The organism is Borrelia persica No12, assembly GCF_000500045.1.
Classification (GTDB): domain Bacteria; phylum Spirochaetota; class Spirochaetia; order Borreliales; family Borreliaceae; genus Borrelia; species Borrelia persica.
Genome location: NZ_AYOT01000187.1, coordinates 57,672 through 115,342, shown reverse-complemented (window position 1 = coordinate 115,342; position 57,671 = coordinate 57,672). Strand labels below are relative to the sequence as shown.

Here is a 57,671-nt window from a genome sequence, read left to right as displayed (position 1 = left end):
ATTTGCCATCATCAATTTTCAGACAATCCTAAACAAATTAGCACAAAAAGCAAATACCAACATTACTTATAGACAAAAGGAATATGATATTAATACAGAATATAATATATTATTAGAAAATATCTTATCTGCAATTAAAAAATATGCTCACAATTACTTTGAAGTCGCATTAATACCCCTATCTCAAAAGCAAAATGATCTTCATTTCTTAAGTTTAAATAATCTGCAAGAACTTAAAGACAAATTTGATGAAATTCAAAAAATTAGAGATACGGGTAAAACATATGCAATGACAATTTATAATGATTTTCAAAATAATAAAGACAATATCAGAGATGGTGATGCCACTTACTTAAAAAACCATATAAACAAAATGCATTATGAATATAAACTCAAAGAATTGGCAAACAAAACTGAAGAGATAGCATACCAAATTAGTCAAATTTTGAAATTAAAACTAAATTAAAGTAAAATTATACAAAGAATAAAAAGACAACTTATAATGGTGTATAAATATAAAAAATAAAATAAATTTAATCTGCAAAAATAAATCACTAATTAAATTGATTGCAGCTATAAAAGTAAGGGGAATATTTTGAAAAAAATCTTGTTTATTAAGTCTATTAAAAGCTTATCACTATCTATTACAATGATTCTAATTGCCTGCAATGTAAATACTAAATCAAAAGATACAAAATTAGATAACAATACCCAAAGAGACTTATTTATAATAAAAAATATAACATCAGATACCCCAGCTATAAAAAGGATTTTAACAAAGCATATAAAAAAAATAACTCAAACTGCCCGCACCTTAATGGAACAACACACAAAAGATCTTACACAAAAATCTGAAAAACAACTTGGAATACAGTGTACAATTTTTGATGAAATTTATTACGACACAATAATAAACAACAAAGAAAAGAAATATACCGTAAACAAAAATAAAATCAAATTATCTTATGCATCTCTAAATTATAAAATAACAAGATTAAAATGGTTGGGTGAAATACTTCTCCAAATACAAAAGGACAATACAAAGCAAGGTAATGAACTTTATAATGCAATTATAGAAACAGGAAGAGAATATAATCAAAAGCCATTCGAAGAAATTATCCATCAAATACACAAAGAACAAAATAAAATTATTCTTTTAAAAAGTGAAAAACTAAAAGAAATTATAGAAAACTTAAACATAATTGAAAATTTAAGAATGATATGGATAAAATTTGTGGATATCATTATTGAAGATTATAGAATGAACACGGATATACAAAATAATAATATTAAATTGATAGAACACATAGCCACTAGATATCAAAAAATAAAAAGTAAAATCAATAGTATTAAAGACATAGCTCACAGAATAAAAAAAATTTTAAAGACAACAAAACACCATTACTATGTTAGAAAACAATCACCAATGAAAAATAAAATGTGAGATAATATTACAAAATCACTTACACCTACTAATTCCAATAACAACACTTAAGCAGACTTAAAATATACTCAAGCAAACATCATGCCCAAAATTTTCATCATTCATACTAAAGAAAATTCTTTAATACACTCTTTAACAAACTTGACATTTAGACCAAATAGTATATAATATTTTTATTATCTAATAATGATTATTATTTGATAATAAAAAAAGGAGAATATTTATGCAAAATAACATCTTAAAAAATATAATTACTATATCTGCTTTAACAGCATCCATGTTTATTGGTTGTGCACAAAACAATCTTCCAGAAGAGCAAGATACTACAAGACAGGGTAGCGATGCTGCAAAAATAGAAGCTATAGTAAAAGAACTACAAGCAAAATTTGCAACCGAAAACCAAAAAGCAAATGGTAAAGATGAGGGAAGTGATCAATATACCCTAAAAAACAATTTATTTGACAAAGTAGACGGTGCTAAAAACCAAAAATATAGCCATGCTGACAACATAGAGCAAAGAAAAAACATATATGGATCTATAGATTGGAATGTGGATACAATCAAAAAATTTGGTAAAATACTTGGTGACCTAGAAGGCTCAGCTCATAAAGCTAATTGGGCTAAAGATCTTTTAGGAGCAGGAGAAAAAATTCAAGATGAAGTTCAAAAGGCATTGAAGTTAATAGATGACAAAAAAGACAAACTCAATACCCTAAGCCTTGACAAATTAAAGACACTTCAAGGCCACGTTAACACACTTGAAAACGCAAAAAAAACTTGGATAACTTTTGTAAATACACTGGTTAACGATCATGAAAACGATAAAGATACAATCAAAAATAATACGCAAAATCTAGCAACATACCTACAACGAGAATACAAAAACCCTCTTCCAACACTTGGTCAAAACAGTGAACAAGCACGTCAAGCTATTGAAACAATAACAAATGCAATAAAATAAATATCTTTAAAATAAAGATTTTTAACATGAGCTTTAACAAGCAAAGAAGAGAAGATATTCTTCTCTTCTTTTTTTTACTTATTTATAAAAAAACCTACAATAAATTACACACAATAAATATAAAATCAAAATCAATATAAACATATACAATTATTCTTTTTATTTTCTAAAAAACATTTAAGCAAAGCTATCAAACATACTCAGTAAACATTTTAAGCCAAATTTTATCATTTATACAAAAAAAATTCTTTAATAAACTTGACATTTAAATCAAATAATGTAATAATACTACTTAATAATGATTCTTATTTAAGAATAAAAAAGGAGAACGTTTATGCAAAATAATATCTTTAAAAATATAATTACTATATCTGCTTTAACAGCATTTATGCTTATCGGTTGTGCACAAGAAAATCTTGATCCAAATGGCAAACCAACCAAACAAGGTGATCAACACGATGATCCAAACACCGCAAAAGCAATAACAAACCCATCTATTGTTGATAGTGGTTTGGCTGGTGCTGATGGTGCTGGTGGTGATGGTGCTGATCAAAATAAAGCAGCAATAGAAGCTATAATAAAAGAACTACAAGCAAAATTTACAACCGAAAACGACAAAGAAAAGGGTAAAAAAGAGGGAGACACTCAATATGGCATGAAAACCGGAGTATTTGATAAAATAGATGGTGCTGGAGGCAAAAAATATGACGATGCTCAAAATGAAGAGAAAAGAAAAAAATTCTATGGATCTCTAAATTGGAATGAAAACACAATTAAAGAATTTGGTAAAATACTTGCTAAAATAGAAAATAATGCAGCTAAGAAAGGCACTTGGATTAAAGATTTTGTAACCTTAGGAGAAAAGATCCAAGATGAAGTTCAAAAGGCATTGAAGTTCATAGATGACAAAAAAGAAAAACTCAATACCCTAAGCCTTGAACAATTAAAAGAACTTAAAGACAAAGTTAAAACAATTGAAGATACAAAAAAGACTTGGACAGATTTTGTAAAGACACTAGTTGCAGATCATACAAGCAAAAAAGATGGTATCGACAACGTTGAAACTTTAGTAGATAATTACCTAAAAACAAAATATACAGACGTTATACCAAAACTTAAACTTAATGAAACCATCGCAACAACAGGTCAAAAGATTAAAACAATAACAGATCAAGCAAAATAAATATTTTTAAATAAATATTTTCAACATAAGATTTAAAAATCAAAAAAGAGAAGAATATCTTCTCTTTTTTTTTATTTATAAAAAAACTTAAAATCAATTACACAAAAAATAATATCATTATATCATAATATTATTTTTGACATTAAAATAGTATATATTATAATATAATAATAAATATTAAAATTTAATATTATGATATAATAACAAGAGAGGAGAATATTTTATGAGAAAAAAAAGTCTAAACAATATTTTTAATTTAATTGCATTTTCAATAGCATTTACGCTAGTTGGATGCAAACCTAGTGATCTAGAGCAAACATTCAACTTTGGTAAAAAGGGAAAACAAGATACTGCAAACTCAAAACAACAAGGACTGCAAACAGATCAAAAAAAAGAACACGGCAATTTAATAGAACAACAACAAGAAGACGATGGAGAAAAAAGGAAACTTATAGAGTTTATCAAAACAAAAGTTAAAAATGAAATTGATTTGCTAAATCAATATGATACCAAAACCGAAGATTCTGAACAATATGGAATGAAATCGGGAGTATTTAAATTTATAATATACAGAGACGAAAAAAACCAAGAAATCAACATACAATCCCCGCAATATGCATACAAGAGAAAAAAACTTTATGCATCTTTAAAATGGCAAGAAGATAAAATTAGAAAATTGGGAACAATACTCAATAAAATAGAAAAAAACGAACAAGCTGGGACAACAAAACTAGCAAAAACAATACTAGAAACAGGAATAGAATTTATTCAAGGAAAATTTGAAGATCTGATAACCAATATTAATGATACAATTAACAATCTAGATAGTCTCAATCTAGAAGAACTACAACAAATTAAAGAAAGCCTCAATACAATTGATGATTTAAGAAAAAAATGGACAGACACTATTGACAAAATTATTTCTGAATATGATTCTAATACTAATAACATACAACAAAATGGAACAACACTAAAAGACCATGTAAATTCTCTATATAAAACAATATTCCAAGACGAACTTCGGAATATTAAAGACTCAGTACAAAATATTCAAACTATATTAAAATTAAACTTTATAAATAACTAAAACATCAGGGAGGAAATTACTTCCCTCCCTCTATTATTCACTAAAAAATATGATATTTTTTTATAAATTTTGCTTTTTTTATGCTTTTCTACTATACAAATAATAATTAATACTATATAATACATAGTACATTATAATACTTATTATATATTATAATAAATACTTAATGGTTTTAAAATTAGTGCGTCGTCCATTCAAAACAAACAATTCACTATCGGCTTAAAAAACTAAGCTGATAGGTGGCTTAACCTTTTTTTTATAACAATATACAAAAATATTAAGAATCAAACAATAAATTATACTTAAGTTCCCAAATCCCAACAAAAGCAATTGACCACAACTTCATATTCAGACCTCGCCTATCCCAGCTCTAACAATTTTTAATCTCCTCAATTAATCTTTCCTCATCAGCTACATGCTTTTGCAACTAACATTTATGTTATTTAAATATAGTTATAAAAGAAAATAAATATAAACCTAACCCAACTCTTCTCATATACTCTTCTTCTTTCACCATAAATACATCTGTTAATTTAGTTAATATATAATGCAAATCATTAAAATCATAATCTAATACAAAAAAACATATCAATATAGATATGACATAAACACTTTTTGGCCTAAAATAAAAATCAATATCCAAACTAAACTTACATAATAATAATAAAAAACATCAACAATAAAGAAAAAAATCATGCCAGCTTATATACCTCAAATATAAACTGGCTAATAATTTATACTGTAATTTTCAATATCAAGGTCTATATTGCACCATATACAGCTTACCTTATTTATGTTGGTGATAAAACATTAAACATCTCTATGAGAGTAGTAACAACATCACTACTGAAACGATGCAAATATGTAGGTACAAATATTGTCATATGGGGATTACCTTCAAGCTCTTCCTGTCCCTCCTTTTTAAAGAATCTTCCGATCCTAGTATTAATGTATGCCACCATATCCCTGAATATTTTCTTTAACTCAGATGAACACTTAATATAAGCATCCCTAATCTTTACAAATTCACCATATTTTGCTTTACATACATATAGCCTGTCAAATTCCACTACACGTCCAAGATCCTCAATAGTCTCTTTACTAAAGGCATAACGCAAAAAGTAACAAATACGCTCTCCATAAAATAACATATCTTTAACTATACCACGAGCAGTATGCCAAGCCATATATTTTAACTCATCACTAGCTTCTTTATTCATATTTGTTAATCTGTCTACCACATAATACAAATTATGCAAAGCATCTTTATCATAATCTAACATAAAATAAAATCGATCAAATTTACTATTAAGAGCAAAAACAGAAAGGTCCGATTCATGAGGAAGAGAAGAACCTAAATTATTAAATTTAGCTATTAAAGCATCATAAATCTCATGAACTTTCATTGTATTATCATCAAAAGAATTCTTCAAATCATCACGATTCCTATGTCTCTCATGACAAAAATCCAATAACTCATGTACCAATTTATAGTAAAAAACATCATACGTATCTCTTCCTGCTAAAGTTAAATTTTTTGCATTTTCTTCCAAAAGAGAATGCAAATCAGTATGTCCACTATATACATCATATTTCACAAAATCTGACTCTTTAAACCCAAATGGTGTCTTTAACCAATCAAATTTATCATCTCGTGCCTCATCTCCTGCTGGAATTGCAGAATCTTTTTGCCCTCTTCCCCCTGACCCTGGTTCTGTTGAACATCCAATAAATAAATTTAAAACACCTAAAACAAACAACAATTTAAACACTTGCATATTATTAAATAACCTCCTTTTTTAGATGACAAATATATAATGATGAATATAAGAATAAACATCTTATCACTGTTATACACTTATCACTTAAAATTTATATATTTATATATTTATATATTTATATTGGCAATAATTAATTATAAGTAATGAATTATATATTAACTAACCATTTATTACAAATAATAATATATTAATTGGATTAATATATCAATATCAAACAATCAAAAATACAAATAAATAAACCGTTTAATAAATTACCAATAATAAAAATTATAAGCTTATATTGTTACATTATCAAATCAATCGTCATAAACTCTAGTATGCCATACTCAAATTTATATCATTTACATTTATGAATGATCATTTTACATCCATAACTTAATTGCATTTATAAACATTTGCTCTTTCCTGATTAAATTTTTCAACATTGATAGTGCTTTAACTTTACTATCATAATAATATACTGGCTCACGCTTTGAAGCAATCAATAATATAAGTATTTCACGCAAATCCGAATCCAGAACTTCTAATTGCTTAACATAATTTTCCTTGAAGTCATTAAACTTAGTCAATTCACCTTTAGCAATATCAAGCTTAAGAAACTCACTTTCCTTACTAAATTTATTTATGGCTTCTGCACTAAAAGAACCATTTAATAATTTAGAAATAGTATCACCACCCTCTAACAACTTCACAATTAAATCCCGAATTACAGCAGTACTCTCATTAAGCACCAAATCTGCATCGGAAACATCACCGAATAAGTTAATTAGTATCCTATGAAAATTAGAAACAGGAACCTTATTATAACCCAATGCCAAATAGAGCAAATCCAATGAACTATCAATAATATCACGTTCTATACCATCAACATGAATATGCTTTACCATAACTCCAGAAGCCAAGTAAAGCTTATTTAACAAATTATTACCATAGTTAAAATATTTACTTCTACTGCCTAAAAATTCATAACGCTCTTCATCCAAATTTGAAACAAAATCTTTTATCATTCCTAACAATTTATTATGAATATGATTCGCAGTATCTATACGTACTATAACCAAACTTTTTGAATTTTTTTCCAAAAGAGAATGCAAATCAATATGTCCACTATATACCTCATATCTCACAAAATCTGATTCATCAAAATTAAATGATGTTGTTGGTAAATACGAATCATAACCCGATAAATCTGGAAACACATCCCCCAAGTAGCCTTCTGTTGAAGTTGCAGAATCTTTTTGCACTCTTCCCCCTGACCCTGGTTCTGTTGAGCACCCAATAAATAAATTTAAAACACCTAAAACAAACAACAATCTAAACACTTGCATATTATTAAATAACCTCCTTTTTTAGATAACAAATATACACAAATATACAATGATGAATTACAAACGCTGAATTACTATGATGAAAAAATAATGAAATGACTTACCTATATATGGTATATCGTTATTTAATTTTCTAAATATAATTATACCTATATGAGAAATATTAATATCGATATTTTATATTTATAACTAAATATAATAAAAAAATAACAAAAATAAAACAATAAAATTCAACTTATTTCAAGATATTTTTATAAAACTCATTAAGTATACATTTTACAAATTTTTAATAAACAAATTATAAATTAATCTATAACAGTCAAGCCACCACCTGACCCAGCTCTATCCTTTTGAGAGATATAGACCGGTATTTATCTTGTATATTCTAATTAAACTCAACAAAATATAATATATTATAACACTTAATACGCTATATTTATACCATATAAGACACAATACATATTGATAATTATTATTATATACAAATTACTGTTAAGCCATCACTTTAATCAATAATAAAACTGATTGACAAAACTTCAAAATCCTTTTCTTAGAATAAATTTAACTATCAATCAAGTTAAAACATATACCATTATTTAAAAAAAACAATATAAAACACTTATAATTTATAAATTTATTTATACATAAATTAATATTTCGATTTAAATAAATATCTAATACCGCAATTAACTCAATATAATTAAAATAAGTTTTAAAAATAGGCTAATAAAAAAAGCCAGCCTACGCCTTTAAATCAAGATTTAAAATACGCAAGCTGGATCAGGTGGTGGCTCAACCTGTGATATTTATTATACTTAAATAATATAAAATATGCAACTTGATCTCAAATAATATTCAATTAAAAATATAAAAATTAAACTCAAATAATTGTAAATTACAAGCCAATATACATTAATACACAACAACTCAATATTAATGTATACCAACCTTATTATATTGTATTCATTCAAGGAGTTTACATTTTTTTAAAATAAAATAATTTACTTTTAAATATTAAGTTTGTCTTGCAATCTCTTTAATGCATTATCATCCAATTTAAGCTTACTTATGTCTAAAGCAGCAGAAATTGCAACTATCTCTTCATAAGACAACCTACAACCTCTTAAGATATGATTTTTAAAACTTGCAGTAGCAATAGGAACAATTTCTGCAACAATATCAAGCAATACTTTGGCATATTTACGCATCTCCTTAGATGAACGCTCAGCAACCTCTCTTGAATTATTTAAAGCCAACCTTAATTTTATAAAGTGAAAGAGATTGTTCAAATCAATCTGCCAATACCATTCGGTATACAAACTTAAAGGCAAGACAATTCTAGAGACTTCCTTTGAAACATTACAACTTATCATATTTTGATATAACTTAAAAGAAGATCTCTGATTTTCTTTTAAATCATTTAAAATATCCTCAAAAGTACAAAAAGCTCTCCCATTGTCTTCAATATCTGCAATACCTTGCATATTCTCTTCTAAAGGCACATAAAACTCTTCTCTAATTGAGCTATAAGAACCTGAAACTTCATTAATTCTTGCCGTTCTATGTCTCATCCACTGTCTTGCAATAAATATTGGAGCTTTAACATAAAATGTAAAAACCACTTGTTCAAGTGGACTTGTATGTTCATTTCTTATCAAATAATCAATAAGCTCATTATCTTCTCTCTTAATACTCTCACCTCTATATGAAATTCTTGCAGCTTGAATTATTCTCTCATCACTACCCATAAAATCGACAAGCTTTACAAAACCTTTATCCAAAATCTTATGTTCTATGTTTAATAAATTTTCTTTTTCAATTTTAAAGTTCAAAATACAACTCCATAAATTTTAAGTATTTACCATCTAATCAACTAATTATCTATATTAATGTATTAACATACTTAAAGCCTACAAAATATTGTAGGCTTACTTTAAAATATAATCTAAAATTTAAATAATTAAACTGCCTTTAAGAATAAGATCAATACAAGAATCATATTATTAAATATTTTTCATTAAATTACTAACTTTATCTGCAATTTTACCACGCAAATCAGACAATGATGCACTAATCAAATCTTAATATCATTACAATTTTTACATTTTATGCACGACAAAGTAGCTCATTTATGAAAAGCATAACAATAAATTACTTAACTTTCTTTAATTCACTCACACTATTATCAATTTGAATCACTAAATTTTTAAGCTCATTATTAATCACACAAATTCGACCGGCATTACATTTATGCTGTTCAAAATCCAAAGTTAAGATGGTAATTGGTATCAATCTATTTGCAATATGCTCTAAAGAATCAATACCAAAATTTGCCGCTGAGTTTATTATATCTTTAAGCAATATTACAAGCTCTTCTTTATACTTAAGCATATCCTCCAATGCAAATCTAATACCATCAAGACCTTTTATATCATCACTATTCTTAATTTTCACCAAATTAGCATCATTTAAAATACGACCTCTTCTATCTACAACACTATAAATACTACCTGAAATATCCCACAATGCTACAAACAAATTTGAAGCAACTGACTGTATATTTTGATCGGGAGATTTCAATAAATTTGCTACGATCACCTTTAAATTATTTAAAGTCTTAATATCCCGATTTAAAATAGAATAAATTCCATATTTAACCTTCTCAGTAGTTGACTCCCATGGAAATATGCTATCAAACTGAGTCTCATCAAATCCTTGAGGTGTATAACCATAAGAATCCTTAAGATCAGTCAAACTTTTACGTAATGCAGAATAAGCCTCTAAAGCAGTAGAACTGCTTTTTTTATCAAGCTCGCTCAATACTTTTAAATCAACATATTGTGAAGAATCATCAGCATTAGATGAACCTCCCCTTCCCAATGGACACTTCACAATCAAAATACTAATCACCAAGACTATAATCAATATACAATATTTCAACTTCATTAACATTCCCCCTTTAAACTTTTGAATTACAATTAACACCATACACACTAAGCATAATTACATTATTTAATTTAATATATCTTTATACTTATAATAATATAATATCATTTTAATATAATATTAATAAAATATAAGTTTTATTTTAAAGTAAAAATTATAATGTTGATAGGTTTATATTCTACAGATTTAACACTAAACAATTATTAAAACAAGATTAAGCTTACAACATATGTTATAAGCTTATATTAATTAATAAACCAACTATTACTAATTACTGCATTTATGATTCAAATGCAATCTGATTAAAAAATATCAAATTACAACCATAAATATATCTCCCGTATCAATTGATCAACCTTATGAGCAAGTTTGACTCGCAATAAATTCAAGCCATTTTTAACCTCACAAATTTGAGTATTACATTGTTGATTAGAATTTAAAGGTATTAAATTAGTAACTGTCTGCACTCTTTGTAAAATATTATTTCTATCTCGTGATTTTGCCACATCATCAATCACATTTTGTACTAATATTGTCATCTCTTTCCATTTTGTACAAAACTCATCTAGACCAGCTTTAAGAGAATCAAAACCTGCGACATCTTTACTCATTGCAAGTTTAGTTAAATTAGAAGTACTAAAGACACCCCAATGTTCATTGATAACTCTACAAATAGTACTCTCTGCAATATCTTTTAATTTTGAAAATAAAACCCTAAATTCATCTCCAGATAAATACTCCTTCAATTCCCTATCTGGATGGCTAATAACTACTATTTTCTGCAAATTACGCAAAGTTTTAACATCTCCCTTTAAAATAGCATAAAATTTTTCTTTAAAGACTGGATCATATTCAAAATTAAATTCACTTTCAATGCCACTAAGCATATAATCATTAAATCCCTCAGGCCTATAATAATACAAAGCTTTAAGCTTACTTAAGCTTGCCTTAAATTCATCATAAGATTCCTCTTCTAGTGTCTTTGTTTTCTTTTTATCAGTCTCCACAATTACACTTTGCTGAGAAGCACCTGGTACATTCTCTTGAATGCCTGGCACATCTTCTCTTAAGTTAACTACATCATCTTGATTATTTTGTATATGATTATCCAATGCACCAACTACTAATGGACTTTTTGCTTTCTTTATTGGAATATCCGGTACAACTGATGAAATCGACCGTCTAGAGATATCTCTAGCTACATCTTTTGAATTTTTACCAGCATCACTAACTTTACCTTCATATTGCTTACAACACGATATCAACACACAAAGTGAAAATATCATAATATACATTCGCTGCATAAATCAATATCCTCCTTTTATATACTTAAACTATTATTTTCAATAAATTACAAAATATTTTTATATTTTTAACAAAATACATTCTACACCCATATCCCAAAATAACACACAAATATTAATTATCTTAATTAATATTTATTAATTAAGATAATTAACTTCTTGCTACTCCTACTAATTTTTTTCATATATCACCAAAACAAGCAATTACACAGTACTCAATATCTCTTTATTATTACATTGGATTTATTAGGCTAATCATATATAAAAATTTATCTCCACCCAAGTTAAAAAGACTTGCAATTAAACTCTAGATGGAGTATCTTTTGTATTTTCATTAAATAAATGATAATCATAACTATATTATGATAATGAATTGCCCTCCTCCAGCTTTAATTTATAAACTTTATCCTTAACTTGTTCTCTTAAATCTACAAGTTCATTTTTAAGTAAATGTATCTCATCATGTCTATAAGCATCAGAATTAGAAAATAAATTGGCAATCGGTGACAAGCATTCCGTAATTTGATCTTTTCCATCAAGCATTGAAGCTTTCAAAATCCTATCTTGAATAAGATTTGTCAACTCATTCCATTTTTCACATATGACATGCACATTATGTACAAGTTCACTAAGTCCCTCTATATCTTTACCGGACTTAAGTACAAACAAGTTTTCTTCACCCAAAACATCACCATTTGGATCTATAATTCTAAAAATAATAGACATTGAAAGATATTGCAAAGTATTAAGTAAACTACGAGGATAATCATAAGAATCACTCCACTTTTCAATCAAATGCCTTATCACTGATTCAAATCTACTTAATATTCCCATATCTCCTTTAAACACAGCATAAATATTATCCTTATATAACTTACTATAACTAACACGTAACCCATGCTCAATATTATTTAATATATATTGACCAAATCCTTGAGGCCTATAATAATAGGCCTCTATAAGCTTTTCAATTTTTTCCTGCAATACGGCATAAATGTTTCCAAATACCCTCTCTCCGTTCTCACCTACAAGCAAATCCTCTTCTATGCCAACGCTCTCATCCGGTACATGACTCTGAGCATCCCCAACATCTTCAGCTCTATTACCATCAACTGACCCAACCCCCACACCAGGACCATTTAGATCGATTCTTCTCAATCGACTTATTCCCAAATTACCCGTTGGCATGAAACCAACTTCTATCTCTAAATCCACCCTTTCCCTTCCTACATTATCCAAATTTGCCTTAACTGTTTTACTTGATGTGGTATTTTTGACAGCCGACGACACAGACTTAGGATTATCTCTTTCCCAAGCCATTCTTTTTAAACCTCTAGTACCACTTCTATCACTATCCCCATGTTTACAACATAATATAAATATACTAAATATAAATAATACCCTAAATATTCGCGGCATTAATATCCTCCTTTTTTTCAAATCATAATTTTTACATAAGCAACACAAAATATATTTATGATACTTAAAACAAAATACATTCTACACCCATATCCCAAAATAACACGAAATCATTAATCATTTTAATTAAAATTTATTAATTAAATAAATTATTCAGTAAAACAAAATTTGACAAACCACATCAAGCTATTCCAATTTTTAAAGTATAAATCTGCCAAAGACAAACAATTGCTAACAAATAAAAATACAAGCCTGTCAATACAGACTTGCGTACCAATTATTTACAATTTGTTTACAAATAAAGCATATACAATAATTATAAAGTCAATTTATTGCCAAAATTCATCTCTACATTAAACTCATAAAGCTTAACTCTAAGACTAGAGCGTAACTTTGTCAAATCATCTTTAAGCATACGCATTGGTTCTTCTTCAAAATTCACAGAATCTTCAAAAAGATTAGTAATTACCGACAAGTGTCGTGACATATTGGATGTAGTACTAAGTTTTGATGCTTCTATAATTCGCTCTTGAATCAACTTTACCAATTCAATCCACTTTACATACATAACATTCAAATTGGCTGTCATTTTATCAATACAGTCAAAATCTTGGCTCTCTCTTAGTTTACTTAAATTGGCATCGCTAAACATAGTACCACGCTCATCTATAACTTTAAAGATAAGATCTCCAAGAGTTCTAAGAGTGTTAAACAAATGACGAGGATACTTATATTCACTACCCCAAAATCCAACTGGATAACTTACTATCACTTCCAATCTACTCAAAGTATGCATATCTCCATTTACTGCCGCATAAACATTATTTTTATAATAATCAGTATACCGATTCCTTAAATCATACATAATTCTATCCAATATATACTGGCTAAATCTTTCAGGTCTGTAAAAATACAATGCTTTAAGATTATCAATGCTTGCTTTTAATTCAGCATAAACTTCCTCAGGCGTCCTTCTTTGTTTATGTTTCCTACGATCAGACTCTTCACCACCCTCATTAAACTTTGCCGATTCTGAATTATCCATGCCAAAGCCTTTTTCCCGACCTAATTCTGACAAATCATCTGTTGGCTTTATGTTAACTGATAAATCCAAACCTAATTTATTATGTGGCTCCTTACCTGAACTCAACCCATATGCTTTTCCAAATTGAACAGGAGAAACAACAGATGGCACTCTCTTTCCATATCTCTTTCCTTCCCCGTCAATCAACTGCCCATTACCATCAATATTGCCTCTATACGGCTTGCAACATAATATCAATACACCAAGTATAAATACTACCCTAAATATTCGCGGCATTAATATCCTCCTTTTTTTCAAATCATAATTTTTACATAAGCAACACAAAATATATTTATGATACTTAAAACAAAATACATTCTACACCTATATCCCAAAATAACACGAAATCATTAATCATTTTAATTAAAATTCATTAATTAAATAAATTATTTAGCAAGGCGATAACAAATTGACTTTTTCATTACAGATGGTTATTTTAGTTTTAAAGATATAAAATATCACCACTAAATGTAATTTATAAAAAAACCAAACCCACAATTAGCAGGCTCAGAAAATATTTATACATCATATTTGTATTCCTGATACAGAATACAAACCACTTAACAAATAAATTATCAGAAAGTTGATTTCACAAGTCCAAGTCGCAACTCTCTAACTTGTTCTTCAATTTGATATTGCAAATTTACCAACTCATTTTTAAGCAAACATAGTGTATCATGAGAGTCCTGATCATGTTTTACAGTATCCAAATCAACAATAGATTGCAAATTTTTAATAACATCATCTTGAGTAGCAAACCTTGCCCCATTATTAATAATATCTTGCAATAGATTTACCATTTTTTCCCATTTCTCATACATATCATCCATTTTATTCTTAAGATTATTAAGACCAACCACATCCTGACTATTTTGAAGTTTCACTAAATTATCTTTACTCAAAACAGTGCCCGTTTCATTCATAACTGCAAAAATGGACGATCCTACAATACCACACAACTGAATAAGCAAAGGCCTAGCATTAAGCTCAGTCCTATATGCATCCTCAGAGCGTTTTGTAATCATTACTATCTTCTTCAAGTTATCAAGAGCAACAATGTCTCCATTTAAACTTTCATAAACACTATCTTTAAAACCTTGCTTCTCTTCAACACCAAATTTTTTATTAATACTATTAAATAAGGACACATTAAAATTTTGAGGTCTACGATTATAAAATCGTTTTAGTCTTTCATAACTTCTCTTAAATTTAGAATAAGCTCTCTTTGGACTTTCTGGCTTTCTCTTAGGTCGAGTATCGAGTTTTTCTACAACTCTTTCTGGATCATTTGACAAGACATCTGCTGCCGGCTCCGCACTACCTGTCCCCATCTTACCACTTGGTGTAATTGCTGATACTGAACGCACAGACTTAGAATCTATGTCTAGTTTTTTATGCCCAGACTTTGGAGAGTCAAATCTATCTTGCCCACAACATACCAATAATAAACTAATAAATAAAATCAACATGCTCATTTTTTGCACCAATATCCTCCTCTTCGTGCTTTAATAGCACAAAAACACATATTTATTCTAAATTCTATTCTTACACACTACAAAGTAGTTAACAGATAACATAGAACATAATTAGAACAAAATACATTTTACACCCAATATTACAAAATAATATGAAAATTATTAATTAATTATAATAAATTTAATTAATTAAACATGTTATCCAATAAATTAAAAAATTATAATATTAATTTTTCTAGGATATTATCTCCAAAATCTTATCTTTAATTTGCATGCGCAAACGCCTTAAATCATTTTTAAGTTTACATATTTCAATACCATCTTTTTCAAGTTGAAGGATTCTAACACCATCTTCAAGAATTGGACACGATTGATTATAAACCAAACAATTTAATCTAATTATTGGATTTAAATTAAATTCAATAATTTCCCTATTATCAACACCTATAACAGCAAACTTTACTACCTCATCAATTAAACCGCATATCAAGTCAACAATCTTCTTCCACTTCGTACACATATCCCTTAACATAGAATTAATCTCATTTAAATTTCGCATATTTCCCATAGATTTAAGTTTAGATAAATTAACACTATTTAAAACCTCACCATTCTCAAGTATTACTGCAAAAACAGTATGCCAAGAAATACTACTTAATTTTTCAATCAAAGGCCTAGAATTTTTTTCAAACAGATAATCAGACGTATTTTTCACCGAATGCATAACTATCCTTTGCAAATTACCAATAGTAGTGACGTTACCATTAAGCACAGCATATACACTATCCTTAAAATTTTGCATCTCCTCAACTTGAAACTGCCCTTCAAGATCATCAAACAAAGATACATTAAACCCCAAAGGTCTATAATTATATAAAGCCTTAAGTTCTTCAAGTTTTAATTCAAGATAAGCATAAGCTTGCTCGGGAGTCAATATAACTTTTTTCCAATTATCATCTTGTCCAACAAACCTACTCTTGCCTGTTCTTGAAAAACCTCCTTTGTTTAAATGAGCCCTTGTTACAACTGATGGTATTACTCGCTTTCCTTTGATTCTGTCCTTATCTGTATACCAAAAACCGTTCCTCTCATCGTCTTGTTTACAACACAATATCAATACAAATGCAAATACTACCACACATGATTGCCGCATTAATATCCTCCTTTCTTTTATGAAAATACAATTTTACACAAAAATTTTTTAAATATTATGCATATATGTCATAAACATATATGCATAAATACACAAAACATGTTGTAATTCATTAACACAAAATGACCTAAACAAATAAGTCTATCTAACAATGAATCAACCCAAATATAAACATAATGATAAAATATCATAACTCTATTCGAGAATGGATTTTATTACCATATAACTTTTATTTTTCAATTGTAAATACAATATTAACAATTCATTTTTAAGTCTACAAAATTCATTTGTACACAATTGAAAAAGTGCATTTGAAAGAAAAAATGTTTGCAACTTTGCCAAAATTTCTTTTTTATAAATAAAATTTTTAGTTTTAATATATTTATCAGCAGAGATTGCAGCATTATTAATGATATTTTGAATTAACTTCAAAAGCTCATCAAATTTTGCACGAATACTATTCAATTTGGTCTTAATATACTCAAGACCTGAAACATCATGACTAGCTTTAAGCCTCACTAATCGACCATTACTCAAAACATCATCTTGAGAAAACAAGAAAAAAATAGATCTTCCCCATTTATTTAAACCATCAAGCAAATACGAACCATAACTTTCAAATTCATATTCATCTCTGGTGTCAATCAAATCCACCACTATTTTTTTTAAATCATTAACAACAGAAATATCACCTCTCAAGCTAGCATAAACATTGTCTTTAAAATTTTTATCCTCATATTTAATATCAAATTTATTATAAATTGCATCAAATAAAAAGTCATTCAACTCCCTATCTCTATAATAATACGAATCGGAGATATCTTGTACACTTGACTTCAATTCAGCATAAACTTGCTGTGATGTCTTTAAATCTTCCATCTTTCTGGTATCTTGACTACAAGAATTAAATAAAACATTAAGTACAAATATAACCATAAGCGTACCCTTTTGCGTTAATATTCTAAATTACTCTAATTAAATAATACAACATATTGTAAAAAATAAAACTTTTAAATAAAACATTATGAACTAAATATTATTAAAATAGAAGTTTTTTTTAATCTTAATTAAAATAAATTTATGGTATTAAATTAATATAGCATGGCTGCTATCAACTCATTACTTTTAATTTCAATTCGATAACGCAAATTTCTCAGCACATTTTTAAGTTCGCAAATTCTATTTTCACTTTTGCAAACTTGATTCCCATCTATAAAATCTATATCTCCAATTTCCCCCAATTGCCTAATAATCTCCCTTTTAGAATTATCATCATGATTTTCAATATAATAAGAATAAGAAACTGATAAACCGATAATGAACTCTTTAAATAAAATTGTTAACTCAACCCATTTTAAACGCATATCGTCCAAAATACGCTTAATTTCATTAATACCCTCTACGTCTTGACTATATTTAAGTTTATTTAATTTATTCTGTCCAAAAACACTATCTTGCTCTAAAATTGAAAAAAAAGTGTTTTCTACTAAGGTATAAAAACCTAAGAGTAACAACATACCATCACGCAAAATATGATTGTCACCATAATCGACAACCATGCCATGTAAGTTATTAACCAAAACAGAATCTCGTTTAAAGATAGCATAAATTAAATCACTATCAGATTGAGTATTCCTAATATTAAACCTATCCTTAAGATCACGAAAAAAAGGAATATCCAATATATTAGATCTATCACTAAACAAAGACTTAAAATCATTAAAACTATTGTCTAACTTAGCATAAGCTTGTTTTAGCTTAAGCACCTTCGGATTCTCTTGTAAGACTGTACTCTCTCCATCTACACCTACCGAACTACTTACCGATTGACTACAAGAAAACGATAACATATTAAATGCAAATATAATTATACATAATCTTTTCATTCATCAATCCTTTTTATTTAGCTAAACAATATATCTCTACACTATAAGTTCATACTGCACACCATAAAACATGCTTCACTAAATATATCGAATACATAAATGTAATGCATATTTATTTATATAGAATATAATATATCATAATAATTAACGAAATTAATGATCGCATACCAATTAAATTGATATATTTATAATAAAATAACTATTATCACAATAGCTTTATTTGAAGAAATTTTTATATTCTACACAAATACTATCATCGTTTTTATCTTAATTGCCACAAAATAAAAGAAGCCCAAATTGATAGGAACTTCTAAGATTTAACCAATAAATAATTCTTTAAATCAAAAATATCACAAAAAATATTAGCTATATATTTTAATATATAGAAATCTTACTCAACACTTTTTCTTTTAATTTTCGAATGCAAATTGATAAGTTCAGCTTTAAGTTTACAAATTGCACCCATACATAACCGAATAGAATCTAATGACTTTAGTTCGGTAATTGGTTCCAATTTTCTTATCATTTCTTCTTTATCAGAAATATTTTTAGTTGCAATATATCTAGAAGCAGATTCTGCAACATTATTAATTGTACTTTGAAGCAAAATTACCAACTCATCCCACTTTGCATGAATATCATCCAAGATAAACTTAACTTCACGAAACCCTTCAATATCTTGATTATTCTTAATTTTTATTAAACCCTCTTCTCCAAAAACACTACCATCAGTTACAAACAAAAACAAAATATTTCCAAGTTCATTTAACCTATAGAGCAAAGACCTACCATTACTTGCAGACATATATTCCTCTTTAGTCTCAATTGAATCTACAACTATCTTTTTTAAGTGATCAATGCTAGCAACATCTCCTTTAAATATAGAATAAATAATATCTTTGAAATTTTGATAATACGTATTTCCAAATTTATTTTTAATATCATCAAACAAAGAAGCACTAAATCCTTCAGGTTTATAATCATACGATGCTTTTAGATCATAAAAACTTGTAACTAATTCAGAATAAGCTTGCCGTTGCTCAGATGTCATTGATTCCATTCCCATATAAACAGCTCTTTGTCGATCGTTAGTCATATTATCCTCCTTTTCCTTACACGATAGTAATAGCACAATAGACGCAAATATTACCATACATATTCTTTTCATCAAGATCTCCTTTTTCTTTAATTGCACAATATCTTTAGGTCAAAATTCCATATCACCTCACAAGACAAACATACGTAATGCAACATGACATAGATCAATTGAATACTAATTTGTGCCCAATATAATATAATAATTATTTTAAATAATGGCAATATCTTAATTATTTAAAGTACTAAAAAAATAAAAGTATTTATATATTCAAGAGTAACTAAGAGTAAATTTTTCCTATCAACCAAACTTTCAGTACATTATCACAAAAAAACCCATATACTATGGGCTCCGTTTAATCAACTATTATAACAATTACTATATTTATATATTTTTATATATTTTAAAGTCAATGAAAATTTTTTTTCAAAAATACATATATCAAAAATACATACAACATTATGATTTTCTATCATATATTGACAATTTACTTGTCAATTGTCTATTTTGAGTACAAATTTCAGCATAAATGCCACGCAATTCCTTTTCTAAGAGTACATACATTCTATCTCCATGATGTTCACTCAAAATAGGCAATTCATTTGTATTTATGAACTTAAGCAATGCCAACTTTGACAATACTGCCTCTTTAGTATCAAAATTTGCAGCATCATTAATTATAGTCTTAAGCTCTAAAACCACTTCATCCCATTTTTTAAGGAAATTATTTATACTCAATCTATGTTTATTAAGTCCCTCAACATCCTCGCTATATCGAAGCACTGGAAAGTTAACATCCTTTTTTCTAAAACCATTACATACCAATCCAGAGAGAAAATTTCCTATATAATATAACTTCATCACAATTAAATTCATACCATTAAATGAACTATTATACTCAGAATCAGTTTCATTAAAATCCACAACTATCCTTTTTAAATTATTAATAGCAACAATATCTCCTTTAAGACTGGCATAAACAACTCCCCTAAAATTCGGATCAGATCTATGATCACTAGAACCAAATTTTTTAATAATCTCTTCAAACAAAGATTCATTAAATCCTTCACTTCTATGATTGTATACTCTCTTAACCCTATCAACACTTCTCATCAATGCCCTATAAGCCTCTTGAAACGTTTTTGGATCATCATTTAGATCATCCAAATCCTCCTCCTCATTTACTTGATCATCAGTTCTGACTTCAGGGCCCAATATCACTTCACCATCTTTTTCGCCGTTGAAATTTGGCTCAACCAACTCCTGCCTACAACATAACAAGAATACACTAAATAATAATACCACAAACATTCTTTGCATCCACTTCTCCTTTTCCTCTAATTTAGATATTCAATACTGCAGAATGCAAAATATATTACAAAACGTATTGACGTTATTTAAATTAAATACATTAATGTAATATTTATTTATTTATATTAATAATAATATAATATTTACTTAAATAAATACAATATTTTAATTATTGATTAATTTGTAAAAAAATAAAGATAAAGCCCATATATGGACTTTATCATTCAATTAGTGGATGTTATTATACCTTGATATCAAAGAAAGATACAAGATATAATATTATTGAATAGTTATACTGATCGCAATGCATCTATTTCAATACATCTGACAAACCATAAGTCTTATCAAAAATTTGATTAGCTAAATTGAATAATTCATTTTTAAGTTTACAAAGCCTAAAATCCGCACATGTTTTCTGACTAGTCTTACTAGAACATACCTGTTTAGGATTATTTAAATTCAATAGAATAATTGGGCGTAATTTACTTTTAATACTCTTTTTAAGAGCAAGTCTCTCAGCATCCTTTCCAAAATCACCTTTGATCTTAATATATTCATCAGCAACTACCGCAACATTATTTATTATTGTTTGAATTTTAAGCACCATATCCCGCCATTTAGTATAAAAATCATCTACATTAGATTGAAGTTCTTGCAAAAATTTTATATCTTTAATAGACTTTAATTTTTCAAAAATCTCAACATTTTTAGCAGAGTAATATAAGCCTATAATTTTACTAATGGTAAATTGTGAAAGATGATCTAATTGAGTAATCAAAATATGACCATTGGAATTATCCTCATATTCAAGTTTAGTTTCATTTACATCTATCACTATTTTTTTCAAATTGTTAACAGCATTAATATTGCCCATTAAAGTAGCATAAATATTCTTGTCAGAAATGTATATCTTGTCAGAAATTTGAAATACAGCATCAATATCAGAATACAAAGACATACTCAAACCATCATCTCTAAAATAATATAAAGCCTTCAGATTATCTAAACTTGTCTTTAATACATCAAAGCCCTTAGCTAAAGTATCCAAATCCCCAACAATCCCTCTTCTTTGAATTAATGAGCTCCTAACCGACTGTCCTAATCTCCCCCTATCTGTTTTTGCACTATCACCATTTTGACCACAAGCCAAAAACAAAACCACAAATAAAAATAACACCATACTTCTTTTCATCATTTTTCTCTCCTTTAAGTTTCAATTAGAAACAACTCATATATAAAAAAACTTATACATCTACACATTTACTCAAATAATACTCATTAACATCATGCATAATAAAGCATATTTATACCTATGCTTTATATGCAAAATATTTATGCAATACACTCTATACTTATAAATATACTCATTATTTAAAATAAAACAATAATTATTAAAAAAATAAATTAAAAAAATAATAATATTTTAAATAAAAATAAAAAAAAATAACGCCATATAATATATGGCGTTACCTCCTAATTAATTAGCATCAATATACCTTATACCTTATATCAATAACTATTTTTCAAAAATTTTTTCAAAATTTAAAATACATATACAAATATAATGATGTCAAATTTATGGCGACAATGGTTTCATTAACGCAAAATTCATAATGCCAGATCTTATAAACGAAAAATTACTTATTGCAACACAAAGAGTATTAGTCTCTTCACAAATCTCACTTTTAGAAGCATCAATAATTAACTTTACCTTATTTTCAATTTCAACCATAAGTTTCGATCTCTCATCAACCTTACCAGCCTGATCTTTGATTTCAAGATATTGAACACACAACTTTGCAATATTTCCTATTAAATTTTGCAATTCTGTAACTATACTTACCCATTTTAAATGAAAATTGTGTAAATCAAGAAAACGAACTTTAAGATCTTTTATATCCTGAACATCCTCAAGTTTTATTAAAAGACCATCTGAACTATAACAAAAATCTATAACAGATCCATAATAATCATTTACAATATTCTCCAAAGCATCATAAAGTGCCTTACCAATATTACTCTTGTTATAATCAGAAAGAGTGTCATGCATATCTATTAATATCGTCTTCAAATAACCAATAGAAACAGCTTTTCCTCCCAAAGCAGCATAAAGACACTTTTCTTCAAATGATGAATCAGACTTGAAACGATTAGTAAATTCAGCCTTTAAAGACACAGCTCCAGAATCTCTATGATTATAAAACTTTCTCATCTCAGTAGCCTTTTTCTTTAAGCCATTATAAACTACTCTCTGTCGGTCAGAATTTAAAACTGCCATTTTTTCGGCTTCATTTACATTCAAAGGTGATGGTAAAACACCCTCTACTTTTTGTCTACAACACAAGAATAACACACCAAGTATAATTACTACCATACATATCTTTTTCATTAATATCTCCTTTTGTGCAAAAAATCACAACAAACTTTTACAGTAATAAATTAAATATCAAATTTAAATATCACATCTAATATTACATTTACATTACATCAACCATTTTGAAAATTTTTTTAAATACGTATGCAAACATCACAGTGCTAAATTTATAGGGATGATGCATTTACTTACCATTTATTAATTACCTTAAGCAACTCGCGAACTTTATTCACAATTTTACCCTTCAGAGTAAAAAAATTATATACAGCATCACAAAGATCCCCTATACATCCCTTTTTAGGTGGGTCAGTAAACCTGTCTACAGAAAATGCAGCAGCAATAATAATAGTTTGTGACGCATTTCTAACTGCAACACGATATTCTTTAATCTCAGCCTGCTTGCAAAGCTTATCTTTAATTTCTAAATATTTATCACACCATTTTGCAATCTCGTCTACTTCATTTTGCAGTTTTTTAACTATGTATGACCACAAGGTACCTAACTCTTCCACATCAGAAACAAGATCTCTAAGAGTTTGTACATCCTGAACATCCTGAAGTATGCCTAAAAAACTTGGCGGCCTATAAAAAAATTCTATAACATCCCCAAAATAATTCTCTCCAATATTCCACAAGCTCCAATAAGGCGAACCATTATCAAAGACACGACTAGACATATCCATATCCTTATGAATATCTACTACTATTTTTTTAAAGTTGACAATAGAATCCTTCTTTCCTCCCAACGAAGCATAAACATACTTGTTTTTATAGTAGTAAGGCTCACGCCCAAACTTACTCTTAAATGCATCACTTAAAGACAAAGTTCCAGGTTCTACATATTCATAAAGCTTCTTAAGCTCATCAAGCTTTTTACTTAATTGACTATAAGCTTCTCGCTTTTCAGCCTCTACAACTGATTGTGATGGAGTCTCTACTGGTGGGGCATCTGGTTGTGTATGACCTGGTTTTACCTCATCTGTTGATGGGTCATCTGGTCCTCTCTCACCTGGTTGTATCTTATCTGTTGGTGGTGGTGGCGATGGTGATGGTAATAGGCAAGCTTTTTCCTTTGCTCCACCTGTGACACCTACTATTGCCTTTGATAAAGATTTTGATGATATTTTAGCAGCACTTCTTGACCCAAAGTCTGACTTTTGTTTACAACACAAGAGCAACACAACAAATGTAATTATTACATATGTATTTCTCATTTTACATATCCTCTGTGCAAAAATCACAATCAACTTTTACATTAATAAATCAAATGTCTACATTAATATAAAAAACCAAGACTTATATACTTTTAAGAAAAGAATGTAGAAATGTAAAAAATATTATTTACAACAACAGTATAATCATTACTAAAAACAAATACAATACAGATAGTTAATTAAAATTTCAATAAAAATTGCACTCAAAAAACAAAAGCATACAATACATGGCTTTATAATTTAAGTAATTGGCATCAATATACCTATATCAATAACCATTTTTAAAACTTTCTTCAAACTTTAAAATACATATGCAAACACAATGGCGCTACATTTATGGCGCTAACACCTTAACCAAATCATTAACTTTATTCAAAATTCTATCTTTCAGAACAAACAAATCATATATCTCATCACAAAGACGACCAACACATACCTTCTTAGGTGGATCACCAAACTTTGCATATTTAATAGCAATAATAAGGATTTCTGACTCATTTTGCACTTCGGCATAATACTCTATCTCAGCCTTCTTGTCAGCCTGACCTTTAGCTCCGAGATATTTATCACACCATTTTGCAATCTCTTTTACTTTATATTGTAGTTTCCCAATTATGTTTAACCATCCGACACGGAACTTTTCCAAATCGTCACAAAGAACTCTAAGACCCTGTACATCTGTAACATTCTTAAGTTTACTTAAAGAATCATACGGCCGCTCATAAAAAAAATCTATAATATCCCCAAAATAATCCTTTCCAAAAAAAGCCAATATCGAATAAAGTGAAATATCGGCAAAGAACTTATCATATGCATTAATATTGTCATGAATATCTACTAGTATTTTTTTCAAATTACCAATAAAATCCTTCTTTCCTCCCAACACAGCATAAATATACTTATCTTGATGGCTCGGATCACTCCCAAACTTACTCTTAAATGCATCACTTAAAGACAAAGTTCCAGGTTCTACATATTCATAAAGCTCTTTAATCTCACCAAGCTTGTCACTTAATTGACTATAAGCTTCTTGCTTTTCAGTCTCTATAACTGGTGATGATTGTTTACAACACAAGAATGACACACCAAGTGCAATTATGACCATACATATCTTTTTCATTAATATCTCCTTCGTGCAAAAAAACTACAATAAACTTTTACATTAATAAATTAAACGTCTACATTAATACAACAAACTAAGACTTATATACTTTTAACAAAAGAACATAGCAATATAAAAAATATTACTTATAACAGCAGTATAACAGTTATTAAAAGCAAATACAATATAGATAATTAATTAAAAATTTTAATAAAAAAATTACACTAAAAAAACAAAGCCATACAATACATGGCCTTATAAACCAAGTAATTGGCATCAATATATCTTATATCAATAACTCCATTTAAAAAAACTTTCTTCAAACTTTAAAATACATAGTTTTTTTAGTGTTGCAAATATCATGATGCCAGATTTATGATATCAATGCATTTAACTAATTAGCTATCGCACGAACTTTACGCTCAACCTCAGATTGCGCAGCTAAAAAATTCTTTATCGCATCACAAAGAATAAGACCACCCCGTGACGACTTATTGATACCACACCTAATGACCAAAATCAAGCCACTTGATCCATCTTTAACTTTATCACGATACACTTTCATCTCTGCCTCCTTGCCAGTCCTTTTAAATTCAAGATATTTATCATAAAACCCTGCAATTTCTTTTACCTCATATTGTAGTTTTGTAATTAAGTCTACCCATTTTTCATGCAAAGTTTTCAAATCAACCACAATATCGCTAAGAAGTTGTACATCTTGAACACTTTCAAGTCTTGCTAAAAAATTATCTTTGGTATAAAAAAATTTTATAAAAGGCTCAAAACAATTTTTTCCAATATCCCTAAACATCTCATGAAGATTATGACTATAAAATTGACCATCACTACCATAAATAGCATGAGTTTCATTAATATCTATCAGTATTTTTTTCAAGTTAGCCATAGCACCTTTATCTCCTCCCAAAGCAGCATAAACATAGTCTTCCTCAAACTCCGACTTAACTTTAAAATGCTTCTCAAATTCAGCATTGAAAAATATAACCCCAGACTCTCTGTTAGAATAAAGATTTACCATTGCCGCAACCTTTTTACGTAATTTACTATAAATCCGTTGTTGCTCAGTCTGTACAACTCCCCCTTGTACAACTCCTCTTCCCTGTGCAGCTCCACCACCCATACCTGACAGACCTGTTCTTTGCTTACAACACAAAAACAACATGCCAAGTGCAATTACTAAAATGTATATCTTTTTCATTAATATTCTCCTTCTTTGTGCAAAAAATCACAATAAACTTTTATATTAATAAATTTATACCACATTAATACAATAAAATAAAACACATATAACATGAATAAAAGAATCTAGAAATGTAAAAATATTGTTTACAATGACAGTATAATAATTATTAAAATTAAATTCAATAATTAATTATTTATTTATTTAAATATTTAATAAAATTTACTCTAAATGATAAGACCACAAAATACATGGCGTTATCATTTAATTAATTACTATTTATACACTTTGCATAAACAACCACTTTTATAATCATTTTTTAGAAATTTTTTCAAAATTTGTCAAAAACACATACGCAATATCATGATACTAGGCTTTTGATATCAATGCATTTATTAGCTATTAACTAATGCACTAACCTTCTTCTCAACTTCAGATTTCACAGTCAAAAACTTCTCTATCAAATTACACAAAGTTTCTCCACATACCTTATCACAACTAGCATAAATAACGGCATTCGCCTCCTGTCGAATGTCGATAGCATAATTATCCATCTCACGACACTTACCAGCCTGACCCCTAATTCTAAGATATTCATCACACACTCCTGCAATCCTTTCTATTATAATTTGCAGTTCTAAAACTACGTCTTGCCATTTTTCATGTAAATCTTTCAAAGCCACAACAAGCTCTCTAAGATCTTGTACATCTTGAACACTTTTAAGCTTCTTTAAAAAATCATGCGGACTATAAAAAAATTTTATAACACCCCCAAAATAATCCTCTCCTATTCTTTTCAAAGCACCATAAAGTTGCCTACTAAGAAAGTACTCAGTATGACGATAACTATAAAGACTTTCATGAATATCTACCAGTATTTTTTTCAAGTTGCCAACAGAACCACTCTTTCCTCCCAACGCAGCATAAAGATACTTCTCCTCAAATTGCGACGCAACTTGAAAACGATTATTAAATTCAGCATTTAAAGACACAAGGCCAGGAGCTTTATAATTATAAAACTCCTTAATCTGCTCAACCTTTTTCTTTAAGTCATTATAAGCTTTTTGTTGTTGTTCAGTCTGCACAACTCCTGTTTTTTCAGAGTCATCTATCTTTGAAGTTAATAAGGATAAGGCAAGACTACCTAATCCAATGCCTGATCCTTGCCTACAACACAAAAGTTGCACACAAAGTAAAATTACTACCATACATATCTTTTTCATTAATATCTCCTTCGTGCAAAAAACCACAATAAACTTTTACATTAAAAAATAAAGTATCTCATCAATAAAATAAAACGCATATAACATGAATAAAAGAATGTAGTAATGTAAAAATATTGTTTACATAACAGTATAATAGTTATTTAAAAAAAATACAATATAGATAATTAATTAAAAACTTTAATAAAACATATTAAAAGCAAGGCCATATATTGTATGGCTTTGTCATTCAATTAATTACCATTTATATTTGCACAAGTAACTATTTTTATAACCATTTTTCGAAATTTTTTCTAAATTTATATCAAAAATACACATGCAAAATATCATGGTACTAAATTTTATGGTGCCAATGCACTTATTAACTATCTAACTAACGCATTACTTTTAAGCTCAACGTCAGATTTCGCAGACAAAAAATCCTTTATCGCATCACAAAAAGCACCTTTACACATCCCCCTACTCTGAACAGCAGAAATAATAATATTTGACTTAGTTAGAATTTTGCCAATATAATGAACTCTCTCAACACTTTTGCTAGCCTGATCTTTAACTTTAAGATATTCGTCACAATATTCTGCAATCCCTTTCACTCCATCTTGTAATTTTGCAACTAGGCCTTTCCATTTGAAACGCAAAGTTTCCAAATCGTCAACAAGAGACCTAAGACCTTGTACATCTTCAACATCCTTAAGTTTTTCTAAAAAACCATTCGGCCCGTAATAAAAATGTATAACAGAATCAAAATAATTATCTCCAATATTCTGCAACGTACTATAAAAAATCCCACCATACGGACTCCCATTATAATCAGAAACAGTTCTATGAACATGTATTAGTACTTTTTCCAAGTTGGTCATAGAACCTTTATCTCCTCCCAAAGCAGCATAAACATACTTATTTTGATGGCTCAGATCACGCCCAAACTTACTCTTAAATGCATCATTGAAATACAAAACGTCAGGATCTCTATGATCATAAAGCCTCTTAATCTGTTCAACCTTTTTCTTTAAGTCATTATAAGCTTTCTGTTGTTGTTCAGACTCTGCAACTCCTGTTTTTCCAGATCCATCTACCTCTGGTCGAGATGGAGGAAGCACCGGTTCACCTGCTTTTGCACCTGTTTCAACTGCTCGTTTATTTACTGCTATGTTTGGAGGCGACGGCAAAATAGGAACAACATTGCCTGATCTAAAGTCTGTCTTCTGTCTACAACACAAGAATGACACACCAAGTGCAATTACTATCATAAATATCTTTTTCATTAATATTCTCCTTCTTTGTACAAAAAATTACAATAAACTTTTGCATTAACAAACCCTATACCACATTACCATAACAAACCAAAACGTATACATTTTAAACAAAAGAATGTAACAATGCAAAACATATTGTTTATAACAACAGCATAACAATGACTAAAACTAAATACAATATAGATAATGATTAACTTATACTTACACTAAAATAAGGCCATACATTATATGCATGGCCTTATCATTTAATTAACTACCATTAACATGTCCTTGCATCAATAACTATTTTCAAAATTTTTTCAAACCTTTAAAAATACATATGCAAATATCATGCTGCTAGACTTTATGGCACTAATGCATCTAGCAAGTCATTACTTTTCTTTAAAATATCCTTTTGAAGCTTTCTCAATTCCCTTCTCATTTTACAAAGATCAGTTTTACATACTTGCTCATTCTCATACAAATCAAGATTATTAACTAAATTTGCTTTGTTTATGATATCATTCATATATTGCTCCCTATCATCATCCCTGTCATCATCTTCTTCAATTGCAATATATTCCTCACACACATCTGAAATCTCTCTTAGTATACCTTGCAACGCTAAAACAATTGCACGCCATTTATTATAAAAATCCTGTACCATAACACTAAGATCTCTAAGGCCTTGTATATCACTAACACCACCAAGTTTTTCTAAGGCATGATTTACATCATAATAAAAATTTATAATGGGCAAAACATCATCCCTTGAAAGAGATCCCAACATAATATGAAATGTCTCACCACTCTTATTCGCTTTATACTCATCAATATCTTCATGTATATCAAATAGTAATGTTTTAAAGTCACTAACAGCCTCAAAACTTCCTCCCAAAGTAGAATAAACATCCTCTTCTTCAATTTGTGATTCAGTTTTAAAAACCTCCTTAAAGTTATCATTTAAAGACCAAAGTCCAGGATATCTTCGCTTATAAAAAGTTTTAATATCCCCAACCTTTGCAATTAATTCACTATAAGCTTCCTGAAGTTGTTGTTCAATAGTTTTTTCAACTATTAACGGTGGTAAAAACGGTAACAATTGCTCGTCTACGCTTTGATCATCTGTTCCCTCTGTCACATCTTCTCCACCCATACCTTTTTCATCTCCGCCACCTGCCTCACCACCTGGAGCAACATCCGTTGGTAGTACTATTGGTTTCCCATCAGGCCCTAAACCCTTTCCTACAACCGTTTTTTCAACTACTGACTGACCTAGGGATTCAACTGGTTTAACCTTTGTTTCAACTACTGTTACGCTTGTAGGCAACTTTGAAGACAATGGCGGTCGGACAACACTGCCTTGCTTAAGGTTACTTACAACATCTAATCCCCTCTGACTACAACACAAGAATGACACACCAAGTGCAATGATTACCATAAATATCTTTTTCACTAATATCTCCTATTTCCTAAAAAAAAGCACAATAAACTTCTACATTAATAAATCTATACCAAATTAACACAATAAAATAAAAGGCATAAATTTTTTAAACAAAGAAAATACAGCAATCTAAAATATATTGCTCAAATTCATATTGTTTATAACAAATATACAATATAATAATTATTTAAAATAATAAATACAATATAGATAATTAATTAATATATTAAATTAACATTTATTTTAAATACTTAACATTTATATCCAATATTAAAGTATACATGCTGAATATACATTAAATTACCAATTTAATAAATATCCCTTTTACTTATATTTGCTCAAAAATTATTGCAAGATAATTTTATGAAAATATCATCAGTTTGGCATTAAATGTAGCAATCTAAACATATTCTCCTAACTTATTTTGACAACAAGTACATTACAATGACTCTCGCATACAAACACAAATAAAGCCATATATTGTATGACTTTATCATTTAATTAATTATTATTAATATACCTTTACATCAATAACCATCTTCAAAATTTACCAAATATATATGCAACATAATGGTGCTAAGTTTATGGTACCAATGCATTAACTATTTACATTAACTATCTAACCAAAGTACGAATTATCATCAAAATCAGACTTTACAGACAAAAACTTCCTTATCGAATAACAAAGATCAAGACTATAGTTCTCTACCTAATCTCAAATAGAAGAAATAATGATATCTGACAAACGCGTAATTTCGGCATCAGAATCCCTTTTAAGAACATACTTATCAACCTTGATCTTTAAATTTAAGATATCTATTACAACACCAAGGCCAGACACATTTCAAGCACTTAACTATTTATATTCAATTTTTAAGCGCATATTGCTCATACACACTTAAATTACCGGTTTAATAAATATTCCTTTTCTTATATTTGTACAAAAATTATTGCAAGGTAATCTTATTAAGATATCATCAGTTTGGCATTATTGGCAACCTCCTTAGTGGAATTTTTTTCATCAACGCATTTACTTTTTGTTCCAGCTGTCTGCACAATGTCCTCAAACTATTTTTTAGTTCACAAATACGCACATCATCATTGACAACATAGCAAGGTTGATTATATTTAACAACTTCCAAAGAAGTAATTGGTTTCAATCTCTCCATAATTTTATCTTTAGTTGTCAATTCTGCAGCACTGTTAATTACATACTGCACTCTCTTCACCATGCTTTCCCATTTTAAATAAATATTATCCAAAATACTTACAAGCTCATTCAAACCTTCTACATCTTTACAATCTTGAAGCCTTAATAAATTATCGCTACTTAAAATATAACCATTTTTATGCATAACCACACCTATAAGATAATTTACCATCCTATTAAGCTGACTAAGTAACAAATAAGCATTATCCTCATCATTATAATCTTGCTCAACTGTCCTATTGCGTCCAAATGAATACATTACTATCTTTTCCAAATTCTTAAGCGTACCAATATCTCCCTTTACCACAGCATAAACACTATCCCTAAATTCTTGTATCTCATCAACTCCAAATTCAGCCTTAATATTTTTAAATAAAAAGTCACTAAATCCCTCTGGCCTATAATAATACAAAGCAATAAGCATAGAAAGACTTTTTCTTAATGCAATATAAGCTTTTGTCCTCAATGAACCAATTGTTTCTACCTTTTCAAAATCAACATCGCAAACCTCATCATCTTCTTGCTTATCTAAAACATCTGTTGGTTTTTCCTCATCTACTTTTTCCATCTGAATATCTGGTGCAAATGGTGGTACGGGTGATACTGGTGGTAATGAAAATTTGAACTTATTTCCCCATTTATTTTTTGAATTTTCAACAAGACGATTATCATTTTCCCCCTGTCTACAACATATCACAAAAAAACTAAACGCAAATACTAATACGTATATTCGCTGCATTAATATCCTCCTTTATATTTTCATATTTCCACATCACACATTAAAAAATAACTTGTGATATACAAAAACGTAATACAGTTTACACCTATTATCACAAAATAACATGTCAATTATTAATAATATTAATTAATAATTGACAAATAATATTATGCAAATAAGCCAAATTTAACATAAATTAATATGCTAAATTTCAAAAACAGAGATACAAAATATGAATCGTATTAAACATAGAAAATATAAAATAATATACACAAACACAAATATTAAAAATACACTGGAAAAATATACTGGTAAGATTTTAAAAAATAATTTAAAAAAATAACAAGCTGCCTTTTTGATAATTCAGGAAGCTTGTTCAAGCTCACATCTATTTTTTGCCTTCTCTAAATTCAAAACTAGTCAAATAATTATTTTACTATTATAAATAAGGCACACTTAAGATAAGACATTATGATGCCAGATCTATCTCTTGAATAAGTTGTGCAACTTGATTTTTAATTGTCAAATATAACACTCGCAAATTATTCTTAAGCTCACAAAGTGTAGGATCAATACTCTGTGCTTGAAGAGCATTACATGACTGATCCTCTTCAACAAACTTTAAATTTACAATTGGTTTTATTTTTTTAAGAATATCAGCTTCATTATTAAGCATTGCAGCCTCTTCAATTATACTTCTTACCAATGACACAATTTTTTTCCACTCTAACTTCATTTTGCCCAACTGAACACTAAGAAATTCCATACCTTTTACATTTTTACTTTCTTTTAGTCTATTTAATTTACCTATTCCAAAAACATCATTATCATATAAAACATAATAAATAAAGTGTTTTGAAAGATCACTCAATGCATAAATTAAACGCTGACCATTGTCTTTGTCCTCATAATCAGTTTTAGATTTCATTGAAGCGGTAAGCACTATATCTTTTAATTTAGTAAAAATACTAATATCATTAATATCTTCACCAGATAGGACAAAGGCAACATGATCTTTAACATATATACGATGACTAGTGCCTACAGTATTTTTAATATCATTAAACAAATACGGATCAAGATCTTTGGGTCTATGATCATACAACTTCACAAGATCATCAAATTTTTCAACCAACTCAGCATAAGCCTTCTCACGTGTCTTTAAAGTAATAGTTTCTCTATCACCACTGGCACCTGCAGATTGCCCATCCTTCCCCTGCCCACAACATACCAATAATACACAAATCAAAATGATTGTCTTATACATTAATTTCACTAAATATCTCCTTCATGTTTTCTAAATTTAAATTTTACATCACACAAATTAAAAAAATATAATAAATATAATATCATAATTTATTAACAATAAATATAATTTAATTAAATGAAATATATAAAGATTACGCTATCGAATCTACATTATGAACTAATTGTTTAGCTTGATTAACAATACGTAAATATAGATTCAAAAACTCATTTTTCAAAATACAAAGTTTGTCACCATCCCCACACTTTTGACAAGGATCATTCAAATTCAAATCATAAAACTGTCTTATTTTTTTTATAACATCATTTCTATTGTCCAATTTTGCCGCTTCATTAATTATATCACTAACCACCACTACCAATGCATTCCATTTGACACATAAATTATCTAGCATATTTGTAAGTTTATTTAATCCTTCAACATCCTTACTTGATTTAAGTTTAAGTAAATTAGCATTTTTAAAAACACCATTATCTTTATCTATGATAGTAAACACAACATTAAATACGAGTAAGCCCAATCTATCAATCAACTTATCCCCAACAATTGAGGTATCATACTCTACAATAGTATTAAATTTCATTATTATCTCTTTTAAGTTACTAAGAGTAGCAACATCACCTTTAAATAAAGCATAAATAGGGTTTTTATGATCCATATTATTATAAATGACCTGAAATTCTTTATTAATATCACCAAACAACGGATCATCAAATTCTTTGGGCATATAATTATATAATGCTTTAAAGTTGTTAAAGCTTTTAATCAATGCAGCATAAGCTAACTCTTCTGGTGTTTGCAACTTTTTTTCATGTAATTCTTTGCCCCCCCCACCAAAATCAGTCTCAACTACCACAGAAGAATTTGAAGTTATCAAATTACCAATTGACTGCCTGCAACAAATCAACAATATATTCAAAACACACATCACAAAATATACTTTTGTCATCAAATATCCTCCTCTAAATTACAATATCAATACAAAAAATCAACAAACATCTCCAAAATACAAACCTAGTACATCTTTATATTTATATCAAAATAAGTATTTATCAATAATATTAATTATTAATAATCTAAAAACTAAATTTATTATCAATCTTTAAAATTTCCTAAAATCTCTTAATTAGACAAACCTCAATTAGACAATTTTAGCAATAAAAAAACCCATATATTTATGAGTTTAATTTTTGTTCAATTAATTATTATATTTATTTGTTACAAATAGCAACAAGTGCAATAACTAGTACAAAATTTACAAACACAAAAATTCTACCAACTCAACAACCTTACTTGGAACGTGACAAGGTAGCAATATACTTACATATATGATCAGAATGATAAAACTTAAATAATTCAATTAGTTAATCAATTTTTTAAATCTTATTTCTTTTTCTTTTCTTTTTCTTGCTTTGCCTGTTGTTCTTCTAAATCCTTTTTTAGTTTTGCATCAATAATAGCTTGTATTTCTCTTTGTCTTTTTAGATCACCAATTATATTCTTAATTTTCTCTTTCAAACCTAATAAACCAGTAGTTCCATCGTCAACTCTTCTAAAAATCTCTCCTTTTTTATCAATAACAAGTTTCAATGCATCTTTAACGGCATCAATTTCTTTCAAATTCACTATATATTTTAGCTTTACTATAAATGCATTAAATATACTTTCCTGTTCTTGGAACAAGCTATTTAAATCGGTCTGAACAGAATTGATAACTTTTAAATCATTCTTCTGTTGCAAAATATTTAAATTAGCATCACTTAAAATTTCACCATTATCTTCTAAAACGTCTACAGCATAAATCCCAAGATTTAATAAAAATGTCAACAAACTCAAAGCTATATCCTTATAGTCATCACCACCAGTAGACATTAATCTAGTAATAATCTGTTTTACTTTTCGCAAATGTTCAACATCATGTTTCAATGCAACATAAACACAATTTTTAGAATAATGATCATCATCTCGAAAATAAAAAGCAAAACCTTTAAACATGGGCTCAAATTCAGATTTATCAAAATTTGCAGCATTAGCGTATAATTTAAGTCTAAAATTATCAACACTATTTCTTAATTTATCATAAGGTGTCATTGGATCTGGAATATTTAGGTACAGATCTTCAGAGAGATCTTTATATAACCCTTTATATGGATCTGATTTTTCATTTTTAGATAGATCTAATTTTCGAAAATCAGAAATACCCAATCGATTTGAAAGAGCAATTTTATGTGTATCAACACCAGCAGGATTATTTGCCCTAATAGCCGAACAACCAACAATTAAGTTAAAAATAATAATTATAAATATAAATATTATAATATTTACTCTTGCCATATATTCTCCTTTTAGTATCTAACCTTAACTGGTAATTATATTCTATACCTAAAAAAAACAAAACAGCAAATCAACATTTACAAATCAATATTAACATAATTACTAATAAAATTGACATACAACAACTATTTTTACTTCACCAATTTATTAACTTTCTCCATAATTAAATTTCTCAAACTCTGTAAGCTCAATTCACCAGTAGCATCATGAGCAACAGCAGTAAAATCATCAGAATTAAAAATAATATTATGAATTGCACCTTTCTTAGCAATCAACGGAGTAATATAATGGACTACTGCCATATCAACAACATGAGCTCTTCCTGGCATAGAATATAATGCCATTGCGCTTTCCAACATCGTATTCAATCTTGTTACCAATGTATTATGCCTTGACAAAACACTCTCTAATCTAGATTTAAGATCTCTTAAACCCATCACATCATTTCGCGCTCTAAGTATACCTAAATTAACTACATTTAAAATAAACCCATTCTCATCTATAATGCCACCCACATATTCATAACTAATATTTAAATCTCTAAGTAAAGTTGTAACTAAACTACAAGATTGACTGTCGCCAAAATTTACCAAATTCCTTATTATACTCTTCAACTTATTTAAAGATCTAATGTCATAATCTAAACTAGCATAAATTTGCATTTTTGTTTTTTCATCATATTGAACTTGAGTACCAGACAAAGGGCAAACTTGAAACATACTATCAAACTGAGTAGCATCAAACCCTGTAGATTTAGCATATAATGTTTTTTTAATATTTTTAATGCTTTTAATTAAATCTAAATAGGATTCAGAACTAATAGTATCTGTATCATCACCCTTATTACTCCTACCATGCCTAACATCCAAATTGGTATTATGACCATTTGTCAATTGTCTATTTAATGAACACGTTAATAAAAGGTATAAAAAAAACAGAATACAAAATATGTTATATATCTTTTTCACTAAACAACTCCTTTTTTATAAATACACTTCTATAAATACACACTGCACGACAATACCATAACATACACATAAATATATTTCATTATAATTAATTAACACGATTTAATTATAACAATTTAATAAAATGTTTAATTTATTATTTATTATCAAGTTATACTTAAAAAGTATTAAATTAGAAAAAATCAATATCAATCACGCAATTTTAAATAAAAATATTAAAAAAAATCATTCTTTTGACATCAATCAATCGCAAATCATCAAATTCATCTTCAATCTTAAATCATCAAATTCATCTTCAATCTTAACTCTCAAACTCCTAAGACTTTTCAAGCCATTAATCTTTTCTGTAACATCTCCTTGAGGATCGGTAATTAAATTTAACCTAAGTAAAAGTTCTTGATTCTTATTTACTTTATTTTTATCCAAATCACTATTATCTATCACACTTATTGCCTTACCTAGAATATTTTTAACTAAACCCACAATAATATCTCTAAATTTCAGCATTTCATCCAAACTAGCATTGATTAAACTCATAACTGCAACATTATTACTACATCGCATAATCTTTACATTATGTTTATTTAAAACTCCATAATTCTCATCTACAATTTCCCTTATATACATTCCACTAGCTCTTAAACGATATAATAATTTTAAAACAATATCCTTATTATCAGAAGATATTAAAGTTTTTATCAATAGTTGCAAATTTGCAATGCTTAAAGTATCATACTTTAAACTACTATAAACATCATCCCTTGCCTCATCACTACCAAAATTCACATCAAATTCACCAAAGATATCTTCAAATTGAGATTTAACTGGCAAAAAAGCATCACGATTATCACTATAAGAAGCTTTAAGAGCAGACAAGTTTTGCACTAATTTGGTATAAACGACATCTGCACTAGGATATCTATCCCTATGTGGAGGCAATTGTAATGGAGCTAATAATCCTGCATTCCTTAAAGAATAAGCACCAAACTTACCCGAAGACTTATCATAAACCTTACATCCAAAAATCATCAAAGCATAAAAAATAAAAATTAGCTCATAGATCCTTCTCATCAAACATTCTCCTTATAAGCATCTGCACAAATTATACAGAAAGGCACACATATACCCTTAGCACATTATATACCAAATACACAAATACATCCAAAACAAAGAAACTTAAATATCTCCACTTTGAACGTATTATATAAATAACAATACCAATTTAGCACAATTGCCAATTGAACCATATTAAACTATAACATTGCCTTTAGAATCCGCAATTTGTCCATAATTCCATTCTTTAAACCTAGCAAACTTTCCTCACCCGTATAAATTTTTTCATAAACTTTTCCTCCTGCCAAACCAATCGAATCTAAATCAGTCTCAATACGTCTCAAAGAACTTGAAGACAAAACCTCCAAAAATGGTTTTGTGCTACTCATAATATCGCCAATATTCTTAATTACATTGGATCTCTTATATAATAATTCTCTTAACATGGCATTAAGTTCATCAATAATCTTCATGTTATCCTTTCTCTTAAGACTAACTAAACTAGAATCATCAAGAAAATCATCCCCAACAATACGGAAATCATCCCCAACAATACCACCAATTTCTGTCATAACTTCCAAAACATATTGTTTACTATCTCTTAAAGCAAATAAAAAATTTCTAATACGCATTTTCTTATCATCACTATCATCTTTAACTAATATATTCATGATATCTCTGAATATTTCAATAACTTCAAGATCATAATTTAAGCTAGCATAAATAATATCTTTCTGCTCATCGGTTGTAAACTTATTATTAAATGCAGCATTGTCAAACGGAATGTCTTTATTAAAAATATCCTTTTTTTCCTTAAATGACTCAAAATTAAGAAAATACATTTTTTTAAGCTTTAAATAATGAAAATTAAATAAGTCAATGTCACTTCTTCCATCAAGCCCCCTAATTCCATCCTTACCACTATATCCCATAAATCCAACTGAACCAGGCTCTCCTGGTTTACATCCCACAAGTTCTAACAAACTTAAGATAAAAATTATTGCATACATCCTTTTCATAAAAACCCCCTATTCTTATCAATACATTAGGTAATGTCTTTTATCTTTTTCACAATTGATTCTTTTAAACCCTTCAAACTATAAGAACCGACATGAATCTTTTTATAAATCTTACCATTCTTATCATCAACAATCGGCATTAAACGATTCCTCATACTTGATACTGCGGGCAAATCTTGTAATAACCACTTAAAATCATTTGCCACATCTTCCCTTACCTCTAACATACGCACAATAAGAAAATTAAGTTCCCAAATATCAGATCTCTTAAACTTACTTAACCTATCTAAATCAAAATCAGGAGTAAAGATATCCAATTTTATAACCTCATCAACATACTCAGCACTCCATTTTAAAGCAGACAAAAAACCCCTAGCATAAATACGATCTTGAACATTAACAACAGAAAGATCTCCCACCAATGTCCTTAAAACAATAGATATCTGCCTAACAACCACATCATCATTCCTTGTTGCAATATAAACGTAGTCCTGATCTTTCTGCAAGCTAAAAATCTTCTCAAAGACATCATTTTCAAATAGAATATCCTTCCCAACACCATCTCTAATGTTTTGCAGAGCATTAACATTATAATCATAAGACTTCTTAAGGATTAAGAAATTAGCCCTTAAAAGCTCAATATCACCACGTTGATCCTGACCATTCTCTCCATCTATTCCAGCAAGTCCCCTAAGACCCGGTGCACCAGCAGGGCCAACACAACCCAAAATACCCACAAAACTTATAATGAAAATTAATACACATACTCTTTTCATAAAAACTCCATTCCATAACCTATGGCAATATAACTGCTTGTGTTAATTCTTTCACCTTTTCCAAAATTGAAAGTTTCAGCTTAGCCAAGCTATAAACATCTGAAAAAATTTGATTATAAATTTTCCCTACTTGGAAAATTGGCCTCAATGAACTAACAATACGCTCGACCTTTAAACCTCCAAGTAGATTTTCCCTTACAATATTAAGTGCAACCTTAATATCGTCTATTACTTCTTCCCTTACTCTCCATATAGTCATCAACATAACATTAAGCTCAGCAATACCTGCCACATCATCAACTTTACTAAATACAAAAAAATTACTTTCCAATGCCGACAAAACGTCTCTTACATGTTCAGCACTCTCAATTAAAATTGAAAATAAAGACAAAACATCACTATCAAAAGCATGAGAAATATGATTTTTCATCATCTTTACGGCATTTTCTATTATTTTAAGATATGCAACATCATATTTTAAGCTAGCAAAAAAATTCTCTTTTTTTAAAACAGTATCACTAGCAAATACATCATGACTAAACAAAAATTTGACATCAAGATCAGTTTTAGTAGCATCAAATCCTTTACTATTAGCATTATAAGACCTCTTAAGATTGAGAAAATTCATATTCAATAACGCAAGATCACCACGACCCAAATTCCCCGGCGCACCAGCAGCCCCATCATTTCCAGGAAGTCCCATTGGACCTAATGGTCCTTGTTTAGCACAACTTATAAATAAAAAAATACCAAATAAAACATTCATTACCATACACACAAATTTCAATTTAAAACTCCTTATTTTCTCATAACACAAATAAATCACCAGAATACACACATATTAATTTAATTGACCAATATATTACTTATATATAATAAATATAAATTAATAAACAGTATTTGTTAATAATGATTATAGCATACATCACAAAAATAATTAAAATATTATAATAAATGATCATTTTGAATAGTTTTTTATACATATAAAATTAACTTAATTAATTAATTAAATGAATCAAAAATAGTACATTCTCTCTATACTATCAATTGAACTGCTTTGAAACTCATAGTGTAAATGATATTTTTATTTTTGATTATTAATAATTTATGATCTTTAGTCAAAAGCTTAATAGACTTACGACTAATTTAAACATGAATATTTATATTGATATTTAGGTAATTATTGGCAATCATAAAGTAAAGGAATCGTTGTCAACTGCTTCTTAAATACAATTATCAATATCTTATTCTATTGTAGATGCAATTGATGAGAATGAAATTCTCTTAAATTCAAACTTCCTACACTTTTAGCTGAGTTCCAATTAAATTACCCAATTTTAATATGTCTATTTGCAAGTAGCAAGCAACATCTTACTTACAAGATAGGATATTTAATATACACAATACATAAACCAAACAAAATATAAATAAAAAAATACTTATTTGCCTCATCATATTCTCCTTTTAAAATTCCATTATTCCGGACAACACAATAGAATATAACTAATTAATATCAATTATATATAAAACATCATATAAACAATTAATAATTTAGATTTTTTAAAAAAGTTGCAAATATAAACTAGTATAAACAACAGTATACACTAAAAACATCAATATAAAAACATTTTATAACAAAAATCATTAATTAAAGTTTTAAAAAATAGTCTATTTGAAACAAAAATAACTGATTAATTATTAAATTGACTTTAAATTAAAAGTGCCTGTTATTATTTAAAACAGACTATCCAAATGGACAATTTATATCACTTCACCAAATATGCTATACGGGTTACCATACCTATTATAGAATAAGATACATGCTGAATCTCCCTACCAGAATCATTTTCAAGGCCAATAGCTTGCTTTAATCCACTTAATACTTCACTTTTATCTTTTGATGCCAATGAGAGTATTTGCTCTTGAATCGTCTTTACTGCATTGTCTCTCTCTATCATAAATTTTTCCAAAAGATCATTAAGTGCAATAATATCTTCCACACTTTTACTACTTTTAATTCGTTCTAGATTTGCATTACTTAAATAAGTATTGACAAGTTTTCTCGTATAATTTGAAACATTTAACAATAAATTAAACAAATGGACTGCAACTCTTGTATCGCCATAAGAATAAAGAGCAGGCTCTCTTAGATCCAGACTATTTAATATTTTTTCCAATCCTAAAATAACTTCAACATCACTTCCCAAAGCAGCATAAATATCTGACTGTTGCTCTGCAGAATTAAAAATTGGCGATACCTTTTTAAAAGGAATACTTACTGAATAATATCTTGGATTAAACCTCCTGCGTTCATGTATAAGTTTTGACTTATATTTAAGTACTCTAGACTCAAATGCAGCATAAATTTCTTGGGCTGTCTTTTTGGGAATCAACAACTTTGCTTTCCCATCAATCTTTAGACTTTTTAGATTTGACTTAAATCTACTTTTACCTCCTACATCCTCATTCTTCTTACTTTCTAGAGATCTATTATCCCTAACAAATCTCTCAACTCTTTTATCTAAAATGCTATTATCCAAAACCAAAGATTTTTCTGAAATTTCAAGTACATCTTTATCTTTTGCAGCAATCTCTTTTGAGTTGATATTTTCTTTACCCAAAACTGAAGACTTTTGATCATTTAAGTCTGTTTGCTCTACTGAATAATTCTTTAAATTACCTTCTGATCGATGCATATCTAAAATAGTAGCAATCTCTGATGATTTAAGCTGTTTACAAGACATCACACTAAAGGCGTATAAAATAATACCCAAATCTCGCATAAACTTCTCCTTTGTCCTAAAAATTTACACCAATCAATACCTATACTTAATATAATGCAATATAATAATATTAACTAAATGACTTATATAAAAATAATAAATTTTACTGATATCTTATTCTCTATTTTTTAAAATTTTTTAAAAAATAGAAAGCTTGAATTTAAGTTGACTCCAAGATATATAGTTTGGACAAAATCATTTAAACTTGTAACTCAACTGCTACACAACCACTCAACTAAATTGCTATACAATAAATTTTTCAAATACCAAAACTAAATATTAAACACGAATTTAAGTAAATTCTTCTAACTAAGACTCCAAATTGTAACTGCAACTGTGCTCATAGAATTTACTGCCTGTCCAACCTCACCTTCACAATCAATCATTTCCTTTATTCCTGATAATATGGACTCTCTAGCAATTTTTGATGACAAATATGTTATTTGTAATTTAATTTTGGATATACAATTTTCTCTTATTGCAATAAATTCTTCCAAACGATTATAAATCTCAGTAATTCTCAATTTATCTTTGCGAAATCTGATACGCATCAAATTATCATCACTTAAATAATAATTTACAAGTGTCCTAGCATAATCCGTAATATTATTTAATAAAACCAATAATTTATGAGCAAAATCTGCATCAATATTAATAAAATGAGGACTATGAAAATCAAGCCTATTTAATATATAACCTAATTGTTTAATAATCTCAACATCATACCCCAAACTAGAATAAATCTTCTCCTGTTTATATGAATCGGAAAAATCTGGCGAAATTTTTTTAAAGGGAATACTTAAAAAAAACCTACCCAAATCAAATTGAGAATGTAAACCATTAATTTCTTCCCTATAAGCAATCACTCTTGCCTTTAAAGTATAGAAAATCTGATCTTCATCACTGATATTAAAAGATTGTTTCACGCGCATACCACCACTATTTACATTATGCTTTAAATCAAATACTTTCCTAATAACATTATGTTTAAAATCACACGTTTTTCTAATAATTCTACTTTCTAAAACACCTCCCAAATTATAAATCAAAGTGTCTCTCACCAAATTACAAAATCTCATATACTTCTCCCTTTCTATTATATAGTAATCAATATTATAAAATATGAATACATATTTATAATAAATATAATATAGCAATAATTTCATTTATCCATAGTCTAATTAAAATTTAAGACAAAAGTATAACTTTATACAAAAAAATTTAAGCAAATACTTAAAATCCTAAAAATCAAATAAACTAATTAAAATAAATAAAAAAACAAAAAATTAGTGAGCTTAAAAGCCCACTAATTTTACTAATTTAAATGATTAACTAACCTTGCAATCACCATACTAAGTTCGCTTAAAGCACCAATTCTCTTAACATATCTATTCCCGCCATCTCGCAAAAACTTATCTCTCAACTCAGCTATTATTTCTACCTCATTATTAAGATCACTCAATGATTCTATGCTATTCTTAAAGTGATCTACAAGCTCATCTTTTGTCTTAACAAGACTATCCAAAGTGTCAATAATATTTTTAATCTCAACATCAGTATTTTGCTCCTTAATCTTTTCCAAGGTTCCCTCATTTAAAAGATCAAGAGAACCTTTGGGATAAGATGACAATGATCTAAAAACCAATAACACATTATTATATGTCTCTAAAGCATCACTGGAGGAATTTTTTAATAATAACTTATCAAATATCTTGCTTAACTTTTCAACAAAATCAGTATCATATCTCAATCCAGCATAAATTTCGTCCTGTTTATCCTCAGAATAAAAACTTGAAGAAATTTTATCAAAAGGAATATTAGAAGATAACTCAGTTTCATTAAATTGATTACGTTCATTTGCGAGCCTTGCATTGTAAATTCGTACCTTTTCCACAAGAGCATCATAAACAGAATGTTTCCTACTATCCAAATCTTCATCTCTATTACCCTGCTCAGTCCCTTGTTCATTAACTTCTGCACCAGTACCACTGCTTTTAAAACCATCCCCTTTTTGCAGTTCTTGTGCACCCAAATTAGAATCAAATCCATTTTCTGGAAGTGCAACTCCTTCTCTAATACCATCAATATCATCTCTACCCTCTGCTTGAACAAACAGTTCATCCAACGAATCCAAACCTATACGTGCCAGATTTTTCAACTTTGACTGATCTGTAATACCCAAGTCCTTTAAATACGAATCAACAGACTCATCTCCTTGCCCAACGCCTCCCTTGGTATCATCTCTAATATCCCAATATTTACAAGAACTCATGTTCATTACAAATAATAAATAAAATATAAAAACTAACATTTTCATATACTCTCCTTCCTTAAGATTATATATTTTTAAATCAAATATTGATTAATAATCAATACATTATAATACTTATTATTATATAATATAATCATATTTACTCAAAAAGTCATTACAAAATCAAAGCATCAACTTAAGACATTTGATCTGATTACTTTCAAGCATTTTAAGTGAATATAGCTGATACGTTAAGTAATCTCTAAGTAAACAACAATCCTTTGAATGTCAAATACTTAAAGATTACTTATTATTTAAATTCTAAATGTCATTAATAAGTTTACTAATTAAACGAAATATCTTTAAACCTATACCACATCATCTAATCAAACATTTTATAACCCTAAATACCAGATTTTTTAGCTCAACAAACTCGCTCGCAAATATAACTCTTCCTTCCTCTTGTAGAAATTCATCCTCAGGCTTCTTTGAAGAAGAAGTCGAAATCATTTCACCTAAAATGCTCAATATAGTTTTTCTATCTTTCCCACTAATAACCATATTAACCAGTACTTCTCTAAGAGAATTATCCAATTTTTCCTTTCTCTCTAAAATATCCTGTAAATAATGATGAATTAGGGTAAGTTCTATATCCGTTTTAGTAGCTTTTATTCGCTCTAAGGTTTCATCATTCAAGAGATCATAAAAAAGCACTTTCAAAATTTTTGCATAAAAGGCCAAAAAATCTATAAACTTAGACAAACTAGATGCATCTCCCAAAATAATACTATCATCCCGCAATATTAACGTATGCAATATATACTCCAAACTGTAAATAGCCGATTTATCATAATTTAAACTTTCAAAAATAAAATCTGAATTAGGATAGGTTGGAAATATCTTTGATAGGGAAAATTTAAATTCAGGTTTAGGTTCACCATCTTTTAATTTAAATGTCCTACCATGAAGTTTAGCTCTTTGTACATTTACTAATCTGTTAATTATATAAAAAGTCACATACCGAGGAACAATATTTTTTACAATAGTTTCTAACCTTATAAATACCAAACCATCACATACATCAGCATTTCCCGAATCACCCAAACCTCTTCTTTTGCTATTTAAATCATCAACATTTTCACCACAAGAAAATATTACCAATATACATAATATAACACTAATTCTTCTCATAAATATTCCCTTTTTCGTATATAAATATACAAATATATATATGCATAAATTTAAACAATAATATTAAGAAACACAATGACACAATTTCACATTTGCATAAATACCCGTATTTTCTTGCATTTACACACATACTCAAGGCAAATCATTTAACAATTTGCATAACTAATTCTTGAATAGTTTTTGCAAGCTCATAATTATCAATAATTTTATTCTTAATCTCTCCATCATGAATAATTTTTTTAAGTTCAGAACCCATTAGCTTCTCATGATGCTTTGCATTTGCTGCTCTCTTTATAATATTTTGCAAATCAACGATCAATTCATCTCTTCCTTGCATAAACAATAATAATAGATTAGTAATCTCAGCAAGATTTTCCACTGTAACTTTACTGCTCATTTTAATTTTTTCTAATACATCACCACTAAAAGTATCTTTAACAAGATTAATCTGATATGCAAATTGCTCTAAATTAAATAGTAAAAGAGATACAATCCTTATACGCCTATTATTTTCTTTCCTTTCATCTTCAGAGAGAAACACGTGTTTCAAACTCAATCTTACATTTAACGCAGCAAATATATCTCTTAATGCCTCAATACAACTAATATCATATTTAAAAGCCATATAAATATTACGACTGCTATTAAATCCATTGCAAGTTGGATTTCTAGCATAACATGATAATTCCTTAACAATATCCCCACTATCCTCATCAATAACAAACATAGGATTAGAATTTGAGACAAAAACCGAATATTCAAAATTAAGTAATTTGTTAAAAAAAAGGAATAGTGATACTAGATCAAAATAAGCTTGATCTACTGAAGATCTAACAAATGGCACCAATTCAGATTTTAATTCAGAATTATCATCATTAAATTTTCTTTCAACTTTTGAAACAACACTAGAACCACATCCTAAAATGAAACCTACCATACATAAAAAAACCCCAAACTTTATCATAAATTTTCTACCTTTTTATTACCAGTATTATAACAAATGACACCAAAATTACATATACTACCATAAATTTATAATCCCATTATTCATAAATAATCCATAATAAATTGCAATTGTAACATAAATATAGTGACAAATTAATGTAAATTTAAATTTAAAAACTTTGCAAATCAAACTATATATGAAATATAAAGACCTAAGATTTTTGTATTTTTAGATAAATTTTTTGCCAACTTAAATTAATAAACATTACAAAAGACTAACTTTAGACGAATATTTAATTACAAACCTTTAGAAACAAATTCAACACATTTATTTTCAAAAACTTGAAAATAAATTGATTATAGAATTTCAAATTGCAAAATATAAATTCACAAAATACACACAATTACAAAAGATCAACTATTTCCACGATATCAAATAAAAGATAATGAATATTACGCATTACCTTATTAAGTTTTGAATATGAACTGGCCACAACTCTACTTAATTCTTTTAACATATCATCTTCATTGGTTTTCGATGCAGCAACCACTATAACATCTTTAAGCTTTAAAACCAAATCTTTAATAGCATCTATAAGTCGTACCAAATACTGGATAATTTTTTCAATATCACCATCATCTTTATATTGAAGGATTTCTAATTTCGATTTACTTAAAACATCTTCAAAAAGAGTTTGAATTGCATGCGAAATGTGCATTAAACCATTTAGCAAATTAGTGACAATCCTTGTATCTCTGTCGCCCATATGTTTAAAATTCAATATATCAAACACCCTTCCCAAACTACGAATAATGTCAAGATCATATCCCAATGCCTCATAAACATCATCTAAATCTGAAGGATAATAAATTTCAGTCAAGACCCCTTTAAAATTAATATTCAATCGCTCTTCTTTGGAAAAAAATGCAACTCGTTCTTTTTCAAGTTCTTGTTTAAATTGCATCAACACTTTATTTAAAGTACTAAAAGGCGATGTCATTCCATCCATATCATCCATATATTGCTCCTATTGTAAAAACTATTTGTCAATATAATACACACCATATACATTATATAATATACAAATGCCAATTAATTAACTAAATCAAAAAATATTAATTAATTAATACTTTTTGATTTAATCTTCAAAAGATTAAGCACAAGTATATCTTTTACTTACATTTACAAAATAAAAAATACAATATTCTTAAAAAGTTTTTATTTTCTATAAAAGATCAACCAACTCTGTAATATCAAACAAAAGATAATGAATACCACGAACACCACTATTAAACTTTGAATCTGACCCAGAGATCACTCTGGTCAACTCTTTTAATATACTTTCTTCATTAATCTTTGATGCAGCAGAGACTATAATAGCCTTAACTTGAAACATCAAGTCTTTTATTATTTCTATAAATTGATCCAAGCAAAGAATAATTTTTTTAATATCTTCTGCATCTCTTAACTTAAGCAAATTCAATTTTGTTTGATTGAAAATATCTTTAAAGAGAGCCTGAATTGAGTGCGAAACGCGCATCAAACCATTTAACAAATTCATAATAAGTTTTGTATCTCTATCATAAACATGTTTAAAATGCAATTTACTAAAAATCAAACCTAATCTGCCAATAATTTCAACATCATATCCCAACATCGTATAAATCTTGTCTCTGTCTGACTGATAATAAACAATATCATCTAATACTCCTTCAAAACTAATATCCAATTGATACTGTTTAGAAATAAATGCATAACGTTCACTTTCAAGTTCTTCTCTAAACCCAATTAAAATTTGTCGAAGTTCATTAAAATTTTGATCTCTTAAATCCATCTCTCCACTCCTTTGTGCAAGCAATATATTATTAGAACGCATACATTATACTACCAATTATATTATAAAAACAATACAATAAGATAATGTCATTAATTGAAAGTTTTCTTTTAAAATCTCAAATTGAATTGCAACATCAAATAACAAAATAAAATCAAATGTACTTATAGAAAAGTTTTTTTCTTGTAAGTTGAAAACTCTTTAAATTAAACACAATTAAATAATAATACTATTTAATTATAATTTAAATATATCATCCAATTTCTTCTCAATTTGCAAAACATTATCTACAATGCCAACCAAAATTTTACTTGACAATATATCAGTATTAGACCCAATTTGACTCTTTAAATAATTTATCATCTCCAACTTATTACCTCTTTTTGCAACTGCATTATTAATAAAACTTGCAATCTCTGACAGCAATGCTACTCTTGCCTTTATAAATTGATCTAAATGAAACACAATATCATCAAGCAAGTTTACTAATCCTGTTTCAAATCTCAACTGATCCCTAACTTTTCTCAAGTTCTTTTTGTTTAAATGCTTACCTAATAATACAAATCCATATCTTGTAACAGATTGCAATTGATCCAAAAACCTAACAGCAAGCTCAATATCCTTAGCATCACCCTTATCCATGCGTAAATTTAATGTGGACAATATTTCTACAACTTTTCCAGCAAGTTCACTATTACTTCCCAAAGTAGACATAATACTACGTCTGGCAGCATCCTCGCTAAATTTTAATATATCATTTCCACAAGTTTGGTTTTGTGGCAAAAAGGAAACTCTAAAATTAACAACATTGTCAAATTGTCTCTTAAATTCTGCCCTATAACTTTCAACCTTATACATCAATGTATTATAAACTTTTTCGATTTTTGAATCTGAAAATCTACTACATTCTGATGCACAAGATACGAATGTCACTGAAAATAAAACTAAAATACTCAAATAAAAAAATACCATGACAATTTTCTTCACATATTCTCCTTTGTTGTAATACTAGTAAGCAGTGCTTACATAAATTTTACATGACATGATACTACCATAACTAATATAGTTACCTCAAGCACAAATCAAATCATAAAACCAAAATTTCCATGCAAACTACTGCTTTTTTTAAACCAAAATACCCTATATTTTTTTACAAGTACCGTAATTATTAAAAATAATAGCACTATTCTTGAACATTAACCAAATTTTCAATTGATTTTGCTACAAACATCATCTTAACTATCGATTTTTTAATTTCTCCATTCTGCTCAACGATTTTTCTAAGTGCAGCTTGCATCTCAGATTTATCTGTTTTTGATTCTGCCAATACGATGTACTTATGCAATTGAGATGTCAAGTTTCGTCTCATGTACATCAACTCATCAAGAAAAACATTAATAGACCCAATATCATTCGATGTTATTAAATAATTCTTCTTGATTTTTTCTAAATTAAAAAAATTCAAATGATTATTGAGCACAACTTCCCTAACATAATAAGTAACATTATACAAAACATCCAATAAAGCAGAAGCAAGTCCTTTATCTAGTCTACTTAAATAAGATGGAACATTTGAATCTACCTTACTAACCAGCCTCTCTAATTTTTCAATAACACCAACATCATAACCCAAAGATGCATAAACCATATCCTTTTTATCATCACCATCAAATTTAGCAAATCGTTCAAAAAAAGGCATACTAAACTTATGCTTACCCTCAGCAAACAGTAAACTTTCATCTAAAAATTTATTCTTAAGTTTTTTCACTTTATTTGCAAGCTCATCATAAGCTTCTTCCCTAGTTTTGTTCAAATGCGACACTTCGGACAATGAATTGTCATTATGCAAAATCTCATCAATTTCATTTTGCAAAATTGAATTCTCCTCTTGTAAAACTTCATTTTTTTGAGATAAATTTTTCACTTTTTTTGGAACTGTTCGTACTTCTGAACTCTCCAAATCTCTTTGAAGTTCTGAGTGGTATTTGATTTCTGAATTCCAACCAAACATTATGAATAAGATCAACAATAAACATAATACGCACACTAATACAATGTTAAAATTTTTCATACATTCTCCTATTAAAATTAACTATAAAAATCACACAAGCTTTATTTTGCAAGCTGTGCTAAAATCGATATTTATCATCACATATTGTCATATAATCCACTAAAAACATTTACTCCAACTGATAAAATATCAATTTTAAAGAATCAATATTATTACAGAAGACAAAATACCCTTACCTTAAAAAAGGTCACAAATTAAAATAAGTTGATTAATAGGCTCTATATTTCAAGATTTAATAATATTTGACAGGCAGTTAAGCTATCCACCAATTAAGGCATTTTATTTCACTTAAAGGAAAACCAATCACTCAAACCCATAACTATTTTCCCAAATAAAAACAAGCTTATCAAAAATCTTTTGCCTTTAAACCCTCTAACCTTAAGCACAAATTATGAACATCAACTATTTAAAATAAAAAAACTTCAATCAACAGTAACAGCATCTTGAAAACGTGCAAAATTCAAATCAATACCAGCAAACAACCTGAATAAATCAAGATTATCCTTAAGCATCAATTGTACCTGAATGACTAAAAGCTCTTACAAATATAACAAGTAAAATAACAAAGATATATCAAGACGTAACTTTTGAAACATACCTCCTTTTAAAAAAATTATATTTAATCATTATATTCAATATTTACTTTATAAACAACCACATTATACTAAGAAATCGTATACTAACAAATAATATTTCTATACAAATAATCAAATTAATTTTAAAAAAATTTAATTTAATAAATTAAATCACTAATAAAGATAATAAAATTATGTTACAATCTTTTATACATTCTCCTCTTAAAAAATAAATTATTAAAACCAAATACACATGCTTGTCACATTGTAAGCAGTGTATATTATAAGTTTATATTCACAAATATCATACTAAAACCCAAATAAACAACACATATATAAAAAATGCAGCCGCAATAACATAAGTTAAAGCAAGCTGCATTGCAAAACACAAAAGAGAATATAGATTCGTTCATAATTAAAAAAACTAAGACATGTTTATAATAATTGCACTCATATTTTCTATGCTATCTCCTTCTTAAAACCACAAGAACAACTCCACATGCAAAACTGCAAACATCAGACAATTTTCATATCCTTTCCCACAAAAATACTTATATATACAAGACGAATAAGAAATAAAGACTTATTTTGATCTTTATCTCCATCCATTGCAATATTCAAACTCATAACTAAAGAGCTTTCAACAAAGCTCTAAGACTGTTAACACGATCTTGCATGCCTTCTAAAACATTAACAAGTACATTCTCATCTCCAACAAGTCTGCTCAATGTACTTAAAACATACTCTTTATTCACAAACTTAGTTTTAAGACTATCCATATTCTCTGCAACTACATTCATAACAAATTCAAACGAGTCTAAAACTAATTTTCTTATTCGCATAATATTCTTTAAACGCTTATAAATAATAGAAAGCAACTCTTGATCTGTAGCACGCTTAAGCCTATCTAAACAAGCCTTATGAAAATCTCCATATATCAATTGTATAGTAATATCTGATAATCTCTCTAAAAGCAATACAAACTTATTTGCAAGTATTGATTCATTAGAATCAACATTATCTAAATCCAATATCTTTAACATATTTTCCAAATTATACAAAAACGTACTTTTATGTTGCAAAGCCGCAATAACATTATGACGCGTAGCAATACTATCCTTCAATAAAGGCATCTTATGAAAAGGAAAAACCAAATCATTAACATTTTTGATCTGCCTATCTAAATTTAGTTTTTGATTTTTCTCTTCCATTTTATAATTTTCCAATATCAATAATATATCCGATATACCAAAAGAACCTCTCCTAAAATCTGCACTACGAGTAGTTCGAGACAGATCAACTGAAGAAACACTCCCAGAACTATATCCTTGACTTTTAGTAAGATCATCTTGTTTTGAATGATTACAAGCCAAAACCACCAGCACACTCAAAGAACTCACAATGATAAATCTCATTTTTCTCACGCTTTATCTCCTTCATTTAAAAAAGTTAAAAAATTTATATCTCATCAACCAAACTTTGAAATTCCAAGACTTATTGGAATTCAACAATTAAGAATTATAACACAACTATCATATTAATCAATACTATTATATTAATATAAGTAAATTAATTTAAAAAATTAACTAAATATACATAAATAAAATTTAAAAACGCCAAATAGGCATCTTTAAAGGCTAAACATTGCTTAAGGTATTATAAAATAATAATTTATTTAAAATTAAAAGCAAATACAATCATATACTCATAACCAAATCTAATTCAAATAAATTGATTGGCCAATGACACAATTTGACTTGATATATTATCTATAAAATCAACTGTACAAATTATGCAAATACAAAATTATATTTCACATACACCTACTAATTATAAATAACAAAAAAAGGACCATAAGGCCCTTTAATTTATCAATTAATTGTCGTCGTCTTCCTGCTCTTCATCTTGAACAGCTTGTCTACCATTAACGGCATTTAACCCATCAATAATATATTTATTATTATCTACAAAACGCTTCATAAAGTCCTTATCAACAACACCATTAACATTGATATCCCTTAATTTCTTTTCAATATCTTCATTACTGCTATTTACATCTATTGCCAATAAACGTTTATTCATAACAGATATTATTTCATCTCTTAAAATTAAAAATTCCTTTATAGAAGAAGCAATTTTTTTGAAATCATACATTGCTATAAGCTTATCTAAATTTTCATCACTAAATTCCTTACATAAAAGATCATGAAACTCTTTCCCAACTCTATTTAAACCGGTTAACAACACAGCAAACTCAATTGAAGGTTTTTCATTAAACTTATTTACAAGTAAATTTAAATGTTTTGCAACCTCAACATCATAACCCAATCCAGCATAAACACAATCTTCATCAAGATCAGCCATAACATCTTGATTATTAAAATATACAACCGAACTTTTAACCACTTTATTATAAAAGTCAAACTTATGTTCAGATTTGTCAAAGTTATCTTTTGCATCTTTAATTCTATTCTTATATGCTTGTAACAAAACTTTCACACTATTTACATCTTTCAATTCAAAATCCGCAAAGTTAAATTTTTCTTTTAACTTTTCATCTTTAGGCAAAGAATCTCCCAAAGGAGTCTGTGATTCTCCTGGAGTAATTCCAGAACCCAAATTACAAGATACAATAACAAATAATAATACATAAAATATAACTTTATACTTTTTCATATATTCCCACCTTTTTAAAATTTATCAAGACATTTTGAATCCTAAATAAGAATCATTATCTTTTAATAATATAATTTATACAATATAAAACATATTTTTGCAATACTTTCTAAACAAAAATCTAAAAAAAATTGAACTTACATTTAAATTTGCATTTTTTGAAAAATTGCCTTAAAAATACCTAAAAGATACAAACATTAGTATCCCCCTTTTTATAAGACAAATAGACTAATAGAAAAAAAAGAAAAAGGACCATTAGGTCCTTTAATTATAAATTTTTATCACATCTCTAATATTAATAGACTGTTTAAAAAAAACCAATCAAATCTGATCTTTAAAACCCATACAAATATACAAGAGTTTTTACAATATTTTCAAAACTACTGTTAAACGCCTCACCATGAAAACCTTCAAGACTAATATTATGTATTTCATTCAAAATATCTTCACTACTGCGATTCACATTTACCTCTAACATACGTTTTTTAATATCAGAGATAGACTCATTAACTGCATCTAAGTATCCCTTTATATAAGCAGCAATTTCCACAACATCGTATTTTTTTGCAACCCTATCTAAATTTTCATCACCAAGTCGCTCATCTAAAAAATCATCATATCCATGGAAATGAAAATCACTAAATAACAAATACAAAGATTTTAAATGCTCTTTGGAAATAGATTCTAAATCAAGCTTACTTATAAGTGCATCCACATGCTTTATAAGCTCTATATCATAACCCAATCCAGCATAAACATAATCTTCATTAAGCTTAATTTCTCCATCTACTTTTTCAAATACCCTCTTACTGAAATCAAATTTATAGCCAGATTGATCAAATTTATCTTTTGCTGCTTTCACCTTATTTTTATATTCGTGTACCAAAACTTTTAAAACGCTTGCATCATGATTTCCCTTTTGGTTTACATCTTGGTTCTCATTTTGGTTTACATTTTGGTTTACATTTTGATCTGCACTTTGAGATTCAACTGTAACATCATCTAACAAGGAAGTCGAACTTCTCGAGTCCTTAGTTTCAGGTAATGATGGTGTTTCCAAAGAAGATTGTAGCTCTTCTGAAGCAAAAACCTTAGCATTTAAATTGCAAAATACAGCAACAAACAACAAAACATAAAACATAAATTTGCATTTATTCATAATATTCCCACCTTTTTAAAATTTATCAAGATATCTAAATCCTAAATAAGAATCATTATCATTTGATAATATATTTATACAATACAAAATATATTTTTGCAATACTTCTTAAATAAAAACCTAAAAAAATTTAAAAAACTTGAATTTTTGGAAAATTGCCTTAAAAAATACCTAAAAGATACAAATTCTAGTATACTTCTAGGCATATATAAACTAAAGGAGAACAAAAAAGTAAAGGACAGAGTACTTTAAATCACATTCTAATGTGCTCAAAAGAACTTAATAAAACATCAAATAAGAACAAACTATTTAATATAAATTAAAATAATCATTTAACTACTTTTGAAATTGTTTTAGCCATATCTCTCATAAAATGCATACTTGCATTAATGTATTCATCATTCATAATATCTTCTAGCTGTTGCAAAATAGCCTGTTTTTTACCATTTGGATCTATTTCCAATATCATCTCTTTCATCCTTGATACAAGCGCTTGTTCTTTATTCATTGCATCTTCAAAAGCATCAGTGATTGCAGAAATAGCACTTACATCGCTGTTAGAACCAATTTTTTCCAAATCTTCATCTTTCAACTGAACATTAATGATTTCGTCAATTGATCCTGCAACTTCTTTTAGAAAATATAATAAATCATGAACAATCTTCGTATCTCCATCTTTTAAATCAGAAGTGATATCTAATCTTGCAATAATTCTAATCAATCTAGTCAAAGATGTAACATCACATCCAAAAGCAGAACACACACTAGTTATAAAATCTGGAAAAGAAAAAATTGACACAATTTCACCAAAAGGAATATCAATTTCACGAATTCCCTTCTTAAAATTATTAGCCGAATTAACAAATCTATCTCTATGTTTGAGTACCGTGCTTTTTAAACGTTCATAAGCCTCATTTCGCAACTCACTCTCGTCGTCAAAAATTATTGGATCGCACGCAAAAAAGAAAAAGATAAGAGAAAGCAAACATATGCCCAAAATTAAAAATACTCTCCTCAAAAAAATCCCCCTTCCCCAAAATCAAAAAAATTAAACTTCTTAAAACTAATTAGAATATTATTCAATATATATATATATTATTATATAATAAAATTATGTTATCAGGTCATTTAATTTAAAAAAATTATTAAAAAAATTAACAAAATTGTGATCTTTTAAAGGTATTAATAAAATTAAACAAAACAAAAAAAAACAAAAAAACTTTAAAAAAAATGAAAAAGAGCAAAAAAAGTAAAACAAACTTAATAAAAAACAAAAACATCTTAAATATAAAAGCAAAAGAAAAGACCAAAAAAAATGACAAAAAAAATGACAAAAAAAATGACAAAAAAGCTAAAAAAAAGATGGACAAAATAATAAAAGTAATCATAAAAACCCCCTAAACATCACACATAAATCAAACAAACGCTCACATAAAATCATCATCGCATAAAGGCTCAACACGCATAGGTTTGATATAACCATTACCTTTAGTTGAGAAAAAATCATGAGTCTTTGTATCAGTTCTAAGACCATTTAAAACCAAAGGATTGACATCAGTGTCTTTAATATTGAATTTAGGATCAAACCCCAA

Annotated in this window: 50 protein-coding genes (2 of these 50 cut by a window edge); 5 read left to right on the top strand and 45 right to left on the bottom strand. The window is 28.0% G+C overall.

Going from position 1 to position 57,671, the window contains the following annotated elements; genetic code table 11:
* The 5 genes from U881_RS0106790 to U881_RS0106770 form a co-directional block, all read left to right on the top strand.
* On the top strand, window positions 1–466 hold the 3' portion of the coding sequence (locus U881_RS0106790; protein ID WP_024653776.1) for a virulence associated lipoprotein. It extends 395 nt beyond the left edge of the window; the window shows 466 of its 861 coding nt (coding positions 396–861); the start codon falls outside the window, past its left edge; it ends in the stop codon at window positions 464–466.
* Between the two features lie 129 nt (window positions 467–595).
* Complete coding sequence (locus tag U881_RS0106785) at window positions 596–1,444, top strand: complement regulator-acquiring protein (RefSeq protein ID WP_024653775.1); 849 nt, start codon at window positions 596–598, stop codon at window positions 1,442–1,444.
* A 223-nt stretch (window positions 1,445–1,667) separates the two neighbouring features.
* Complete coding sequence (locus tag U881_RS0106780; RefSeq protein ID WP_024653774.1) at window positions 1,668–2,405, top strand: complement regulator-acquiring protein; 738 nt, start codon at window positions 1,668–1,670, stop codon at window positions 2,403–2,405.
* Between the two features lie 334 nt (window positions 2,406–2,739).
* Window positions 2,740–3,588 (top strand): complement regulator-acquiring protein, encoded by an 849-nt coding sequence (locus tag U881_RS0106775; protein WP_024653773.1) that lies wholly within the window; start codon window positions 2,740–2,742, stop codon window positions 3,586–3,588.
* 223 nt (window positions 3,589–3,811) lie between these two features.
* Window positions 3,812–4,675 (top strand): complement regulator-acquiring protein, encoded by an 864-nt coding sequence (locus U881_RS0106770; RefSeq protein WP_024653772.1) that lies wholly within the window; start codon window positions 3,812–3,814, stop codon window positions 4,673–4,675.
* 791 nt (window positions 4,676–5,466) lie between these two features.
* Here the strand turns inward: U881_RS0106770 and U881_RS0106760 are convergent.
* The 45 genes from U881_RS0106760 to nrdF all read right to left on the bottom strand — a co-directional run.
* Window positions 5,467–6,453, bottom strand: a complete 987-nt coding sequence (locus U881_RS0106760; RefSeq protein ID WP_024653770.1) for a hypothetical protein — start codon at window positions 6,451–6,453, stop codon at window positions 5,467–5,469.
* A gap of 365 nt (window positions 6,454–6,818) precedes the next feature.
* Window positions 6,819–7,784: a hypothetical protein gene (locus U881_RS0106755; protein ID WP_024653769.1), complete on the bottom strand. Its 966-nt coding sequence runs from the start codon at window positions 7,782–7,784 to the stop codon at window positions 6,819–6,821.
* Window positions 7,785–8,791: 1,007 nt separating this feature from the next.
* Window positions 8,792–9,616 (bottom strand): FAD-dependent thymidylate synthase, encoded by an 825-nt coding sequence (gene thyX / locus U881_RS0106750; protein ID WP_024653768.1) that lies wholly within the window; start codon window positions 9,614–9,616, stop codon window positions 8,792–8,794.
* Window positions 9,617–9,935: 319 nt separating this feature from the next.
* Window positions 9,936–10,730 carry a hypothetical protein gene (locus U881_RS0106745; RefSeq protein WP_235048151.1) on the bottom strand — a complete coding sequence of 265 codons (795 nt, stop codon included), beginning with the start codon at window positions 10,728–10,730 and terminating at the stop codon, window positions 9,936–9,938.
* 317 nt (window positions 10,731–11,047) lie between these two features.
* Window positions 11,048–12,034 carry a hypothetical protein gene (locus U881_RS0106740; protein WP_024653766.1) on the bottom strand — a complete coding sequence of 329 codons (987 nt, stop codon included), beginning with the start codon at window positions 12,032–12,034 and terminating at the stop codon, window positions 11,048–11,050.
* 360 nt (window positions 12,035–12,394) lie between these two features.
* A complete protein-coding gene (locus U881_RS0106735; protein WP_024653765.1) occupies window positions 12,395–13,453 on the bottom strand; it encodes a hypothetical protein in 1,059 nt (352 codons plus the stop codon).
* 316 nt (window positions 13,454–13,769) lie between these two features.
* Complete coding sequence (locus U881_RS0106730) at window positions 13,770–14,774, bottom strand: hypothetical protein (RefSeq protein WP_024653764.1); 1,005 nt, start codon at window positions 14,772–14,774, stop codon at window positions 13,770–13,772.
* Window positions 14,775–15,112: 338 nt separating this feature from the next.
* A complete protein-coding gene (locus U881_RS10970) occupies window positions 15,113–16,012 on the bottom strand; it encodes a hypothetical protein (protein WP_235048156.1) in 900 nt (299 codons plus the stop codon).
* 235 nt (window positions 16,013–16,247) lie between these two features.
* Entirely contained in the window at window positions 16,248–17,165 is a 918-nt protein-coding gene (locus tag U881_RS0106720) for a hypothetical protein (protein ID WP_024653763.1), read from the bottom strand.
* Between the two features lie 195 nt (window positions 17,166–17,360).
* Window positions 17,361–18,101 carry a hypothetical protein gene (locus tag U881_RS11595; protein WP_024653762.1) on the bottom strand — a complete coding sequence of 247 codons (741 nt, stop codon included), beginning with the start codon at window positions 18,099–18,101 and terminating at the stop codon, window positions 17,361–17,363.
* A gap of 155 nt (window positions 18,102–18,256) precedes the next feature.
* Complete coding sequence (locus tag U881_RS0106710; protein WP_024653761.1) at window positions 18,257–19,051, bottom strand: hypothetical protein; 795 nt, start codon at window positions 19,049–19,051, stop codon at window positions 18,257–18,259.
* 391 nt (window positions 19,052–19,442) lie between these two features.
* The gene (locus tag U881_RS0106705; protein ID WP_024653760.1) at window positions 19,443–20,219 is read right to left on the bottom strand and encodes a hypothetical protein; all 777 of its coding nucleotides are present in this window, start codon (window positions 20,217–20,219) and stop codon (window positions 19,443–19,445) included.
* Between the two features lie 387 nt (window positions 20,220–20,606).
* On the bottom strand, window positions 20,607–21,467 hold the full coding sequence (locus U881_RS0106700) for a hypothetical protein (RefSeq protein WP_024653759.1): 861 nt from the start codon (window positions 21,465–21,467) through the stop codon (window positions 20,607–20,609).
* A gap of 301 nt (window positions 21,468–21,768) precedes the next feature.
* A complete protein-coding gene (locus U881_RS0106695) occupies window positions 21,769–22,653 on the bottom strand; it encodes a hypothetical protein (RefSeq protein WP_024653758.1) in 885 nt (294 codons plus the stop codon).
* Between the two features lie 381 nt (window positions 22,654–23,034).
* Window positions 23,035–23,847, bottom strand: coding sequence for a hypothetical protein (locus tag U881_RS0106690; protein WP_024653757.1), 813 nt, complete (start codon window positions 23,845–23,847; stop codon window positions 23,035–23,037).
* Between the two features lie 173 nt (window positions 23,848–24,020).
* Entirely contained in the window at window positions 24,021–25,046 is a 1,026-nt protein-coding gene (locus U881_RS0106685; RefSeq protein ID WP_024653756.1) for a hypothetical protein, read from the bottom strand.
* A 334-nt stretch (window positions 25,047–25,380) separates the two neighbouring features.
* The gene (locus tag U881_RS0106680; protein WP_024653755.1) at window positions 25,381–26,166 is read right to left on the bottom strand and encodes a hypothetical protein; all 786 of its coding nucleotides are present in this window, start codon (window positions 26,164–26,166) and stop codon (window positions 25,381–25,383) included.
* A gap of 376 nt (window positions 26,167–26,542) precedes the next feature.
* On the bottom strand, window positions 26,543–27,364 hold the full coding sequence (locus tag U881_RS0106675) for a hypothetical protein (protein ID WP_024653754.1): 822 nt from the start codon (window positions 27,362–27,364) through the stop codon (window positions 26,543–26,545).
* Window positions 27,365–27,741: 377 nt separating this feature from the next.
* Window positions 27,742–28,569, bottom strand: a complete 828-nt coding sequence (locus tag U881_RS0106670) for a hypothetical protein (protein ID WP_024653753.1) — start codon at window positions 28,567–28,569, stop codon at window positions 27,742–27,744.
* A gap of 365 nt (window positions 28,570–28,934) precedes the next feature.
* Window positions 28,935–29,834 carry a hypothetical protein gene (locus U881_RS0106665; RefSeq protein WP_024653752.1) on the bottom strand — a complete coding sequence of 300 codons (900 nt, stop codon included), beginning with the start codon at window positions 29,832–29,834 and terminating at the stop codon, window positions 28,935–28,937.
* A 334-nt stretch (window positions 29,835–30,168) separates the two neighbouring features.
* Window positions 30,169–31,260, bottom strand: coding sequence for a hypothetical protein (locus tag U881_RS0106660; RefSeq protein ID WP_024653751.1), 1,092 nt, complete (start codon window positions 31,258–31,260; stop codon window positions 30,169–30,171).
* A gap of 703 nt (window positions 31,261–31,963) precedes the next feature.
* Window positions 31,964–32,089 (bottom strand): hypothetical protein, encoded by a 126-nt coding sequence (locus tag U881_RS13560; protein WP_268744158.1) that lies wholly within the window; start codon window positions 32,087–32,089, stop codon window positions 31,964–31,966.
* A 136-nt stretch (window positions 32,090–32,225) separates the two neighbouring features.
* Window positions 32,226–33,197: a hypothetical protein gene (locus U881_RS0106650; protein ID WP_024653750.1), complete on the bottom strand. Its 972-nt coding sequence runs from the start codon at window positions 33,195–33,197 to the stop codon at window positions 32,226–32,228.
* A 448-nt stretch (window positions 33,198–33,645) separates the two neighbouring features.
* Complete coding sequence (locus tag U881_RS0106645) at window positions 33,646–34,452, bottom strand: hypothetical protein (protein ID WP_024653749.1); 807 nt, start codon at window positions 34,450–34,452, stop codon at window positions 33,646–33,648.
* A 124-nt stretch (window positions 34,453–34,576) separates the two neighbouring features.
* A complete protein-coding gene (locus U881_RS0106640; protein ID WP_024653748.1) occupies window positions 34,577–35,392 on the bottom strand; it encodes a hypothetical protein in 816 nt (271 codons plus the stop codon).
* Between the two features lie 434 nt (window positions 35,393–35,826).
* Window positions 35,827–36,777, bottom strand: a complete 951-nt coding sequence (locus tag U881_RS0106635; RefSeq protein WP_024653747.1) for a hypothetical protein — start codon at window positions 36,775–36,777, stop codon at window positions 35,827–35,829.
* Window positions 36,778–36,908: 131 nt separating this feature from the next.
* Entirely contained in the window at window positions 36,909–37,745 is an 837-nt protein-coding gene (locus U881_RS0106630) for a CRASP family complement regulator-acquiring lipoprotein (protein WP_024653746.1), read from the bottom strand.
* Window positions 37,746–37,988: 243 nt separating this feature from the next.
* Entirely contained in the window at window positions 37,989–38,816 is an 828-nt protein-coding gene (locus U881_RS0106625; RefSeq protein WP_024653745.1) for a hypothetical protein, read from the bottom strand.
* Window positions 38,817–38,998: 182 nt separating this feature from the next.
* Window positions 38,999–39,817 (bottom strand): hypothetical protein, encoded by an 819-nt coding sequence (locus U881_RS0106620; protein ID WP_024653744.1) that lies wholly within the window; start codon window positions 39,815–39,817, stop codon window positions 38,999–39,001.
* A gap of 26 nt (window positions 39,818–39,843) precedes the next feature.
* Window positions 39,844–40,593, bottom strand: coding sequence for a hypothetical protein (locus U881_RS0106615; protein WP_024653743.1), 750 nt, complete (start codon window positions 40,591–40,593; stop codon window positions 39,844–39,846).
* Window positions 40,594–40,612: 19 nt separating this feature from the next.
* Window positions 40,613–41,380, bottom strand: a complete 768-nt coding sequence (locus U881_RS0106610) for a collagen-like triple helix repeat-containing protein (RefSeq protein WP_024653742.1) — start codon at window positions 41,378–41,380, stop codon at window positions 40,613–40,615.
* 979 nt (window positions 41,381–42,359) lie between these two features.
* The gene (locus U881_RS0106605) at window positions 42,360–43,376 is read right to left on the bottom strand and encodes a hypothetical protein (RefSeq protein WP_024653741.1); all 1,017 of its coding nucleotides are present in this window, start codon (window positions 43,374–43,376) and stop codon (window positions 42,360–42,362) included.
* A 305-nt stretch (window positions 43,377–43,681) separates the two neighbouring features.
* Window positions 43,682–44,455, bottom strand: a complete 774-nt coding sequence (locus U881_RS0106600) for a hypothetical protein (RefSeq protein WP_024653740.1) — start codon at window positions 44,453–44,455, stop codon at window positions 43,682–43,684.
* Between the two features lie 236 nt (window positions 44,456–44,691).
* Window positions 44,692–45,693: a hypothetical protein gene (locus U881_RS0106595; RefSeq protein ID WP_024653739.1), complete on the bottom strand. Its 1,002-nt coding sequence runs from the start codon at window positions 45,691–45,693 to the stop codon at window positions 44,692–44,694.
* Between the two features lie 312 nt (window positions 45,694–46,005).
* Complete coding sequence (locus tag U881_RS10960; RefSeq protein ID WP_024653738.1) at window positions 46,006–46,818, bottom strand: hypothetical protein; 813 nt, start codon at window positions 46,816–46,818, stop codon at window positions 46,006–46,008.
* Between the two features lie 142 nt (window positions 46,819–46,960).
* A complete protein-coding gene (locus U881_RS10955) occupies window positions 46,961–47,755 on the bottom strand; it encodes a hypothetical protein (protein WP_235048150.1) in 795 nt (264 codons plus the stop codon).
* A 412-nt stretch (window positions 47,756–48,167) separates the two neighbouring features.
* On the bottom strand, window positions 48,168–48,782 hold the full coding sequence (locus U881_RS0106580) for a hypothetical protein (protein WP_235048149.1): 615 nt from the start codon (window positions 48,780–48,782) through the stop codon (window positions 48,168–48,170).
* 207 nt (window positions 48,783–48,989) lie between these two features.
* Window positions 48,990–49,598, bottom strand: a complete 609-nt coding sequence (locus tag U881_RS0106575) for a hypothetical protein (RefSeq protein WP_024653736.1) — start codon at window positions 49,596–49,598, stop codon at window positions 48,990–48,992.
* Window positions 49,599–49,835: 237 nt separating this feature from the next.
* Window positions 49,836–50,585 (bottom strand): hypothetical protein, encoded by a 750-nt coding sequence (locus U881_RS13340; RefSeq protein ID WP_024653735.1) that lies wholly within the window; start codon window positions 50,583–50,585, stop codon window positions 49,836–49,838.
* Window positions 50,586–50,781: 196 nt separating this feature from the next.
* A complete protein-coding gene (locus tag U881_RS0106565; RefSeq protein ID WP_024653734.1) occupies window positions 50,782–51,669 on the bottom strand; it encodes a hypothetical protein in 888 nt (295 codons plus the stop codon).
* A 1,204-nt stretch (window positions 51,670–52,873) separates the two neighbouring features.
* Entirely contained in the window at window positions 52,874–53,659 is a 786-nt protein-coding gene (locus U881_RS0106550) for a hypothetical protein (protein WP_235048155.1), read from the bottom strand.
* A 460-nt stretch (window positions 53,660–54,119) separates the two neighbouring features.
* On the bottom strand, window positions 54,120–54,920 hold the full coding sequence (locus U881_RS0106545) for a regulator of G-protein signaling domain-containing protein (RefSeq protein WP_024653732.1): 801 nt from the start codon (window positions 54,918–54,920) through the stop codon (window positions 54,120–54,122).
* 334 nt (window positions 54,921–55,254) lie between these two features.
* Window positions 55,255–56,079: a hypothetical protein gene (locus U881_RS0106540; RefSeq protein ID WP_024653731.1), complete on the bottom strand. Its 825-nt coding sequence runs from the start codon at window positions 56,077–56,079 to the stop codon at window positions 55,255–55,257.
* Between the two features lie 328 nt (window positions 56,080–56,407).
* Window positions 56,408–57,097 carry a hypothetical protein gene (locus tag U881_RS0106535; protein WP_024653730.1) on the bottom strand — a complete coding sequence of 230 codons (690 nt, stop codon included), beginning with the start codon at window positions 57,095–57,097 and terminating at the stop codon, window positions 56,408–56,410.
* Window positions 57,098–57,506: 409 nt separating this feature from the next.
* A protein-coding gene (gene nrdF / locus U881_RS0106525; RefSeq protein ID WP_038363914.1) for a class 1b ribonucleoside-diphosphate reductase subunit beta crosses the window boundary here: on the bottom strand, window positions 57,507–57,671 show its 3' end. Its footprint extends 798 nt past the window's final position; only the last 165 of its 963 coding nucleotides appear in the window; the start codon falls outside the window, past its right edge; it ends in the stop codon at window positions 57,507–57,509.

What these genes read in the sequence shown, in the direction of transcription:
- U881_RS0106635 (WP_024653747.1), bottom strand. Translation starts at nt 36,777, where the DNA reads ATGGCAAGAGTAAATATTATAATATTTATATTTATAATTATTATTTTT.
- U881_RS0106620 (WP_024653744.1), bottom strand. Translation starts at nt 39,817, where the DNA reads ATGAAAAGGATGTATGCAATAATTTTTATCTTAAGTTTGTTAGAACTT.
- U881_RS10955 (WP_235048150.1), bottom strand. Translation starts at nt 47,755, where the DNA reads ATGGTAGGTTTCATTTTAGGATGTGGTTCTAGTGTTGTTTCAAAAGTT.
- U881_RS0106640 (WP_024653748.1), bottom strand. Translation starts at nt 35,392, where the DNA reads ATGACAAAAGTATATTTTGTGATGTGTGTTTTGAATATATTGTTGATT.
- U881_RS0106720 (WP_024653763.1), bottom strand. Translation starts at nt 17,165, where the DNA reads ATGCGGCAATCATGTGTGGTAGTATTTGCATTTGTATTGATATTGTGT.
- U881_RS0106740 (WP_024653766.1), bottom strand. Translation starts at nt 12,034, where the DNA reads ATGCAGCGAATGTATATTATGATATTTTCACTTTGTGTGTTGATATCG.
- U881_RS0106755 (WP_024653769.1), bottom strand. Translation starts at nt 7,784, where the DNA reads ATGCAAGTGTTTAGATTGTTGTTTGTTTTAGGTGTTTTAAATTTATTT.
- U881_RS0106690 (WP_024653757.1), bottom strand. Translation starts at nt 23,847, where the DNA reads ATGAAAAAGATATGTATGGTAGTAATTATACTTGGTGTGTTATTCTTG.
- U881_RS0106670 (WP_024653753.1), bottom strand. Translation starts at nt 28,569, where the DNA reads ATGAAAAAGATATGTATGGTAGTAATTTTACTTTGTGTGCAACTTTTG.
- U881_RS0106545 (WP_024653732.1), bottom strand. Translation starts at nt 54,920, where the DNA reads ATGAAAAAGTATAAAGTTATATTTTATGTATTATTATTTGTTATTGTA.
- U881_RS0106625 (WP_024653745.1), bottom strand. Translation starts at nt 38,816, where the DNA reads ATGAGAAGGATCTATGAGCTAATTTTTATTTTTTATGCTTTGATGATT.
- U881_RS0106700 (WP_024653759.1), bottom strand. Translation starts at nt 21,467, where the DNA reads ATGCAAAGAATGTTTGTGGTATTATTATTTAGTGTATTCTTGTTATGT.
- U881_RS0106735 (WP_024653765.1), bottom strand. Translation starts at nt 13,453, where the DNA reads ATGCCGCGAATATTTAGGGTATTATTTATATTTAGTATATTTATATTA.
- U881_RS0106680 (WP_024653755.1), bottom strand. Translation starts at nt 26,166, where the DNA reads ATGAAAAAGATATGTATGGTCATAATTGCACTTGGTGTGTCATTCTTG.
- U881_RS0106695 (WP_024653758.1), bottom strand. Translation starts at nt 22,653, where the DNA reads ATGATGAAAAGAAGTATGGTGTTATTTTTATTTGTGGTTTTGTTTTTG.
- U881_RS0106650 (WP_024653750.1), bottom strand. Translation starts at nt 33,197, where the DNA reads ATGCAGCGAATATACGTATTAGTATTTGCGTTTAGTTTTTTTGTGATA.
- U881_RS11595 (WP_024653762.1), bottom strand. Translation starts at nt 18,101, where the DNA reads ATGGTTATATTTGTACTTAATGTTTTATTTAATTCTTGTAGTCAAGAT.
- U881_RS0106600 (WP_024653740.1), bottom strand. Translation starts at nt 44,455, where the DNA reads ATGAGATTTTGTAATTTGGTGAGAGACACTTTGATTTATAATTTGGGA.
- U881_RS0106615 (WP_024653743.1), bottom strand. Translation starts at nt 40,593, where the DNA reads ATGAAAAGAGTATGTGTATTAATTTTCATTATAAGTTTTGTGGGTATT.
- U881_RS0106685 (WP_024653756.1), bottom strand. Translation starts at nt 25,046, where the DNA reads ATGAGAAATACATATGTAATAATTACATTTGTTGTGTTGCTCTTGTGT.
- U881_RS10970 (WP_235048156.1), bottom strand. Translation starts at nt 16,012, where the DNA reads ATGAGCATGTTGATTTTATTTATTAGTTTATTATTGGTATGTTGTGGG.
- U881_RS0106710 (WP_024653761.1), bottom strand. Translation starts at nt 19,051, where the DNA reads ATGAAAAGATTATGTATAATTATATTTGCATTTAATATGTTATCGTTT.
- U881_RS0106565 (WP_024653734.1), bottom strand. Translation starts at nt 51,669, where the DNA reads ATGAAAAATTTTAACATTGTATTAGTGTGCGTATTATGTTTATTGTTG.
- U881_RS0106665 (WP_024653752.1), bottom strand. Translation starts at nt 29,834, where the DNA reads ATGAAAAAGATATTTATGATAGTAATTGCACTTGGTGTGTCATTCTTG.
- U881_RS0106770 (WP_024653772.1), top strand. Translation starts at nt 3,812, where the DNA reads ATGAGAAAAAAAAGTCTAAACAATATTTTTAATTTAATTGCATTTTCA.
- U881_RS0106730 (WP_024653764.1), bottom strand. Translation starts at nt 14,774, where the DNA reads ATGCCGCGAATATTTAGGGTAGTATTTATACTTGGTGTATTGATATTA.
- U881_RS0106760 (WP_024653770.1), bottom strand. Translation starts at nt 6,453, where the DNA reads ATGCAAGTGTTTAAATTGTTGTTTGTTTTAGGTGTTTTAAATTTATTT.
- U881_RS0106605 (WP_024653741.1), bottom strand. Translation starts at nt 43,376, where the DNA reads ATGCGAGATTTGGGTATTATTTTATACGCCTTTAGTGTGATGTCTTGT.
- U881_RS10960 (WP_024653738.1), bottom strand. Translation starts at nt 46,818, where the DNA reads ATGAGAAGAATTAGTGTTATATTATGTATATTGGTAATATTTTCTTGT.
- U881_RS0106745 (WP_235048151.1), bottom strand. Translation starts at nt 10,730, where the DNA reads ATGAAGTTGAAATATTGTATATTGATTATAGTCTTGGTGATTAGTATT.
- U881_RS0106705 (WP_024653760.1), bottom strand. Translation starts at nt 20,219, where the DNA reads ATGAAAAGAATATGTATGGTAATATTTGCGTCTATTGTGCTATTACTA.
- U881_RS0106580 (WP_235048149.1), bottom strand. Translation starts at nt 48,782, where the DNA reads ATGGATGATATGGATGGAATGACATCGCCTTTTAGTACTTTAAATAAA.
- U881_RS0106550 (WP_235048155.1), bottom strand. Translation starts at nt 53,659, where the DNA reads ATGAGATTTATCATTGTGAGTTCTTTGAGTGTGCTGGTGGTTTTGGCT.
- U881_RS0106675 (WP_024653754.1), bottom strand. Translation starts at nt 27,364, where the DNA reads ATGAAAAAGATATACATTTTAGTAATTGCACTTGGCATGTTGTTTTTG.
- U881_RS0106775 (WP_024653773.1), top strand. Translation starts at nt 2,740, where the DNA reads ATGCAAAATAATATCTTTAAAAATATAATTACTATATCTGCTTTAACA.
- U881_RS0106540 (WP_024653731.1), bottom strand. Translation starts at nt 56,079, where the DNA reads ATGAATAAATGCAAATTTATGTTTTATGTTTTGTTGTTTGTTGCTGTA.
- U881_RS0106575 (WP_024653736.1), bottom strand. Translation starts at nt 49,598, where the DNA reads ATGGATTTAAGAGATCAAAATTTTAATGAACTTCGACAAATTTTAATT.
- U881_RS0106595 (WP_024653739.1), bottom strand. Translation starts at nt 45,693, where the DNA reads ATGAAAATGTTAGTTTTTATATTTTATTTATTATTTGTAATGAACATG.
- U881_RS0106780 (WP_024653774.1), top strand. Translation starts at nt 1,668, where the DNA reads ATGCAAAATAACATCTTAAAAAATATAATTACTATATCTGCTTTAACA.